General features: G+C 51.6%; 68 protein-coding genes and 1 pseudogene (1 of these 69 cut by a window edge). 47 read left to right on the top strand and 22 right to left on the bottom strand.

From position 1 onward, the window contains the following. From lolC to cobB, 4 genes are all read left to right on the top strand, one after another. Window positions 1–261, top strand: partial view of a lipoprotein-releasing ABC transporter permease subunit LolC gene (gene lolC / locus A9B99_RS22425; protein WP_074388858.1) — the end only. It extends 939 nt beyond the left edge of the window; only the last 261 of its 1200 coding nucleotides appear in the window; its start codon lies beyond the left edge, outside the window; its stop codon occupies window positions 259–261. Further along, window positions 254–958 carry a lipoprotein-releasing ABC transporter ATP-binding protein LolD gene (lolD, locus tag A9B99_RS22420; RefSeq protein ID WP_064601321.1) on the top strand — a complete coding sequence of 235 codons (705 nt, stop codon included), beginning with the start codon at window positions 254–256 and terminating at the stop codon, window positions 956–958. The genes lolC and lolD overlap by 8 nt, the downstream gene beginning before the upstream one ends. Then, entirely contained in the window at window positions 958–2202 is a 1245-nt protein-coding gene (gene lolE / locus A9B99_RS22415; protein ID WP_064601320.1) for a lipoprotein-releasing ABC transporter permease subunit LolE, read from the top strand. Before lolD ends, lolE begins: the two co-directional genes overlap by 1 nt. 211 nt (window positions 2203–2413) lie before the next feature. Next, window positions 2414–3244, top strand: coding sequence for a Sir2 family NAD+-dependent deacetylase (cobB, locus tag A9B99_RS22410; protein ID WP_064601319.1), 831 nt, complete (start codon window positions 2414–2416; stop codon window positions 3242–3244). A 101-nt stretch (window positions 3245–3345) separates the two neighbouring features. On the opposite strand, the gene potD is transcribed toward cobB, so the two are convergent. The 4 genes from potD to potA are packed head-to-tail and all read right to left on the bottom strand — an operon-like array spanning window position 3346 to window position 7211. Beyond that, window positions 3346–4392: a spermidine/putrescine ABC transporter substrate-binding protein PotD gene (gene potD, locus A9B99_RS22405; protein ID WP_064601318.1), complete on the bottom strand. Its 1047-nt coding sequence runs from the start codon at window positions 4390–4392 to the stop codon at window positions 3346–3348. Continuing rightward, window positions 4389–5180, bottom strand: a complete 792-nt coding sequence (potC, locus tag A9B99_RS22400) for a spermidine/putrescine ABC transporter permease PotC (RefSeq protein ID WP_064601317.1) — start codon at window positions 5178–5180, stop codon at window positions 4389–4391. The genes potD and potC overlap by 4 nt, the downstream gene beginning before the upstream one ends. Further along, the gene (gene potB / locus A9B99_RS22395; protein WP_064601316.1) at window positions 5177–6034 is read right to left on the bottom strand and encodes a spermidine/putrescine ABC transporter permease PotB; all 858 of its coding nucleotides are present in this window, start codon (window positions 6032–6034) and stop codon (window positions 5177–5179) included. The genes potC and potB overlap by 4 nt, the downstream gene beginning before the upstream one ends. Next, window positions 6018–7211: a spermidine/putrescine ABC transporter ATP-binding protein PotA gene (gene potA / locus A9B99_RS22390; RefSeq protein WP_074388857.1), complete on the bottom strand. Its 1194-nt coding sequence runs from the start codon at window positions 7209–7211 to the stop codon at window positions 6018–6020. Before potA ends, potB begins: the two co-directional genes overlap by 17 nt. Window positions 7212–7457: 246 nt before the next feature. Here potA and pepT point away from each other — a divergent pair, with 246 nt between their 5' ends. After that, window positions 7458–8687 (top strand): peptidase T, encoded by a 1230-nt coding sequence (gene pepT / locus A9B99_RS22385; protein ID WP_064601315.1) that lies wholly within the window; start codon window positions 7458–7460, stop codon window positions 8685–8687. Window positions 8688–8735: 48 nt separating this feature from the next. On the opposite strand, the gene A9B99_RS22380 is transcribed toward pepT, so the two are convergent. The 8 genes from A9B99_RS22380 to rluE all read right to left on the bottom strand — a co-directional run bounded on the left by A9B99_RS22380 (window position 8736) and on the right by rluE (window position 16683). Then, entirely contained in the window at window positions 8736–9860 is a 1125-nt protein-coding gene (locus tag A9B99_RS22380) for a ribosomal protein uL16 3-hydroxylase (RefSeq protein ID WP_064601314.1), read from the bottom strand. Between the two features lie 86 nt (window positions 9861–9946). After that, entirely contained in the window at window positions 9947–11407 is a 1461-nt protein-coding gene (phoQ, locus tag A9B99_RS22375) for a two-component system sensor histidine kinase PhoQ (RefSeq protein WP_064601313.1), read from the bottom strand. Next, complete coding sequence (gene phoP, locus A9B99_RS22370; RefSeq protein WP_064601312.1) at window positions 11404–12078, bottom strand: two-component system response regulator PhoP; 675 nt, start codon at window positions 12076–12078, stop codon at window positions 11404–11406. The genes phoQ and phoP overlap by 4 nt, the downstream gene beginning before the upstream one ends. A 265-nt stretch (window positions 12079–12343) precedes the next feature. After that, window positions 12344–13714 (bottom strand): adenylosuccinate lyase, encoded by a 1371-nt coding sequence (gene purB / locus A9B99_RS22365; RefSeq protein WP_064601311.1) that lies wholly within the window; start codon window positions 13712–13714, stop codon window positions 12344–12346. Window positions 13715–13734: 20 nt separating this feature from the next. Further along, the gene (gene hflD, locus A9B99_RS22360; protein WP_036108351.1) at window positions 13735–14364 is read right to left on the bottom strand and encodes a high frequency lysogenization protein HflD; all 630 of its coding nucleotides are present in this window, start codon (window positions 14362–14364) and stop codon (window positions 13735–13737) included. 33 nt (window positions 14365–14397) lie between these two features. Next, on the bottom strand, window positions 14398–15498 hold the full coding sequence (gene mnmA, locus A9B99_RS22355) for a tRNA 2-thiouridine(34) synthase MnmA (RefSeq protein ID WP_064601310.1): 1101 nt from the start codon (window positions 15496–15498) through the stop codon (window positions 14398–14400). Between the two features lie 56 nt (window positions 15499–15554). Continuing rightward, entirely contained in the window at window positions 15555–16013 is a 459-nt protein-coding gene (locus A9B99_RS22350) for an NUDIX domain-containing protein (RefSeq protein ID WP_064601309.1), read from the bottom strand. Window positions 16014–16029: 16 nt separating this feature from the next. Then, window positions 16030–16683, bottom strand: coding sequence for a 23S rRNA pseudouridine(2457) synthase RluE (gene rluE / locus A9B99_RS22345; RefSeq protein WP_064601417.1), 654 nt, complete (start codon window positions 16681–16683; stop codon window positions 16030–16032). A 110-nt stretch (window positions 16684–16793) separates the two neighbouring features. On the opposite strand from rluE, the gene icd reads away from it, so the two are divergent. Continuing rightward, window positions 16794–18044, top strand: coding sequence for an NADP-dependent isocitrate dehydrogenase (gene icd / locus A9B99_RS22340; RefSeq protein WP_064601308.1), 1251 nt, complete (start codon window positions 16794–16796; stop codon window positions 18042–18044). A 110-nt stretch (window positions 18045–18154) separates the two neighbouring features. Here icd and A9B99_RS22335 read toward each other — a convergent pair whose 3' ends face one another. From A9B99_RS22335 to A9B99_RS22310, 6 genes are all read right to left on the bottom strand, one after another. Further along, window positions 18155–19300 (bottom strand): site-specific integrase, encoded by a 1146-nt coding sequence (locus tag A9B99_RS22335; protein ID WP_064601307.1) that lies wholly within the window; start codon window positions 19298–19300, stop codon window positions 18155–18157. Then, on the bottom strand, window positions 19290–19526 hold the full coding sequence (locus A9B99_RS22330) for an excisionase (RefSeq protein WP_064601306.1): 237 nt from the start codon (window positions 19524–19526) through the stop codon (window positions 19290–19292). Before A9B99_RS22330 ends, A9B99_RS22335 begins: the two co-directional genes overlap by 11 nt. 197 nt (window positions 19527–19723) lie before the next feature. Further along, window positions 19724–19942, bottom strand: a complete 219-nt coding sequence (locus A9B99_RS22325) for a TraR/DksA C4-type zinc finger protein (RefSeq protein ID WP_064601305.1) — start codon at window positions 19940–19942, stop codon at window positions 19724–19726. Next, window positions 19926–20390 carry a hypothetical protein gene (locus tag A9B99_RS22320; RefSeq protein WP_064601304.1) on the bottom strand — a complete coding sequence of 155 codons (465 nt, stop codon included), beginning with the start codon at window positions 20388–20390 and terminating at the stop codon, window positions 19926–19928. The genes A9B99_RS22325 and A9B99_RS22320 overlap by 17 nt, the downstream gene beginning before the upstream one ends. A 134-nt stretch (window positions 20391–20524) precedes the next feature. Continuing rightward, a complete protein-coding gene (locus A9B99_RS22315) occupies window positions 20525–21349 on the bottom strand; it encodes a YfdQ family protein (RefSeq protein ID WP_064601303.1) in 825 nt (274 codons plus the stop codon). A 33-nt stretch (window positions 21350–21382) separates the two neighbouring features. Next, a complete protein-coding gene (locus A9B99_RS22310) occupies window positions 21383–21742 on the bottom strand; it encodes a hypothetical protein (protein ID WP_064601302.1) in 360 nt (119 codons plus the stop codon). 377 nt (window positions 21743–22119) lie between these two features. Between A9B99_RS22310 and A9B99_RS22305 the strand changes: the two genes are divergently transcribed. Next, complete coding sequence (locus A9B99_RS22305) at window positions 22120–22566, top strand: ECs1072 family phage-associated protein (protein ID WP_064601301.1); 447 nt, start codon at window positions 22120–22122, stop codon at window positions 22564–22566. A gap of 372 nt (window positions 22567–22938) precedes the next feature. Here the strand turns inward: A9B99_RS22305 and A9B99_RS22300 are convergent, their stop codons facing one another. After that, window positions 22939–23583: a LexA family protein gene (locus tag A9B99_RS22300; RefSeq protein ID WP_064601300.1), complete on the bottom strand. Its 645-nt coding sequence runs from the start codon at window positions 23581–23583 to the stop codon at window positions 22939–22941. A gap of 94 nt (window positions 23584–23677) precedes the next feature. Between A9B99_RS22300 and A9B99_RS22295 the strand changes: the two genes are divergently transcribed. The 9 genes from A9B99_RS22295 (at window position 23678) to A9B99_RS22255 (ending at window position 29310) form a co-directional block, all read left to right on the top strand. Then, window positions 23678–23887 carry a Cro/CI family transcriptional regulator gene (locus A9B99_RS22295; RefSeq protein ID WP_064601299.1) on the top strand — a complete coding sequence of 70 codons (210 nt, stop codon included), beginning with the start codon at window positions 23678–23680 and terminating at the stop codon, window positions 23885–23887. Window positions 23888–23915: 28 nt separating this feature from the next. Then, window positions 23916–24467: a YmfL family putative regulatory protein gene (locus A9B99_RS22290; protein WP_064601298.1), complete on the top strand. Its 552-nt coding sequence runs from the start codon at window positions 23916–23918 to the stop codon at window positions 24465–24467. A gap of 163 nt (window positions 24468–24630) precedes the next feature. After that, window positions 24631–24798 carry a DUF4222 domain-containing protein gene (locus tag A9B99_RS23510; protein WP_074388856.1) on the top strand — a complete coding sequence of 56 codons (168 nt, stop codon included), beginning with the start codon at window positions 24631–24633 and terminating at the stop codon, window positions 24796–24798. Continuing rightward, the gene (locus tag A9B99_RS22280) at window positions 24795–25679 is read left to right on the top strand and encodes a conserved phage C-terminal domain-containing protein (RefSeq protein WP_064601296.1); all 885 of its coding nucleotides are present in this window, start codon (window positions 24795–24797) and stop codon (window positions 25677–25679) included. The genes A9B99_RS23510 and A9B99_RS22280 overlap by 4 nt, the downstream gene beginning before the upstream one ends. After that, a complete protein-coding gene (locus tag A9B99_RS22275; RefSeq protein WP_064601295.1) occupies window positions 25676–26854 on the top strand; it encodes a phage N-6-adenine-methyltransferase in 1179 nt (392 codons plus the stop codon). Before A9B99_RS22280 ends, A9B99_RS22275 begins: the two co-directional genes overlap by 4 nt. After that, window positions 26851–27237, top strand: coding sequence for a RusA family crossover junction endodeoxyribonuclease (locus A9B99_RS22270; RefSeq protein WP_064601294.1), 387 nt, complete (start codon window positions 26851–26853; stop codon window positions 27235–27237). Before A9B99_RS22275 ends, A9B99_RS22270 begins: the two co-directional genes overlap by 4 nt. A 14-nt stretch (window positions 27238–27251) precedes the next feature. Further along, window positions 27252–27953 carry a phage antirepressor KilAC domain-containing protein gene (locus A9B99_RS22265; protein WP_064601293.1) on the top strand — a complete coding sequence of 234 codons (702 nt, stop codon included), beginning with the start codon at window positions 27252–27254 and terminating at the stop codon, window positions 27951–27953. Then, a complete protein-coding gene (locus A9B99_RS22260; RefSeq protein ID WP_064601292.1) occupies window positions 27950–28942 on the top strand; it encodes a DUF968 domain-containing protein in 993 nt (330 codons plus the stop codon). The genes A9B99_RS22265 and A9B99_RS22260 overlap by 4 nt, the downstream gene beginning before the upstream one ends. Window positions 28943–28959: 17 nt before the next feature. After that, on the top strand, window positions 28960–29310 hold the full coding sequence (locus A9B99_RS22255) for an antiterminator Q family protein (protein WP_064601291.1): 351 nt from the start codon (window positions 28960–28962) through the stop codon (window positions 29308–29310). Window positions 29311–29514: 204 nt separating this feature from the next. On the opposite strand, the gene A9B99_RS22250 is transcribed toward A9B99_RS22255, so the two are convergent. Next, window positions 29515–30813, bottom strand: coding sequence for a hypothetical protein (locus tag A9B99_RS22250; protein WP_064601290.1), 1299 nt, complete (start codon window positions 30811–30813; stop codon window positions 29515–29517). A 284-nt stretch (window positions 30814–31097) separates the two neighbouring features. Here A9B99_RS22250 and A9B99_RS22245 point away from each other — a divergent pair, with 284 nt between their 5' ends. The 5 genes from A9B99_RS22245 to A9B99_RS22225 all read left to right on the top strand — a co-directional run bounded on the left by A9B99_RS22245 (window position 31098) and on the right by A9B99_RS22225 (window position 34019). Continuing rightward, window positions 31098–31301, top strand: a complete 204-nt coding sequence (locus A9B99_RS22245) for a DprA-like winged helix domain-containing protein (RefSeq protein WP_064601289.1) — start codon at window positions 31098–31100, stop codon at window positions 31299–31301. A gap of 150 nt (window positions 31302–31451) precedes the next feature. Beyond that, entirely contained in the window at window positions 31452–32495 is a 1044-nt protein-coding gene (locus tag A9B99_RS22240; protein WP_064601288.1) for a DNA-methyltransferase, read from the top strand. A 218-nt stretch (window positions 32496–32713) separates the two neighbouring features. Further along, a complete protein-coding gene (locus tag A9B99_RS22235; protein ID WP_197499310.1) occupies window positions 32714–33019 on the top strand; it encodes a hypothetical protein in 306 nt (101 codons plus the stop codon). After that, complete coding sequence (locus A9B99_RS22230) at window positions 33019–33555, top strand: lysozyme (RefSeq protein WP_064601287.1); 537 nt, start codon at window positions 33019–33021, stop codon at window positions 33553–33555. The genes A9B99_RS22235 and A9B99_RS22230 overlap by 1 nt, the downstream gene beginning before the upstream one ends. Next, window positions 33555–34019, top strand: coding sequence for a lysis protein (locus tag A9B99_RS22225; protein ID WP_064601286.1), 465 nt, complete (start codon window positions 33555–33557; stop codon window positions 34017–34019). The genes A9B99_RS22230 and A9B99_RS22225 overlap by 1 nt, the downstream gene beginning before the upstream one ends. A gap of 34 nt (window positions 34020–34053) precedes the next feature. Here the strand turns inward: A9B99_RS22225 and A9B99_RS23985 are convergent, their stop codons facing one another. Together A9B99_RS23985 and A9B99_RS22220 are read right to left on the bottom strand one after the other, a co-directional pair. Then, a complete protein-coding gene (locus A9B99_RS23985; RefSeq protein ID WP_156519120.1) occupies window positions 34054–34224 on the bottom strand; it encodes a hypothetical protein in 171 nt (56 codons plus the stop codon). 115 nt (window positions 34225–34339) lie between these two features. Further along, the gene (locus tag A9B99_RS22220; protein ID WP_064601285.1) at window positions 34340–34768 is read right to left on the bottom strand and encodes a hypothetical protein; all 429 of its coding nucleotides are present in this window, start codon (window positions 34766–34768) and stop codon (window positions 34340–34342) included. A gap of 270 nt (window positions 34769–35038) precedes the next feature. On the opposite strand from A9B99_RS22220, the gene A9B99_RS22215 reads away from it, so the two are divergent. From A9B99_RS22215 to A9B99_RS22090, 26 genes and pseudogenes are all read left to right on the top strand, one after another. After that, window positions 35039–35389 (top strand): HNH endonuclease, encoded by a 351-nt coding sequence (locus A9B99_RS22215; protein ID WP_064601284.1) that lies wholly within the window; start codon window positions 35039–35041, stop codon window positions 35387–35389. A 128-nt stretch (window positions 35390–35517) separates the two neighbouring features. After that, complete coding sequence (locus A9B99_RS22210) at window positions 35518–36012, top strand: phage terminase small subunit P27 family (protein ID WP_064601283.1); 495 nt, start codon at window positions 35518–35520, stop codon at window positions 36010–36012. After that, a complete protein-coding gene (locus A9B99_RS22205; protein ID WP_064601282.1) occupies window positions 36009–37742 on the top strand; it encodes a terminase large subunit in 1734 nt (577 codons plus the stop codon). The genes A9B99_RS22210 and A9B99_RS22205 overlap by 4 nt, the downstream gene beginning before the upstream one ends. Window positions 37743–37754: 12 nt before the next feature. Beyond that, entirely contained in the window at window positions 37755–37937 is a 183-nt protein-coding gene (locus A9B99_RS22200) for a hypothetical protein (protein WP_064601281.1), read from the top strand. Beyond that, complete coding sequence (locus A9B99_RS22195) at window positions 37937–39163, top strand: phage portal protein (RefSeq protein ID WP_064601280.1); 1227 nt, start codon at window positions 37937–37939, stop codon at window positions 39161–39163. The genes A9B99_RS22200 and A9B99_RS22195 overlap by 1 nt, the downstream gene beginning before the upstream one ends. Further along, complete coding sequence (locus A9B99_RS22190) at window positions 39153–39803, top strand: HK97 family phage prohead protease (protein ID WP_064601279.1); 651 nt, start codon at window positions 39153–39155, stop codon at window positions 39801–39803. Before A9B99_RS22195 ends, A9B99_RS22190 begins: the two co-directional genes overlap by 11 nt. Window positions 39804–39815: 12 nt before the next feature. Continuing rightward, the gene (locus tag A9B99_RS22185; protein ID WP_064601278.1) at window positions 39816–41024 is read left to right on the top strand and encodes a phage major capsid protein; all 1209 of its coding nucleotides are present in this window, start codon (window positions 39816–39818) and stop codon (window positions 41022–41024) included. A 42-nt stretch (window positions 41025–41066) separates the two neighbouring features. Then, entirely contained in the window at window positions 41067–41396 is a 330-nt protein-coding gene (locus A9B99_RS22180; RefSeq protein WP_064601277.1) for a head-tail connector protein, read from the top strand. After that, window positions 41393–41782, top strand: coding sequence for a phage head closure protein (locus A9B99_RS22175; protein ID WP_064601276.1), 390 nt, complete (start codon window positions 41393–41395; stop codon window positions 41780–41782). Before A9B99_RS22180 ends, A9B99_RS22175 begins: the two co-directional genes overlap by 4 nt. Then, entirely contained in the window at window positions 41775–42281 is a 507-nt protein-coding gene (locus A9B99_RS22170) for a hypothetical protein (protein WP_064601275.1), read from the top strand. Before A9B99_RS22175 ends, A9B99_RS22170 begins: the two co-directional genes overlap by 8 nt. Further along, window positions 42281–42841: a phage tail terminator protein gene (locus A9B99_RS22165; protein WP_064601274.1), complete on the top strand. Its 561-nt coding sequence runs from the start codon at window positions 42281–42283 to the stop codon at window positions 42839–42841. Before A9B99_RS22170 ends, A9B99_RS22165 begins: the two co-directional genes overlap by 1 nt. A gap of 3 nt (window positions 42842–42844) precedes the next feature. After that, window positions 42845–43033 carry a DUF2635 domain-containing protein gene (locus tag A9B99_RS22160; RefSeq protein ID WP_064601273.1) on the top strand — a complete coding sequence of 63 codons (189 nt, stop codon included), beginning with the start codon at window positions 42845–42847 and terminating at the stop codon, window positions 43031–43033. Further along, the gene (locus A9B99_RS22155) at window positions 43030–44526 is read left to right on the top strand and encodes a phage tail sheath subtilisin-like domain-containing protein (protein WP_064601272.1); all 1497 of its coding nucleotides are present in this window, start codon (window positions 43030–43032) and stop codon (window positions 44524–44526) included. Before A9B99_RS22160 ends, A9B99_RS22155 begins: the two co-directional genes overlap by 4 nt. After that, the gene (locus tag A9B99_RS22150; protein ID WP_064601271.1) at window positions 44526–44882 is read left to right on the top strand and encodes a phage tail tube protein; all 357 of its coding nucleotides are present in this window, start codon (window positions 44526–44528) and stop codon (window positions 44880–44882) included. The genes A9B99_RS22155 and A9B99_RS22150 overlap by 1 nt, the downstream gene beginning before the upstream one ends. Then, window positions 44879–45202: a phage tail assembly protein gene (locus A9B99_RS22145; RefSeq protein ID WP_064601270.1), complete on the top strand. Its 324-nt coding sequence runs from the start codon at window positions 44879–44881 to the stop codon at window positions 45200–45202. The genes A9B99_RS22150 and A9B99_RS22145 overlap by 4 nt, the downstream gene beginning before the upstream one ends. Window positions 45203–45286: 84 nt before the next feature. Beyond that, window positions 45287–47161: a phage tail tape measure protein gene (locus A9B99_RS22140; protein WP_064601269.1), complete on the top strand. Its 1875-nt coding sequence runs from the start codon at window positions 45287–45289 to the stop codon at window positions 47159–47161. Window positions 47162–47253: 92 nt separating this feature from the next. Continuing rightward, window positions 47254–47976, top strand: coding sequence for a hypothetical protein (locus A9B99_RS22135; RefSeq protein ID WP_064601268.1), 723 nt, complete (start codon window positions 47254–47256; stop codon window positions 47974–47976). Window positions 47977–47978: 2 nt separating this feature from the next. Continuing rightward, complete coding sequence (locus A9B99_RS22130; RefSeq protein ID WP_064601267.1) at window positions 47979–48455, top strand: hypothetical protein; 477 nt, start codon at window positions 47979–47981, stop codon at window positions 48453–48455. Continuing rightward, a complete protein-coding gene (locus A9B99_RS22125) occupies window positions 48442–48933 on the top strand; it encodes a hypothetical protein (RefSeq protein WP_082917939.1) in 492 nt (163 codons plus the stop codon). Before A9B99_RS22130 ends, A9B99_RS22125 begins: the two co-directional genes overlap by 14 nt. Before the next feature lie 65 nt (window positions 48934–48998). Next, complete coding sequence (locus tag A9B99_RS22120; RefSeq protein ID WP_064601266.1) at window positions 48999–50321, top strand: DNA circularization protein; 1323 nt, start codon at window positions 48999–49001, stop codon at window positions 50319–50321. After that, the gene (locus A9B99_RS22115; protein ID WP_064601265.1) at window positions 50318–51388 is read left to right on the top strand and encodes a phage baseplate assembly protein; all 1071 of its coding nucleotides are present in this window, start codon (window positions 50318–50320) and stop codon (window positions 51386–51388) included. The genes A9B99_RS22120 and A9B99_RS22115 overlap by 4 nt, the downstream gene beginning before the upstream one ends. Next, window positions 51388–51945, top strand: a complete 558-nt coding sequence (locus A9B99_RS22110) for a phage baseplate assembly protein V (RefSeq protein WP_064601264.1) — start codon at window positions 51388–51390, stop codon at window positions 51943–51945. Before A9B99_RS22115 ends, A9B99_RS22110 begins: the two co-directional genes overlap by 1 nt. Continuing rightward, window positions 51942–52355, top strand: coding sequence for a phage GP46 family protein (locus A9B99_RS22105; protein WP_064601263.1), 414 nt, complete (start codon window positions 51942–51944; stop codon window positions 52353–52355). The genes A9B99_RS22110 and A9B99_RS22105 overlap by 4 nt, the downstream gene beginning before the upstream one ends. Continuing rightward, the gene (locus A9B99_RS22100) at window positions 52348–53415 is read left to right on the top strand and encodes a baseplate J/gp47 family protein (protein WP_064601262.1); all 1068 of its coding nucleotides are present in this window, start codon (window positions 52348–52350) and stop codon (window positions 53413–53415) included. The genes A9B99_RS22105 and A9B99_RS22100 overlap by 8 nt, the downstream gene beginning before the upstream one ends. Next, window positions 53406–53987, top strand: a complete 582-nt coding sequence (locus A9B99_RS22095) for a YmfQ family protein (protein WP_064601261.1) — start codon at window positions 53406–53408, stop codon at window positions 53985–53987. Before A9B99_RS22100 ends, A9B99_RS22095 begins: the two co-directional genes overlap by 10 nt. 2 nt (window positions 53988–53989) lie before the next feature. Further along, window positions 53990–54322, top strand: a pseudogene (locus A9B99_RS22090) (gp53-like domain-containing protein); the annotation flags it as partial.

The raw sequence follows: 54322 nt of genomic DNA, 5'->3' as shown, positions 1-54322 counted from the left end.
TTTATGGTCCAGGGGGCAGGTGCTGGTGTGATTGGCGCACTGGCTGGCGCTGGGCTGGGTGTGTTACTCGCCAGCCAGCTTAATACTTTGATGCCAGTTATTGGCGCGATGCTGGATGGCGCCGCGCTTCCTGTGGATATTAACCCGGTTCAGGTAACAGTGATTGCGCTGGCTGCCATGGCTGTCGCCCTGTTATCAACGTTGTACCCTTCCTGGCGCGCTGCCGCCACCCAACCTGCTGAGGCTTTACGTTATGAGTAATCCTAACCTGTTGCAATGCGACAATTTGTGCAAACGCTACCAGGAAGGTGCGGTGCAAACTGATGTGCTGCATAACGTGAGCTTTGCTATTGAACCTGGCGAGATGATGGCGATTGTCGGGAGTTCTGGCTCAGGGAAAAGTACCTTGCTGCACTTGTTGGGTGGGCTGGATACACCGACGTCCGGTGATGTGGTGTTTGGTGGTAAATCCCTGAGTAAGATGTCCTCTTCAGCGCGTGCGGAGTTGCGTAACCGCGAACTGGGCTTTATTTATCAGTTTCACCATCTGCTGCCCGACTTTACTGCGCTGGAGAATGTTTCGATGCCTTTGCTGATTGGTAAAGGCAAACCGGCTGAAATTGAACTGAAAGCCCGTGAAATGCTCGCGGCGGTTGGGCTGGAACATCGTGGACACCATCGGCCGTCTGAATTATCTGGTGGTGAGCGCCAGCGGGTTGCCATCGCCCGTGCACTGGTAAATAACCCACGCCTGGTGTTGGCTGATGAACCCACCGGTAACCTTGATGCCCGCAATGCAGACAGCATTTTCGCGCTGCTTGGAGAACTGAACCGGCAACAGGGTACCGCATTTTTGGTCGTGACTCACGATTTGCACCTGGCAAAACGGATGTCACGCCAGTTGGAAATGCGTGACGGGCACCTGAACCCGGAACTGACTATTATGGAGAGCCGCTAATGGCGTTGCCTCTTTCTTTGCGAGTGGCGCTGCGCTTTAGCCGCGGGCGTCGTAAAGGTGGCATGGTATCGCTGATTTCGGTGATATCCACCATTGGCATCGCTCTGGGTGTGGCGGTTTTGATTATCGGCCTGAGTGCAATGAATGGCTTTGAGCGGGAACTGGATAACCGTATTCTGGCCGTTGTTCCTCATGGTGAAATTGAGCCGGTAAACCAGCCTTTTGTGCAATGGAAGTCTGTTCTTGGGCGTATTGAGAAAGTTAAAGGTATTGTTGGCGCGGCCCCTTATGTGAACTTCACCGGGCTGGTAGAAAGCGGAACCAGCCTGCGCGCTATTCAGGTCAAAGGTGTGGATCCCGCGCAGGAAACCCATATCAGCGCTTTGCCGCAATTTGTGCAAAATCATGCATGGGATAATTTCCGTGCGGGTGAGCAGCAAATTATTCTGGGTAAAGGCGTGGCCGATGCACTTAAAGTTCATCAGGGCGACTGGATTTCTATCATGATCCCCAACTCAGACAGTGCCGGAAAACTGCTGCAGCCGAAGCGTATCCGCCTGCATGTCAGTGGTATTTTACAACTGAGCGGCCAGCTTGATCACAGCTTTGCCATGGTACCAATGGCTGATGCGCAGCAATATCTGGATATGGGAGACAGTGTCACCGGTATCGCCATTAAAGTGAAAGATGTGTTCCACGCCAATAAACTGGTGCGGGATGCCGGTGAAGTCACCAATGCATATGTTTATATCAAAAGCTGGATTGGTACTTACGGCTATATGTACCGTGATATCCAGATGATCCGCGCGATTATGTACCTGGCGATGGTGCTGGTTATTGGCGTGGCCTGCTTTAACATTGTTTCCACCCTGGTGATGGCGGTAAAAGACAAAAGCAGCGATATCGCAGTACTGCGTACACTGGGCGCAAAAGATGGTCTGATTCGCGCCGTGTTTGTCTGGTATGGTTTGATGGCCGGGTTAGTTGGTAGCCTGAGCGGGGTGGTAATCGGTGTGCTCGGTGCCTGGAATCTGACAGCCATCATTGGTGGGATTGAAAAATTAATCGGTCACCACTTCTTGTCCGGTGATATCTATTTCATTGATTTCCTGCCCTCGGAACTGCACTGGGAAGATGTGGTGATTGTCCTGCTGACCGCAATTGTACTGAGCCTGTTAGCCAGTTGGTATCCGGCTCGGCGAGCCAGCCGGATAGATCCGGCCAGAGTGCTAAGCGGGCAATAAAAAGACGGAGTTGCAGGGAGAGGCGAAGACTTCTACCCTGAAGACCAGAAGCGGAATTGCCGCTTGCCACCCACAACAATGAGTGGCCGCAATGGCCCTGTTTTTGAAGTCGCGCACTGTTTTGCTATGGATTTAATGTGGCAAAACTGTGCGTCAGGGTGAAGATGGAGAGGGCGCAGCCCGGCATTCAGTAATACAACCAGGGGTTGATATGCAATCGCGGCGTTTACACCAACAGTGTCGTTTCAAAAAAAATAAGCGTCGCCTCCGGGAGCGGTTGCGACAGCGTATTTTTTTCAGAGACAGAATGGTACCGGAAACGATGGAAAAACCAAAAGTTGTCGTCCTGACGGGCGCAGGTATTTCAGCAGAATCAGGTATCCGTACTTTTCGTGCAGCCGACGGGCTGTGGGAAGAGCACCGGGTGGAAGATGTGGCAACTCCTGAGGGGTTCGCACGAGATCCTAAGTTAGTTCAGGCGTTCTACAACGCGCGCCGAAGTCAGCTTCAGGCAGCAGACATAAAACCGAATGCGGCACATCTGGCTTTAGCACGCCTTGAAGCTGAATTAGGTGATAATTTCTTACTGGTTACGCAGAATATCGACAATTTACACGAGCGTGCCGGCAGCAAGCATATTATTCATATGCACGGCGAACTCCTGAAAGTACGCTGTTCCCACAGTGGTCATATTTACAAATGGAACCAGGATGTAACGCCCCAGGACCGTTGCCATTGCTGTCAAATTCCGGCTGTACTGCGGCCACATGTTGTATGGTTTGGTGAAATGCCGCTGGGTATGGATGAGATTTACCACGCACTGGCCGGTGCCGACTACTTTATCGCGATTGGTACATCCGGCCATGTGTACCCTGCTGCGGGGTTTGTGCACGAAGCACGCCTGCAAGGGGCGCACACAGTAGAACTGAACCTTGAGCCAAGCCAGGTAGGTAACGAGTTCGAAGAGTGCCACTACGGGCTGGCAAGTGAAGTGGTGCCGGAGTACGTAGACAAATTGCTGCAAAGCCTGAGGCAGGCCTGAGACGCAGTGTTCTGTGCACAATAAAAAACCGCGTTGAACGCGGTTTTTTATTGCCTGAATGAGCCACATCAGTGTATGTGGCTCGGGTGGATAACTGAGCGTTAACGCCCGGCTTTCAGTTTTTGGTACAGCGATTCGTATAAACGGCTGGCATCGCCCACATCATTTTGCCATTCACCTTTTTCCAGAGTACTGGCGTCAGGGTAGAGCGACTTGTCTTCAGCAATATTTTTCGGCAGGAGTTTTCGTGCCGCCAGGTTTGGTGTCGGGTAACCAATGGTTTCCGCCACCTGTTTGGCAATATCCGGGCGCAGCAGGAAGTTAATCAGCTTCAGTGCCCCGTCAACATTTTTTGCATTCGCCGGAATAGCCAGGTTATCCATCCAGAAAATCCCGCCTTCTTTAGGCCAGATGACATCCAGTGGAGTACCCGCCTGGCGTGCCACAAAGGCTGAACCGTTCCAAATCATACCCAGGTTAACTTCGCCTTCCATGTAAGGGTTAGCGGGGTTGTCGGAGTTAAATGCCGCAACATTGGGCATCAGCTTTTGCAGTTCGTGATATGCCGCTTCGATTTCTTTAGGGTTTGTGGTATTGCCAGAATAACCCAGTTTACGCAGAGCAATCTGGAAGACTTCGCGCGCATCGTCTGTCAGTAGCAAGCTGTTTTTGTATTTCGGATCCCACAGGTCTGCCCAACTGGTGACCGTTTTCGGGTCAATGGCATCTGTATTAACCCCAATGGCGGTTGCCCCCCAAATATAAGGAATGGAGTAGTCATTGTTCGGGTCAAAAGGCTTATTGAGCATAGCCGGGTCGAGATTATGGAAGTTGCTCAGTTTGCTTTTATCAATCTTTTGCAACATACCTTCTTTGCGCATTTTCGCCACATAGTATGTGGATGGCACGACCAGGTCATAGGCACCGGTTTTATACGTTTTCAGCTTGGCGTACATGGTTTCATTCGACTCATAAGTCGAATAGATAACCTTGATACCGGTTTCTTTAGTGAACTGCTCCAGCAGGCCCGGCGGCACATACTCAGTCCAGTTGTAGAAATAGACTGTATCTTTGTCGTTTGCATGGGCGGCGCTGGCACCCAGCATGAGCGCGCCAGCGGCAAGCAGGTGGCGTGACCATTTTTTCATTTTAACGTCCCCTGAATTTTCGTTTTATCGCGAAGGATGAGTTGACTGACAACAACCAATGCCAGTGAGAGCACCAACAAAATGGTAGCCAGCGCGTTCACTTCAGGTGAAACGCCGACTTTTACCATTGAGTAAATCTTCAGTGGCAGGATTTCATAACCTGGCCCGGTCACGAACGATGAAACAACCACATCGTCCATTGACAGCGTAAAGCTGAGTAACCAGCCAGCAGCAACAGCAGGCATCGCCAGCGGCAGAATAATCTTACGCAGGATAGTAAGTTCACTGGCCCCGAGGTCTTTGGCTGCCTCCAGCATACGCACATCAAAGCCTTTGAGCCGGGAGTACACGGTGACCACAACAAAAGGCAGGCAGAAGGTTATGTGAGAAAATAACAGCGACCAGAATCCCAGGGAAATGCCCAGCAGCATAAACAGCACCAGCAATGAAATCGCCATGACGATATCCGGCGACATCATCACCACAAATAACATACCGCTGACAAAGGGTTTACCACGGAAATGGTAACGGTAAAGCGCGACTGCCGTTAATGAACCAATCAGTGTGGCAAATGTGGCGGAGAAAACCGCCATCGTCAGAGAATGTTGTGCAGCCTGGATGAGGCTGTCGTTGTTGACCAGCAGGTTGTACCATTTAGTGGTAAAACCCTGCCAGTTGATCCCGAAGCGTGATGTATTAAACGAGTTAATAATCAGGATGATAATGGGGATATACAGATACGCATAAATGGCGGACATAAAACCGCCGCGTAACAGGCGACCGATCATTCCAGCTCCACCTTTTTATTCAACAGGCGTGCTGCACGCCAGTAAACCAGTAGCATCAGGCCCATGACCAGTGTCAGTGTAATACTGGTGGCTGCGCCAAACGGCCAGTCGCGGATGTTCAGGAACTGGCTCTTAATGACATTACCAATGAGCAGGTTTTTCGCGCCGCCCATCAGGTCGGAGACATAAAACAGCCCCATCGCAGGCAGCATCACCAACAGGCAACCGGCAATAATACCCGGCATGGTGAGCGGAATAATAATGCGCAGAAAGATCTGAAATTTGCTGGCACCCAGGTCTTTTGCCGCTTCCAGCAAAGGTTTATCCAGTTTTTCAATGCTGGAGTACAGCGGCATTACCATAAACGGCAGCAGGATATACACCAGGCCAATAATTACTGCTGAAGGGGTATACATAATGCGTATTGGGGTATCAATAATCCCGGTCCACAGCAGAAACTCGTTCAGGTAACCGCGGGTGCTGAGAAAAATTTTCAGCCCATAGATGCGGATCAGTGAGTTGGTCCAGAACGGCACAATTAGCAGAAACAGCAATAGCGGGCGGACTTTTTCCGGCAGGCGCGCCAGAAACCATGCGAAGGGATACCCCAGCAACAGGCAGGCGAGTGTCGCCATAAATGCCATATTCAGCGAGTGCAACAGCACTTCTGCATAGAGCGGATCGAACAGACGGGCATAGTTATCCAGCGTGAAAACCAGCTTGACGAAGTTGGCGTCATCACGGGTCAGAAAACTGGTGGCGATAATCATCAGGTTGGGCAGGAAAACAAACACCAGCAGCCAGCCCACGATGGTCGCAATAACAATATTCTGGAATTTACGCAAGCTCTTCATCTGCCAGCACAACCTCCCAGCTTTCTACCCAGTTGATAGCCATTTTTTGATCCAGCGAGTGGTCAAAGTCAGGATCATCTTCGTTAAAAAACTCACTGACCATGACCATTTTGCCGCTTTCGAGTTCAACTGTGGATTCCAGTGTCATCCCTTTATAGTTACGCTCACGAACATAGCCAATCAGCCCCTCAGCCGGCGCCTGACCATGTACTTCTTCAACCCGCAGGTCTTCCGGGCGCACCAGAACATTCAGCTTTTGCCCAGGCTTAACCGGGAAATTGACATAAATATGGCATTCGTGGCCTTCTACGCTGGCACGCACGCGTTGCTCATCAACGCGCTCAATCGCTGTTGCGGAGAAGATATTAATTTCGCCAATAAAACTCGCGACGAATAAGTTCTTCGGCTCTTCGTAGATTTCCCGCGGGCTGCCATCCTGCTCAATTTTCCCGTCACGCATAACCACGATACGGTCACTCATGGTGAGTGCTTCTTCCTGGTCATGGGTAACAAACACGAAAGTAATACCGAGTTTACGCTGCAATGCTTTTAGCTCATTTTGCATCTGCTTGCGTAACTTGTAGTCCAGTGCTGACAACGACTCATCCAACAATAACAGGCGCGGTTTATTCACCACGGCGCGAGCGATTGCCACACGTTGTTGCTGGCCGCCGGATAACTGGTGCGGTTTGCGCTGAGCAAAGCTTTCCAGTTGCACCATTTTCAACGCGTCCATCACGCGCGGGGAAATCTCTGCAGCCGGGGTTTTTTGCATCCGCAACCCAAAAGCAACGTTATCAAACACCGTCATATGCGGAAAAAGGGCGTAGCTCTGGAATACGGTATTAATGTGGCGCTGCTCGGCAGGCATTTGAGTGATATCGTGGTCCTCAAGGTGAATAGCCCCGGTATCAACCGTTTCAAGACCGGCAATCATCCGCAGAACGGTGGTTTTCCCGCACCCGGAAGGGCCAAGAAGAGTCAGAAATTCGCCGTTATTGATGGTGAGTGATAAATCTGAAATAACTGTTTTTCCATCAAATGATTTTTGAATCCCCGCCAGTTGCACCAGCGGTGAGAGCGAACGTGATTGTGTGTTCAATTTTGCTTCAGTCCCTAAATGGCGTATCAGTGCTGATACGGGGTTTGTGGTTAACCACCTTGAGGTCGGGTTCATGATTAAGGGCTGGCATTCTACGGCAAACGGCCCCTACATCCAATGATTGTTCGGCCTGGCTTAGGTGAAAAACACCATATTTAAACTACGTTTAATCAATGCACCTTGTTATGACAGGGGTTGCACAGTAATTGATCCACAACCAGAAGATTATTTATTGACGATTGCCCGGAAAAAGTGACCTGAAACAATATTTTGCTTTTATGGCTTCGTGATAATGAAACCACAGAGAGTGAGGGTGACTACATGGATAAATTACTTGAGCGTTTTTTGCAGTATGTTGTGCTGGATACGCAATCAAAGCCGGGCGTAAGGCATGTGCCCAGCACAGAGGGCCAGTGGAAATTATTGCGGCTGTTAAAAGCGCAAATGGAAGAAATGGGCCTGCAAAATGTCACGCTCAGTGAGCATGGAACGGTGATGGGAACATTACCTGCAAATGTGGCACAACCGGTACCTGCGATTGGGTTTATAGCCCATGTGGATACCGCGCCCGATGCCAGTGGCAAAAATGTGAATCCACAAATTGTTGAGGACTACCGGGGGGGAGATATCGCGCTGGGTATGGGCGATGAAATTCTTTCTCCGGTAATGTTCCCCGTGCTGCATCAGTTGCTGGGCCAGACACTGATCACCACCGATGGCAAAACGCTGTTAGGTGCAGACGATAAAGCAGGTGTGGCGGAAATTATGACGGCGCTGGCTGTGCTGAAGGGCAAGAACATTCCTCATGGCGATATTCGTGTCGCTTTTACGCCCGATGAAGAAGTGGGCAAGGGCGCAAAACATTTCGATGTCGGGGCCTTTGATGCCCGCTGGGCTTATACTGTTGATGGCGGAGGCCTGGGCGAGTTAGAAGCGGAGAACTTCAATGCGGCGTCTGTGCACATCAAAATTGTGGGCAATAATGTGCACCCGGGGACCGCTAAAGGGGTGATGGTGAATGCGTTGTCGCTGGCTGCGCGGATCCACTCAGAAGTACCGGCGGAAGAAGCGCCGGAAACAACTGAAGGCTATGAAGGATTTTACCACCTGCATTCAATGAAAGGCACGGTTGAACGGGCAGATATGCAATACATTATTCGTGATTTCGACCGCAAACAGTTTGAAGCCCGCAAACGCCGCATGATGGATATTGCGAAAAAAGTGGGGAAGGGCCTGCACCCGGACTGCTATATCGAACTGACCATTGAAGACAGCTATTACAATATGCATGAGCAGGTAGCCGCGCACCCGCATATCGTTGAGTTGGCGCGCCAGGCCATGCTGGATTGTGATGTTGAGCCAGTGCTTAAACCGATTCGCGGCGGCACTGATGGTGCTCAGCTGTCTTTCAAAGGGCTGCCTTGCCCTAATTTGTTTACCGGTGGGTATAATTACCATGGTAAACATGAATTTATCAGCCTGGAAAGTATGGAAAAAGCAGTCAGCGTTATTGTGAGAATTGCTGAACTGACTGCACAACGTGGGGAATAAAAACCCCGGCAGAACCGCGCGCACTATTTTGTGCGCGCGGTTGTTGTGTTATTCGGCTTCGAAATACCAGTAACCGCTGTTCACCAGCGCTGTCAGCATTGCCAGAAATGACGGGTCTTCCAGGGCATCACCCAGTTTATCTTTCCCAATTGCCAGGTTATCTGCCAATGCGAAAAGTGCCTGCTGGTTTGAGCTATGCAGTTGCTCCCCATTGACGAACACCGCATCATTAATACGCAGTACACGTAACCCTCCCGGCCGGTTTAACTCTTCTCCCTGCTGGAGCGCATCGTACACTTCATCGCTTTGGTATGGCGGCTCCGGCGGTACAATCTCCAGTTCATGGCGAGACTGGCTAATAAATTCACCAAACCAGCTATTGAACTGGGTTTCATCATTAATCAGTGCCAGTATCATGGCACGAATGCCATCAAGTTCTGAGGGTAAAATCTCTGACGGATGAGCCCGGGCAGGAACATCGGGATCTTCAAATCGTTTACCGCCCAGTTCATGCTGCAATACATGGTCAGCAAACCCACTCACCAATTCCCGACCACTCGGAGCACGGAAACCGACTGAGTAGTTAAGTGCATTTTCCAGCGAATAGCCTTCATGAGGAAAACCAGGCGGAATGTAGAGAATATCGCCGGGCTCCATCTCTTCATCAATAATGGCTGTGAAAGGTTCCACTTGCAGAAGGTCCGGGTGTGGGCAATGCTGCGCCATCGGCGTTTTTTCACCCACCCGCCAGCGGCGGCGGCCTGTTCCCTGAATAATAAACACATCGTACTGATCCAGGTGCGGCCCCACACCACCACCAGGTACCGAGAAAGAAATCATCAGGTCGTCAATTCGCCAGTCAGGTAGTGCGCGAAACGGACGCATTAATGCCGCACTGGGTTCATGCCAGTGATCAACCGCCTGAACCAGCAATGACCAGTTGGTTTCCCCCAAATGATCAAAGCTTTCAAACGGCCCGTGGCTGACTTGCCATTGCCCGTCATCGTGGCTGACCAGGCGGCTGTCAACTTCATTCTCCATTGCCAGCCCGGCTAATTCATCCGGTGAAATGGGGTCAATAAAGTTTTTCAGTGCACGTTTAAGCACTACCGGGCGTTTTTGCCAGTAGCGTTGAATAAAATCGGGCCAGTTTATATCTGCGTGGTATTCCATATATGTTCCTGAGGCGATGACCTTGGGCGGATTATAACGGATGATGGCGAGGATGCACGGTGAACTGTAACGTATTTTTAATGGGGTTACTCGGGTGCGGCACCATCCTGGCGGCGAAATAATATCCTCATTGACAGACCGCCAAGGTGGCTTTCTGCAAGGTGAATATCCCCATCATATTGTTCAACGACATCCTGAACAACAGCCAGCCCGACTCCCTGGCCTGGGCGCAGTGTGTCAATACGTTGTCCGCGCTCGAACACCCCAGCCCGCCGTGCTTCCGGAATACCTGGACCATCATCATCGACAACCACCACCAGGCCTTCATCGCAATGGCTGGCCCGAACTTCGACAAACTCCAGACAGTACTTACAGGCATTATCCAGCACGTTGCCCAGTACTTCCATAAAGTCGTTTTTTTCACCAATGAAAGCGACTTCCGGTGATATATCCAGCCGAATATCCACCCCTTTGATTTGATAGACTTTGTTGAGTGCCGAGGCCAGACTGTCCAGTAGTGGTGCTACCGGATGGAGTTCACGGTTTAGCAATACACCGCTGCCCTGAACACTGGCACGGTGCAGGTAATAACCAATCTGGCCGGAAATACGGCTGATTTGTTCGAGCATGATGCTTTCCGCCTGGCTGACATCCATTTTTTCTGTGCGCAGGGCACGAAGTGTGGATTGTAAAACAGCCAGTGGCGTTTTCAGGCTGTGGGTGAGGTCGGTAAGTGTTGTGCGGTATTTGTTATAGCGCTCGCGCTCTGATGTCACCAGGCGGTTCAGATTACGTACCAGGCTGGTCAGTTCGCGTGTCGTCTCAGGATTAAGGTGTTCACGGTGGCGGGATTCGAGTTCACGGACTTCGGTTGCCAGGGATTCAATGGGGCGCAAACTCCAGCGCGCGGCGAGCCAGAGCAGGGGAATAACCAGCAGTATGTTGGCAACCAGCACATACATAAACCAGTTCCAGACCTTATTTGCGCGCTTTAGCTCCACTGGAATGGCATCGACAACGGCAATAGTCAACGGTGGTAACGTAGCGGTTGCCGGATAGAGGTTAATGGCGACCGAGTGAGTTACGGAGGTTCTACTTTCATCGTTATGCAGCGTTTGTAAGACTTCCTGCATTTTGCTGTTATTACTCAGTAATGCCCGACTGGCACTCAGCGAGGATTCAATTTCATGGAAACCGTCAGATTTGAGCCACTCCGGGCGAATATTATCCTTTACCCAGGATACCGGGCGTTGTTGCCAGAGCAATTTGCCGTGTGTATCGTAAATCATTGCCAGTGTTGGGCTTTGTTCATTCAACGCAGGGGGAAAATCAACTGACAGTTTACCGTCCCTGAAGTGGGCAAACGTGTAATACATATTGCTTTCGCCACGAAGCAGGCGGAAAGTATTTTTATCAAAACTGACTGTATAACCGGCGATAGCGACAAAACCATAGGCCAGCGACAGTATAGTGACGACCGCCGCTGTTGCCAGCAAAAAACGCAGGCGCAGGGAAAGGGGAAATAACCATGTGTAAACGCGTTTCATGGTGCCAGTTCAAAACGGTAGCCCTGGCCTCGTACCGTGATAATGACTTCACCAGCATGCTGTGACTGAATTTTTTTACGTAACCGCCCCATTAGTACATCAATGGTGTGGCTTTCTCTCAATTCTGCATCCGGGTACAGTTGCAGCATTAATGCTTCTTTACTGACAACCTTTCCATTATTGCGAATTAACATTTCCATAATGGTATATTCAAAGGCGGTGAGCTTGATAAGGATGTCGTTAATGGATAATTCGCGACGAGACAAATCAAGGTGAAAAGGTGCCAGTGTAATCACCTGTGACGCCAGCCCGCTGTTTCTGCGCATTAATACCTGCATCCTGGCGACCACCTCTTCCAGGTGGAAAGGTTTGGTCACATAGTCATCCGCTCCAGCGCCAAGCACTTCGACTTTTTCTTGCCAGCTCTCGCGCGCCGTAAGTACCAAAATAGGAAGCGTGATATGTTCGTTACGCCAGCGGCTAATCATTGATACACCGTCTTCATCCGGCAGACCAAGGTCAACAATAGCAATATCCGGCACATGCTCTTTCAGAAAGTAATCTGCTTCTTTAGCATCTTCTGCTGCGTCGACCTGGTGGCCCAATTCACGCAACTGAACTTTCAGGTGATGGCGTAATAACGCGTTATCTTCCACAACCAGTACGCGCATTGATAATCCTCATAACTTCACATAATCAGCCTTGCTCTTTTCACCATTTTCGCACATATGGTGAATTTATTGAAACAGCTTGATTGCAAAGCAGCCCGGTAAAAATAATGGGGAGATTGTACGTGGCCTGGTCAGTAGTGCAGGGTGATTAGTGTAACTATTTGCTGAAATTGGTTCAGTGAAGCGAAGAGGTAGATAAATATGAGTTATAAACGCCAGTGATGAAGGGTGAACGCCACCCGTTGGCAGCGTTCACCCGGAGGGGTTATTTCAGGTCATCCACCATTTGAATGGCGCGGCCAATATAGTTAGCCGGAGTCATCGCTTTGAGACGAACTTTTTCTTCTTCCGGTAATTCCAGACCATCAATAAACTGTTTCATCCCTTCGGCGTCCACTCGTTTGCCACGGGTTAACGCTTTGAGTTTTTCGTAAGGCTGTTCAATGCCATAACGGCGCATTACCGTCTGGATGGGCTCCGCCAGCACTTCCCAGTTGTGATCCAGTTCTTCCAGCAGGTGGTCGCGGTTTACTTCCAGTTTGTTGATGCCTTTGAGCGTGGACTGCCAGGCAATAAGCGCATAACCCACACCTACACCCAGGTTACGTAACACGGTGGAGTCTGTCAGGTCGCGTTGCCAACGAGAAACCGGGAGTTTGCTGGCCAGATGTTGCATAACTGCATTTGCAAGGCCCAGGTTACCTTCTGAGTTTTCAAAATCAATAGGGTTAACCTTGTGTGGCATGGTGGATGAACCAATTTCACCGGCGATAGTTTTCTGTTTGAAGTGGTTCAGCGCGATGTAACCCCACACATCCCGGTCGAAATCAATCACAATGGTGTTGAAACGGGCAACACAGTCAAACAGTTCGGCAATGTAGTCGTGTGGTTCAATCTGCGTGGTGTACGGGTTCCACTGGACTCCCAACGAGGTGACAAATTCTTCGCTGAATTTATGCCAGTCGACATCCGGGTAAGCAGCCAGGTGAGCATTATAGTTACCTACCGCACCATTAATTTTACCGAGGATTTCTACCTGCTCTAACTGGCGGTACTGGCGCTCCATACGGTAAGCGACGTTAGCCATTTCTTTACCAATGGTGGAGGGTGTGGCAGGTTGACCATGGGTACGCGATAACAGAGGAATATCGCGGTATTGCTGTGACAGGTCTTTAACCGCATCGATAATTTTACGCCACCACGGCAGGATGACTTCAGCGCGCGCGGTTTGCAGCATCAGTGCGTGGGACAGGTTATTGATATCTTCAGATGTGCAGGCAAAGTGAATAAATTCAGAGACAGCATGCAGTGCAGGGACTTCACTGACTTTTTCTTTCAGAAAGTACTCCACCGCTTTAACATCGTGGTTCGTCGTGCGCTCAATCGTTTTGATTCGTGCCGCGTCTTCTTCATTAAAGCTGGTAACGATATTGTTGAGGAAATCGTTTGCGTCTGCATCAAAAGCAGGAACTTCCTTGATCGCTGTGTGTGCGGCCAGCTTCTGCAGCCAGCGAACTTCGACCTGGACGCGGAATTTCAGCAAACCGAATTCACTGAAAATAGCGCGCAGGGCGCTGACTTTATCGCCGTAGCGTCCATCAACGGGGGAAACGGCGGTCAGTGAGGATAATTCCATCAGTAGTAACTCCTGAGAGGTTAACATTGAGCAAGAATTTGCCGTGCCTGTGTGGACAGGCGATTTCGGGAAAACATGAGTTGCAGGCGGCTACCGCCTGACTGGCGCCACAACACAGCAGCGCGGATACCGGCGAGCAGTGTGGCGCGCACTTTCGCCTGCACTTGTGCGCTTTGTAGCACGGCAGGTGAGCCGGTAACCTGAATGCGCGGCCCCAGTGGGCTGATAACATCCACATAAATACCGGCCATCGCGCTTATTAAGGTATCGGACATGACATCAAAATGATCCAGTTGGCGTTGCAGCCCCTGAATACGTTCACCGAGGGTGTTCAGCGCATTCGCGTTTGCAGAGAGCTTTTTCTCCAGTACCACAAGGCTCAGGGTATAACGCGTGATATCTGCGACGATACCATGGCGCTGGCCTGCGTTAAGTACACCCAGCAGCGCTTCAAGGCCTGGCTTTAGGTTGGCTTCCTGACCACCATATACTGCAAGCATAGACGGTGGGTTCAGGTCGAGCACGCTGTTTAGCGAGACATGTAACGCATCCGTGTCACAATGCCCCTGGTGGGCAAGCTGTTGCACTAACATTGCCGCCTGGCTGACGCCCGCAAGCGCCAGTGTGATGTCATGATATTGCTTAGCCACGCAAACTCCTTTCTTTTGTGCAGCAGGAATGATTTACAGAGGAATACGTTGTTCAATTATCCCACCACCCAGGCAGATTTCTCCGGTGTAAAATACCGCAGACTGACCGGGGGTTACCGCAGCAACCGGTGTGGCAAAGCGCACTTCAATCCGGTTTTCATCCAGAGGGATAACGGTGCAAGGGATATCTTCCTGGCGATAGCGTGTTTTCACTGTGCACTCTACAGGTGCAGAGAGTGGTTCACGAGATACCCAGTGTAACTGCTGAGCAACCAGCCCTGTGGACATCAGCCGTGGGTGTTCATGGCCCTGGGCCACAATCAGAATATTGTTGGCGACATCTTTATCCACTACATACCACGGGTCTTCGCTACCTTCTTTTGTACCACCAATCCCCAACCCTTTACGCTGGCCGAGCGTGTGGTACATCAACCCCTGGTGTTGACCTATTTCATCACCATCAACGGTGATAATTTTCCCTGGTTGTGCGGGCAAATAGCGGCCAAGGAATTCACGGAATTTACGCTCGCCAATAAAACAAATACCGGTGGAGTCTTTTTTCTTCGCAGTGACCAGATCCAGCTCTTCAGCGATTTTACGGACTTGTGGCTTTTCCAGTTCACCTACCGGGAACAGGCTTTGCGCGATTTGTTCATGGCTCAGAGTATAGAGAAAGTAACTCTGGTCTTTATTGCTATCAAGGCCACGCAGAAGCTGGCTTTTCCCGTTGACATCAGCACGGCGTACATAGTGACCCGTTGCGATATAATCGGCACCGAGATCTTCTGCAGCAAATTCCAGGAATGCTTTGAATTTGATTTCTTTATTACACAAAATATCCGGATTTGGCGTACGACCTGCTTTGTATTCAGCAAGGAATAACTCGAAGACATTATCCCAGTATTCGGCTGCAAAATTGACCGTATGCAGTTCAATACCGAGCTTATCACAGACGGCCTGTGCATCTGCGAGGTCTGCAGCAGCCGTGCAATACTCCTCGCCATCATCTTCTTCCCAGTTCTTCATGAACAGGCCTTCCACCTTGTACCCTTGTTGCAGTAACAGGTAAGCGGAGACGGAAGAGTCAACACCGCCGGACATCCCGACGATTACTTTTTTCTGGCTTTCTGGCATGGAGATACTCACGACTATCAACTTCGAAGCGGCGTATTCTAGCACGCGCCGAACCGTTAGGCATCCTTTGTGAACGGCCAGTTAAAAGCACCCAGTAATGCCAGCGGATAACGTTCGCCTTTGCGGTAGCAGTGCAGGCTTTCTGCAACCAGTGGTGAGCGCAGATTTGTGGCTCGCAATAAGGTTCGTTCATCCACCCACAGGCAGCGGTCAATATCACTGTCGTGGGGTTCTGTTGGGCATATTGCAGGCAAATCAATAGCGAACAGAAAACGTAAAAACGGTGTGTTATCCGGTGCTATCCACTGGTGCAGTTGTAAGAAATGCTGCGGTTGCGCAACGATACCGGTTTCTTCATACAGTTCGCGTTCTGCGGCTTCAACCAGGGTTTCCCTGGCTTCAAGGTGCCCGGCAGGCTGGTTCCAGGTGGCTTTACCGCGCACTTTTTCCTCAACAACCAGGAATTTATTCTCTGCCTGAACAACACAGGCAACCGTAACATGGGGCTTCAGCATTATTTTTTCCTTATATTCAGACTGGTAATTCCCGCCATTCCCCACAGGGAATATTTTCCAGCGTATAAGGCCCGATCGCATAGCGGATCAGGCGCAGCGTAGGAAAGCCAATATGTGCTGTCATACGGCGCACTTGTCGGTTACGGCCTTCACAGAGCGTGATTTTAAGCCAACTGACTGGAATAGATTTTCGCTCGCGGATAGGGGGCGTACGCGGCCAAATCCATACGGGTTCAGTAACAATTTCCGCCCCGGCGGGCAAGGTTGGGCCGTCTTTTAGTGTAACGCCATTACGCAGGGCTTCCAGTGCAGCTTCATCAGGTTCACCTTCCACTTGTACAAAATAAATTTTACTGGTTCGCTTGCCTGGTTGCGTTAATGTCGCCTGTAATTTCCCATCATTGGTTAACAACAATAAACCTTCGCTGTCACGATCCAGACGCCCGGCTGCATAGACGCCTGGTACGGAAATATAGTCTTTCAGGGTCTGGCGACCGGCGTCATCGGTAAACTGGGGGAGTACATCATAAGGTTTATTGAAGAGAATAAGCCGTTTTGGACCACCAGTTTTACTATTTTTGGTGCCTTGTTTGGAGCTGAATCGTTTAACCTGGTGATTTCTAAAAGAAGTTTTATTCATGGTATTTTCAGGTAAGGTTGATTCACGCATTATAACGTAAACATAAGTGCCTGGCATGGCGTAAAACATTCAGGTAGTATTGACGCGCCATTACAAATTATTAACAAAAGAGTAACCAGAAGCGCTCGAAGGAGAGGTGAATGGAAAGCAAAGTAGTTGTTCCGGCGGAAGGTAAAAAGATCACCCTGCAAAATGGCAAGATTGACGTGCCAAATAACCCGATTATTCCATTTATTGAAGGTGACGGTATCGGGGTGGACGTTACGCCAGCAATGCTGAAAGTGGTCGATGCCGCTGTCGCAAAAGCTTATAACGGTGAGCGTAAAATTTCCTGGATGGAAATTTATACCGGTGAGAAATCTACCAAAGTTTATGGCCAGGATGTCTGGCTGCCACCTGAAACACTTGATCTGATTCGCGAATACCGTGTTGCCATCAAAGGACCTCTGACTACTCCGGTTGGCGGCGGTATCCGTTCCCTGAACGTTGCTTTGCGCCAGGAACTGGACCTGTATGTGTGCCTGCGCCCGGTGCGTTATTACCAGGGCACGCCAAGCCCGGTAAAACACCCTGAACTGACCAACATGGTTATTTTCCGCGAAAACTCCGAAGACATCTATGCCGGTATTGAGTGGAAAGCCGACAGCGCAGACGCTGAAAAAGTTATCAAATTCCTGCGTGAAGAAATGGGCGTGAAGAAAATTCGCTTCCCGGAACACTGCGGTATCGGTATCAAACCTTGCTCTGAAGACGGAACCAAACGCCTGGTGCGTGCTGCTATTGAATACGCAATCACAAACGATCGCGATTCCCTTACGCTGGTGCACAAAGGCAACATCATGAAGTTCACTGAAGGTGCCTTTAAAGACTGGGGCTACCAACTGGCTCGCGAAGAGTTTGGTGGTGAACTGATTGATGGCGGACCGTGGATGAAAATTAAAAATCCGAACACTGGCAAAGACATTATCGTTAAAGATGTCATTGCTGATGCCTTCCTGCAACAAATCCTGCTGCGTCCGGCAGAATATGATGTCATCGCTTGTATGAACCTGAATGGCGACTACATTTCTGACGCTCTGGCAGCTCAGGTTGGCGGTATCGGTATTGCTCCGGGTGCCAACATTGGTGATGAATGTGCACTGTTTGAAGCAACACACGGCACCGCACCAAAATATGCAGGCCAGGATAAGGTAAATCCGGGTTCTGTGATTTTGTCTGCTGAGATGATGCTGCGCCACATGCAGTGGTTTGAAGCCGCTGACTTAATCGTTAAAGGTATGGAAGGCGCAATCGCTGCCAAAACAGTAACCTACGATTTCGAACGTCTGATGGATGGCGCTAAACTGCTGAAATGTAGCGAGTTTGGCGACGCGATTATCGCGAACATGTAATCTGCGTGGCAGGTTAGTGAAGAACGGGAGCCGGTGGGTTCCCGTTTTTTTATGGCTTCGAAAATTCTTCCCCAAAACTTTCCCCAAAACGTTTCCCCAAAACCCCTCCGTCAAGACCCCGTTTGGGTGTCGATCACTAGCCAGTCTTTTCCTCGGTCATCGTTATATTTATCGGTCATTTTACGGGACTTGTGACCCAGCAGTTTTTGGGTATTAATTCCCTGTTCGCGATAAAGTCGTTCTGATAACGAACGTTGTTCATGAAAGGTTGGGGCGGTACCTGTCTCCCAGTTTATTCCTGATTTATCGCGGGCCTTTTTAAATGTTGATGTCAGTGTTTTAGTGGAAACTTGATCGCCTCGATTTGCTTGTGATGTTGTATGGCGAAAATGAATCAGATATTTACTGACAACTGCATCACGACATTGTGATATTACATCCCTTAACGAAATATCGAGTTCATTAATTTTGAGTGAAAGAGGAATAGCAAGTCGGGTACCTGTCTTTTCCTGTTCAATATGTAACATGTCATCCCATATATCTGTAAACTTCATATTACAGATATCGCCGAGCCTTTGCCCGGTAATGAGTGCCAACATCATTCCGCATTGCAGGTATGGTTGCTGCCTAGAGGCGGCTTCATAAATGACTTTCCATTCATCAAGAGACAGCCGCTGCCGGGTGACTCTATTTCTTGGCTGCCGGGTGGCCTGTGCTGGGTTATATCCAGGCGGAACATGGCCTGCGTGTTGTGCTTCCTTAAACACATCAATGAGTACCATTCGAACAATTTGAGCCATACGGCTGTGTCCTTCGGCTTTCACTTCGTCAATCACCTCTGAGATATCCAGCGCAGTTATATCCTTTAGGTGCTGCAATCCGCAGTGCTCCCTGAATAAGCGAACTGGCTTGGCCTTTTGCCTGTATGAGTTAGGGCGAAGTTCTCCCTGGCTAAGCCGTTCTTCCTGAATTGACTGGTACTTGTCTAGCCACTCTGTGACAGTAATATCTGTTCGTGAGCCTTTCACTCGGGCCAGGCGACTATTTACGCTGAGTATTTGGCGGGTTCTTTGCTCGGCGAATATAGTATTCGCTTCCGTTGCGACTTGCTTCGCTTCGGACTCGTCAGTTCCCAGACTATGAAACCGACCTGTTATGGGATTTTTGTATTGCCAGTAAACCTTCCCGGTCCTCTTGTCCAACTTGCAATAAAGGTTCGGGATGGTGATCCGGTGTGCTCTTGGTCTAGCAGCCATCGTTAATAATCCGTCTCAGTTTCGGGTTGGCATTGACCGGAATTTGAGGCGCAGCAAGCATGCCAACAAAACGTGCTTCCCGGTCCACCATCCAGTTACGACCAACCTTAATGGCCGGAGGAGCGATCATTCGACCTTTGGCATACTTCTTTAATACTCGCTCGCTGGGAGCCTGTTCGCCAAATTCCTCATGGGCCCATTCAAGTAAAGGGATCATTCGTGACATTGGTTCCTCCACTGAGACCGGCTGCACCCGGCCAATAAATTATTTATGGTTTTATGATTCGTGCCAGCTAGCTGGTGGGTAATTTCATTCCAAAACCAGCACTGCTAAGTAACCAGCAGCCAGGATGAACGCCACCACCATAAATCCCATGAAAATAAGAGCTCCCGGGGAATAGTTCATAAGCGGTTTAGGTTGGCTCATGCGATACCTGCCTTTTTACGTTTATCAGTGAAGTTCTGGCACTCAATACACATGGTGCAGCCCGGAACGGCTACACGGCGCTTTTCTGGAATAGGTTTGCCACAGGCTTTGCAGTGAGTTGCAGAAACCGCATCGTGGTTAATATGGGCATTGGCTATTGCTATGCTGATATTAAATTCGGCGCGTTCGTTGGCTTCATCAATAAGCTCTGCCATCTTTCACCCCCTGGCGGAGTTGAGTGGCGAACGATTCCGCCAATTCTGATACTTTCCCGTAGATCGCAACCTGCCTGTCGAAATAACCTCCAGACTGCAATTTTGTATGTTGTGCAGCCATTTCTTCTGCAAACATCCCCACACCCTCAGCCCTGATCGCTGTAATGGCTTCATCGGTAAGCGGGGTTTCGCATCGCTTCCAGATAAGATGCATTTCAGCACCAGCGGGCTGGTGGACACGCAACTCTTCGGCAAGGCAGTCATTCATGCATTTGATGGCCGCATTTTCGTTAACCAGAACCTTCCCTAGCACACGCAGTGCATCTATACGGTTAATCAGTTCGTGCATGATTTCGGTATACGTAGTGATTGGTGTCATGCTGGTGGTATAACTTCTCGCTGTTCTAATTAATTCCTCCAGCGGCATATCAGTGAGAGGCATATTCATGTGGTCAGTTCTCCGTGTTATTTACGCGCTGCACCGCGCTGAATTTTGGTTGAGCGGATCCCTCGCCGGGTGGCGATAATTAAATTGAATGCGCTTCACTAAATGCCCCAGGCGGGGCATTTAAGGCTGGGCAGTCAGGCCTGGAACACGCCGATAAAGGTTTCTACGGCGCTGTCTTTGAAGTCCTCAACCAGCAGGTCACGAAACTCCTGGGCCATTTCTTCTTCGTAGGCTTCAAGCTGGACAATACGCAGAACCAGAACAGGAGAATCACTGGTAAGAATGCTCATGCGCACTTTGAAACGGTATTCTTCCAGCCCTTCATACGGTACACACTTAAACTCGAAGGCCACTGGCATAATGTCTTTGCTTTTGGCTTCCACGCTTTCCATCACACTGCGTTTGCCACTAAAGTCCTGATCTTCATAGTCAGCACTGCGGACGGCATCAATTGTGATTTTGCGAACAGAAGCTGCAGCCTTTTTGGCATCAATGGCTTCACCATCAGCCGAAAAGCCAGTGACATAATCGGACCAGTCTTCCAGCCACTCGGCCAGCTGCTTCTGGCTGTTACGGTCACCGTTGATATTCAGCAGCGCAGAGTAGGGCGCGGTGCGCTTGAGAGCGAGAACGGCGGTGTTATCAGCATGGCCCGGATCATCGATCGTACCCAGGTTAAATACGGAAGCCGCCCGCATTTTGTCGGCATTGATAAAACAGCGGGTACCTTCGGCGGCATAGCCAGTGGAATAGCGGACAAAGTCGTCGATGCTGGCTGTTTCCATCTGCCCACGAAAGCGAAAACGCCCGGCATAGAGATTTTCCAGTGAGTGAATATTAACAGTTTTAGGCAGAGCCACTGCCGGGCAGTCAGCACCGGCAAGCTTTTCTTCTGCCAGCTGGCTCATTACCAGTTCGCGTACCTGGTCAATGGCGGTTGAATCAAGTTGCTGTGACATGAACGATCCTTAAATTGTCGGGTAAGTAATTAATCAGTTGGTGCCGCGTAATTTCGCGTCAGTCTCGCCAGCCAGGGTGAACAGTTGCCCCTGGTCCTCCTGCAATATCGTGAGCTTACCGCCCCGGTTGACGTACATCGGTGTTTCCGTGGTGTCTTCTTCAGACGACTTGCCGCGGGCAGTTGGGCGCACGGAAGACAGCTTGTGAGAAATTTTTACCCGGTTATCGTCGAACGGGCTGATCTCCAGGCTGATAGTGACTTTGCCCTTTGCACGGTTATTGAGTACGCCAGAAGCCACATCGTTGAGAACGGCAGCGATTTTGTTTTCGAAGACTCCGCCATCAAGCTCCCCAAAGAAGTCGGGGACATTGGTTAAGCGCTCTTTGTCCATCGGTTTACCCTCAGAATGGCGGCATCACCGCCGGTTAGTTTCTCCACACAACACAAAAGGGCACCTGTGGCTGCAACCACCCGGGAGGATTGGGGAATGAGCCCGTCACCCGGTGATGCCCTTGTGTGTTGTGTAAAAAATTGCGGTACCAGTCAGAACACTATCTTCATCCTCCTAGTGTTGGGTTGAAGATCTGGTACCGCCAAAGGTTCTACACAGCATTTGCGTTCCTTCGCAGTGGTCTGGGGTCATGGATAAACACCAGACTCCTGCGCCCTGAAAAAGCTGCTGGCTCACAGGGGTGGTTGTGCCTGCTTTTATCCACATCAGGCGAGGTGGTATCTTGGTTGCTCTCACACATCCAAGAAGGAACCAACATGAACGGATACGAAAATCTTTATTTAGCCATCCTTCCCGATCTTGCTGAACACTACGGAATTAGCTCCTCACATTTCCAAAGTAATCCTCATTCAACCAGTTCTCAGCAGTGCCGGAGTCATCTTTATAAGCTGATACTTATTGAGTTTTACCTTCATGAACACCGGTTGAAAAACAGCAAGTCCGTCCTTCATCTTGATGGTGTGGCCGCTTTGCATCACCTTGTGTATTTGAAAACAAAATGGACTCCTGCGAGCATTCGCAACCTGAACACTCCAGATCTGCTTTTTGCTCTGCTTGATGATCTTGTTCCAGACCAATTGAGTGAAACAGCGCAGAATTACTTAGCAGTGATTTCAAAGAATCAGCGTTTGCCAAAAATCGATCTAATGAGTTACACAGGCTGGGAGATAGGTTCTGGCGGTCAGTATCTGAAAGACGAGTGATTGCGTGCTGGGCATCGTCGATCTGCTTTAAAAATTTGTATGCACCCCAACTAATGCCTACGACAGCTGTGTTTATGTCGTTTACCAGGTCAAGCTGCTGTTGCATTTTTTCGCTTAGATTTTTCACTTCGGTGCATACATTCATCATCTTACCTTGTGTCAGTTTTGCCCTGAAAAAGCTGGCGGTTACCGACCATCAAGGGAAGCCGGGCCGCCAGAACAGGGATGTGACTTGTCAGTCTGCGATATCAACAAATATGCTAAAAACTTAGATTCTGTTGATGTTTAAAATCTAAATTAACTTAGATTGTTGGTCAAGATGAAAATCTAAATAAAATTAGTTTTTCATCATCTGACTGAGGAGGGAAGTGATTAGTGGCGCATCGTGCGACGGTGTTCAACAACTACGCCGATGATAAGAATTCTTTCTCTTGATGAGTCAAGTGTAGCGAAATCAGGGTTTAATGGGACGAGTTCGAATACATCCTCTCCACTTTCCGTTACACCCCGGGAACGGTATTTTTTGAAGGTCGCTTCATTACCCCCGTTCTTTGCAACAACATAGTCACCGGGACCCGGGGCAAGCTCAGGATCAACTATTATGGTGTCACCTTCCCTGAAGTCTGGCTCCATAGATTTGCCTTTCACTCTTAGGGCAAAGGTCCCTAGTGAATGTGCGTCTGTCGTTAGCACGTACTCGAGTGTTCCTTCAAGATTGGTGGCATCGCTTTCCCCGGTCCAGCCTCCTGCTTGCACCCAACTTATGACTGGCACACGCATTGCACCGAGTGATGCTGTATCCACATTAGATTTTTCTTCTTTTCCTGTGACCAGAAAACCTTCTGAAACACCGAAAAACTTAGCCAGCTTGGTTAGCGAAACACCACCTGGCTGGTTTTGATCTTTTTCCCAATAGCCAACCGTCACGTCAGAAACACCGACAATTTTTCCTAATTGGACCTGGGTCAGTTTTCTGTCCTTTCTCAAGGACCTTATTCGCGAACCGAGTGTACCCACGAGAAATCTTCCAGTAGAGAAACCTAAGTTATCTTAGTTTTAATTGACCAAAAATAAATTAGACAATAATATCTAAGTTAACTTAGGAGGATGTATGACAACGACAGAGTTAGAAGCGTTTTTCGGTACGCCAAATAAGGCTGCTGACTTCTTCGGCGTCTCGCCAGAGGCTTTCTATCAATGGAGAAAGCGTCCTGGTGGGTTGATTCCAAAAGGAAGAGCCGCCGAGGCTGAAATTAGAACCAAAGGTAAGTTGGTTTTTCGCCCTGAGCTTTACAACAAAATTAGCAGGTCAGCGGCATAGACGTAACCACAGAAAGAAGGGGTTAACCGTGGGTAAACAACACTGGAAAGTCGAAAAACAGCCCGCCTGGCTGGTGGCTGCAATCAAACGAACTATCGCGGCATTGCCTGGTGGGTACGCCGAGGCTGCTGAATGGCTGGACGTAACAGAGAACGCATTGTTTAACCGCCTGCGTACTGATGGTGACCAGGTATTCCCTATGGGGTGGGCCATGGTGCTACAGCAGGCCAGTGGTACGAAGTACATCGCCGATGCCGTTTCGCGTAATTCAAACAGCGTGAATGTTCCGCTGGTGGAGCTGGAAGAGGTGGATAACGGCGATATCAACCAACGCCTGATGGAGTCCATAGAGTGGATTGGTAAGCACTCAGCTTATCTGCGTAAAGCCACGGAAGACGGTGTGATTGACGCCACAGAGAAGCAGCAGATTGACGAGAACAGCTACCAGGTTATGGCGAAGTGGCAGGAACACTTAACGCTGTTATTCCGGATTTTCTGTGAGCCGGAAGAAAGTGGCGCCCGCGAGTGTGCAGCTCCGGGCGCCCTGGCGTGTCGTATTCGTGGAGAAACTAACGCATGAACAGTTTAACGGCTAACAGCCGCTTACCGCAACTGCGGGGGATCCCTGTGCCGGGAACCACGTTGTTTCGGTATGAACGGATGGTATCAGGGCGCTGGGTGGCATGTAACCACAGCAGGGCGACATCAATTGTGGGTGTGTACTCCCGGAGGGCCAGAGCGTTATGCAGGAACTTGACCGCCAGTACAAAGACCCCCGAGGTTTCATTGTCCACGTCATTGGTTACGACCGGGAAAAACAGCAGGTCATTTTTATGCCCCAGGGTTACCCGCATGAGTGCATGCAGCCCGTTGAGCGGTTCAGGGAGAAGTTTAAAAGGGTGGATGCATGAGCACTAAATTAACCGGTTATGTATGGGACGCCTGCGCGGCCTCCGGCATGAAGTTGTCCAGTGTAGCCATTATGGCGCGCCTGGCTGACTTCAGTAGTGACGAGGGGGTGAGCTGGCCGTCTATCGGAACCATTGCCCGGCAAATAGGTGCAGGTGAAAGTACCGTGCGTACCGCTCTGGCACAGTTGGAGAAGGGGGGCTGGTTGTCCAGAAAACAACGGCGTAACGGTAACCGTAATGCCTCGAATGTTTACCAGCTCAACGTGGCGAAACTCCAGGAGGCCGCTTTTGCTCACCTGTCAGATTCTGACGCCTCAAAATCTGATGCATCAAAATCCGACCCGTCAAAATTTGAGGCATCAAAAAACGGCAAACCAGGCGATTTTGACCCGTCAGAATCTGGCGGGGATCCGTCAGTAAATTCAACTACTGATCCGTCAGGTAAAAAACCTTCTTGTCAGGTTGCCGGGCAACCCGACAACACGCCAGAGGATCCGGCAACTGCCGTTCTGGATCATTTCAACCAGGTAACCAAATCCAGCTATCGCGATGGCAAAACCACCATGGGGTATATCCGTGGTCGCCTGGCGGACATGTTCACGGCGGAAGACCTGATCCGCGTGACGGACTACGCCACGGCGAAATGGCTGGATGACCCGAAAATGTGTGATTACCTGCGCCCCAAAACGCTGTTTGGGCCAGAGAACTTCCAGGAGTACCACCAGAAAGCCATCAAGTGGGATGAAGCCGGGCGCCCGGCATGCATCAACGGCAAATGGCAGATACCGGGTGCCATATCGCCGACTGGTCGGGTGGACACCTTCAAGGGCAGCTATGACGGTACTGATTACAGCCAGGTTCCGGAGGGATTCCGTTCATGACAAATGCATACTGTGAGGCTCTTGAAGCCCTGCGTTCTAAGCCCTGCCACGAACTTAAAGAAGTGGGTGACCAGTGGTGTACACCCGATGGCATCTTCTGGGGCATTAACGCCATATTTGGCCCACTGGTGCTGGACCTGTTTGCTGATGCAAGTAATGCGAAATGCCCTGCATGGTACACCGCAGAAGATAACGCCCTGCAGCAGGACTGGTCTGAGAAACTGAGCACACTGGGTGGTGGTGCTGCCTTTGCCAATCCTCCGTACAGCCGGGCCACCCAGCATGAAGGGGATTACATCACCGGGATGCGCTACATCATGCAACATGCTATGGCCATGCGTGAGAAGGGCGGTCGTTATGTATTTCTGATCAAGGCTGCAACCAGTGAAGTCTGGTGGCCTGAAGAGGCTGACCATATTGCCTTTATTCGTGGGCGTCTTGGTTTCGATCTGCCGTCCTGGTTTATCCCGAAAGATGAGAAGCAAAAACCAACCGGTGCATTTTTTGCCGGGGCCGTGGCGGTGTTCGACAAGACGTGGAAAGGCCCGGCAGTCAGCTATATCAACCGTGCGGATCTTGAAGCGAGTGGCAATGCCTTTATGAGTCAGGTTCGCTTTGAGGCTGAACGCATGCTGGCCCGTATGGCAAAAGAGCCTGAACACTTACCTGTTATTGAGGAACCGGCAGAGCAAGAGAAACCGGCTCCCGCCAGAGTTAAAGAGGCGGAAAAACCAGAAATGCCACTGATCCGGGAAGATATTCTCAGCCAGAGTGGCATCACTGTACTGGCATGTGCCGTGGCGGCGTTCGGCGACAAAGAGGCCTACACCTTCACTGAATCCCGGTATGCCCATACCTGGGCGGCTGACTCCGTTGAGAATCCCGTTATGGTGACAATTCCCCAGGAAACCATCAGCAAAGCCCTGGCATTTATTCAACAGGATCAGGCGAACAACACGTTACGTGAGTTTGTTGCCAGTCAGGGTTTTGATAATGACGACCTTCGTCAGTCTGTTACAGAGCGTCTGATCACCGTCAGCAAAGAGTGTGCAGAAGAGTACGGGTTATCGGTCGGGCAGTTCATTGCTATTGCTGGTGGCATTGACCATGCAGCCTGGCAGAACTATCGACACTTACGCGCGGCAGTAAGAACCGCTATGGAGCAGGTCGCATGAAACTGGTGCTCCCATTCCCACCCAGCGTTAACGCCTACTGGCGCTCACCGAATAAAGGGCCGATGGCTGGCCGTATTCTGGTCAGTGCCGAGGGCCGTAAATATCAGAGTGCTGCCTGTGCCGCCATCATTGAACAGTTACGCTGTTTGCCAAAACCATCCAGCGAGCTGGCAGAGGTTGAAATTGTTTTGTTCCCGCCGAACAACCAGCGCCGTGACCTGGATAACTACAACAAGGCCCTGTTCGATGCCCTGACTCATGCCGGGGTATGGGAAGACGACAGCCAGGTTAAAAAGATGCTGATTGAGTGGGGGCCGGTAGTGAAGGGGGGAAAGGTCGAAATCACGATAAGTCTGTACAAACCGGCGGGTGCAGCCGCCTGAACAGTGGAGAACGTATGAGCAGTTTAATGAATGTTATTAATGATCCGGGTTTCCCTGCCATGTCCAGCCTGGAAATTGCTGGCCTGTGTGAGAAACGACATGACCATGTTATGGCTGACATCCGCAACATGTTGCTGCAGCTCGAAATTCAATCTCCCCAGTTTTCGGGAGATTACCGGGATGAACGTGGACGCTCATATCCATGCTATCACCTGCCGCGTGATTTATGCCTGACACTGGTGTCCGGCTACAACGTGGTGCTGCGTAAGCGGGTTATTGATCGCTGGCTCGAGCTGGAAGAGACAAAGAAATCACCGGTACCACAGTCACTCCCTGAAGCCCTGCGTCTTGCCGCTGACCTGGCGGAAGAAAAACAGCAGCTGGCAGAGAAGCTAGAAGCCGCAGCGCCCAAAGTGGAGTTTGTGGATCGCTACTGTACTGCCAGTGGTTCGATGTCATTTCGCCAGGTGGCAAAGCTGCTGAATGCCAAAGAGCCAGAGTTCCGGCTGTTCCTCCTGGACAACAACATCATGTACCGGCTGGGCGGCACCCTGACACCACACCATCAGCATATTGCCCTTGGTCGCTTTGAGGTAAAAACCGGCACCTCGCAGGCATCCAACCACGCATTCAGCCAGGCGCGCTTCACGGCAAAAGGCGTTAAGTGGGTTAGCGGGCTGTGGATTGAACATGTGATGAAGGGATCCGCAGCATGAGGGCACTGTTAACACCGGATGTCGCCCGGAAAATGGGCATTGTGCTGTTACGCCCCGGACCAGAGCTGATGCCACTCTTTTCCCGTGGCCGTGTGCTGGTGGAGCATGAGCCCGCCGATATGGCAGATTTGCCCACCGGCCTGGTACCGCCAGTAAGGCAACCACTCACGGAAGATCCGTACCTGCTTCGTTTCTTTCTTGATGAACGGGTTATTCAGGCTGCCGGTGGCATCAGCGCCCTTGAAGCCTGGCTACTCATGAACGGGAATACCTGCCAGTGGGGCGAGGGCGACTATCATCACCATGAGATAACCACCCGCAGAGAAGCCGAAGGCGCATTACGCCTGTGCTGGCACTGCGACACCCAGTTTCGCGATCAGTCATTTAAGGCACTTACCGATATCGCCAGGGAAAACGTGGTTGAGTGGGTAGTGGATAAAGCCAGGGCTGCGCTTCACTTTGATGAAAGCCACACACTCACACTGCCTGAGCTTTGCTGGTGGGCTGTTCGCCAGCGCGTCTCCGGTGCCTTTCCTGAGTCAATGGCAGAACAGGCGCTGGGCTGGCCGGTAGAACCCATCAAATCCGTTTATCGTGAATGTGACCTGATGCCTTCGGCACTGGCCACCAGCGTGATAGAGGAACACGTAAAACCTGTACTAACCCTGGCGGTTGACCCGGAAACACCGGAATCCTTCATGTTGCGCCCAAAGCGCAGGCGCTGGGTAAATCAAAAATTCACGAAGTGGGCAAAATCACAGCCCTGCGAATGCTGCAGGAGACCAGCAAACGACCCCCACCATATTATTGGCCACGGGCAGGGTGGGATGGCAACCAAGGCGCATGACTTATTCGTGATACCGCTGTGCAGGGCGCACCACGACGAGTTACACGCCGATATCGTGGCATTTGAGGAAAAGTACGGGAGCCAGCTGGCCCTGTGGTTTCGTTTTATTGACCGAGCGCTGGCAACTGGCGTTCTGGCGTGACTGAGTGGAGAGAGTGGATGAACCGTGATCGTGATATGTATGAAGTAATGGAACGCTGGGGCGCATGGGCAGCATCAGACAATAGTGGCGTGGACTGGCAGCCAATAGCTGCTGGATTTAAAGGGCTACTGCCTCATGGGAAAAAATCTCGTCTGCAATGTGACGACGATGAAGGGATTATGATTGATGGTTGCGTAACACGGTTACGAATGACAAGACCAGATGAATATCAGCTAGTTATTGCTCACTTTGTTATCGGCATCTCATTGCGAACCATCGCGAAGAAGCGGAAATGCTCAGATGGAACAATAAGGAAAGAATTAGAAACTGCGCTTGGCTTTATCGACGGGGTGCTTTCTTGCCTGTGATAGAAAAGGGTCCTATAAGGACCCTTTTCTACTAGCGACTAAAAAAACCCGGTTGGAGGTATTTGTTACTGATTTTTTTATCGTTACCGTTTCTTTTTACTGCTGGGAGCGGAGCATTTATTGGCTGAGTCGGATTAAATTTTTTTTGCCATTCTCTGAGTTCGAGATTTGTTTGAAGTGGAGTTGTCATATAGTCCCCTTTGATTAGTTTCTCTTAAAGTATTGATAATTAAGTTCTTTGTCAAAATAATGTTTTCGTTTTACCCATACAAATCCATCTCCTTTTGATATTATAGCAACATCAATGGGGCCGCCAACAGTTTCACTGTCGTTCGAGATTTTTCGTTTAAAAGCCGTTAAGTTAACTAGAGACTCCGCCATGTAACCGAGATCTTGCTTTGGTAAAAACTCAATCATTTCAACAACTTTACCTACATGATTTTCTAATATATATTGCCGAATTTCATCTGAAAGCTTATCCCAGCTTTGTTTTGCAAAGTCAATGATATCAGTGAGTAACTGTTCCTTCTCCTTAACGGGCAAAGATGAAGATTCTATTCTTTCCACCACATCTTTTAGGATTTTGTCAGCTCCGGATTCTATGGTGGGAAACATAAATTCCCGAAGTTCTCCACTCATTCCAGTCATGAAAGCGCTTACCTCATCCTCTTGCGCATAAGCAGTTACACCGCTTTCTCCACCACTTGTACTTTTATCTATATTGGGAGAATAGCGAAGCTTTTCGCCAAAAAATCCTACAACATCATAAGCCAGTATACTCGGGAAATACTCTTTCTCCCCATAACCAGCAATAACCAGCCCAGTGTTTGTCCCAAATGAAGATTTACGACAGATAATGTGAGCAAACATTATAGCAAGAGCTTCAACCAAAGTTACAGGGACTTCAATATCTGATTCCTGATACAACAGGGAATCACAGGCTTCTTGAGCTAAAGGTGTTGTAAATCCAAGGGCCTTATCAATATCAGATTCATCAAACCCTTCATAAAAATGATTGCTATTAAAATTTGCTACAAACTCTTGAGCAGCCTCTTCAACAATTACATATGTTTCAGCTGTATCAGGACTTCTTTGTTCTTTTATAATAAATGGCTTAATATATGTATCCTGAATATGTTGCATGAAACCAGGTAAAACTTTATACAGTAAAGTGTCTTCAAGATGGTTCTCTTTAATATCTCTAGGGATTATGTGATTACAATCACATAAAAAATCCCAAAATTTTTCTGCATATTGTTCAATAGTTTCATAAGACGTTTCGCCGAGTTGTCGTCTGTATTCCTTGATAATCATCTCCCAAGGAACACCACACAAAGTGCCAGTACCATAGACCATAAGACCTACCGGATGGTGTTTACTTAAGGCAAATAGTTTCTCTGCGCCATTATTTATTTTTACTGTATTTCCACCAGTAATCGTTACAGCAGAATCTGCGGCCAAAGATACTGCTAGTTTATTATAAACTGCTATTTCAGCTGTCATATATTTTCTCTTTGTATGAAATAACAATAACCATTTCTTTTATCCATCAGTATGCGGAAGAAATCAATAAAAATTAGTAACGCGTACGCAAAATATATCGTAACCTGTTAAGAGTGGTCACACAGACACAACTCTTATCAGTTCAGAAGCCTCGCCACGGCGGGGTTTTTTGCTTTTATCAGGGCAGTATCTGCGCTTCTGATATCAAAACACCATTCTTACCTTGCTGGCATGGCGAACCAGAGTTATCTGTGTAATCACACTCAGTAACCGGAAACATTCTCATGCTAAAACAGCAAGATATGACAGAAACTGCCGCCGCAGTCCTTCATTTTTTACCGTCAGATAAATGGACCTGTATTGATGATGTTGCCCGTATAACGGGTATCACTTCTCCACGGTGCCAGTTAATACTGACCCAGTTGTCTATGGCTGGTCTGGTAAAAGAGAACGGGGAAGAAGGCGGGAAGTTTACGCGCTGCCAGTAATGGCAGTTTCCTGCTGTGGAAATGGGCGGCTGGTGGGTGTTAGCGCACCCGGCCAGCCATTCGCCTATGCTTGCAGGTCACAAGCGAACCACGGCCCACTGCTTTCGCGCAAAAGCACAGTGAGCCTACCAGAGTTACGCTTTCTGATCTATGAAAAATACTGTAAAAATAAACAGTATTGAGCTGGTCAATGATGACTGCCTTCAATACATCAAAACCCTTCCCGATAATTCCATCGACCTGATTTGTACGGATCCGCCGTATTTCCGGGTAAAACCGGACGGCTGGGACAACCAGTGGAAAGGGGACAGTGATTACCTGACCTGGCTGGATATGTGCCTCGCGGAGTTCTGGCGGGTGCTGAAACCGGCGGGCAGTATTTACCTGTTCTGCGGGCACCGCCTGGCGGCTGATATTGAACTGCTGATGCGTAACCGCTTCGACGTGCTGAATCATATCATCTGGGCCAAACCCTCCGGTCGCTGGAACGGCTGCAACAAAGAAAGCCTGCGGGCCTATTTCCCGGCGACTGAACGCATTTTGTTTGCTGGTCACTACCTCGGCCCCTACAAGCCGAAAGATGATGGCTATGCGGCAAAGTGTGATGACACCAAACGGCACGTCATGACGCCGCTGATTGATTACTTCCGTAATGCCCGGGCTTCACTGGGTGTCACGTCAAAACAGATTGTGGCGGCTACGGGTAAAAATATGGCCTCACACTGGTTTGGTGCCAGTCAGTGGCAGTTACCCAACGAAGCGGATTACCTGAAACTGCAGGCGCTGTTTTCCGACATAGCCAGGGTGAAGCAGCAACGGCAGGAACTGGAAACACCGCATCACCAGTTGGTGGTTGAGTACCAGGCATTAAGCCGGCGGTATGTGGAATTACTGGACGAGTACAAAGCCCTGCGGCGCCCGTTCTCGGTTTCTGCTGCCGTACCTTATACCGATGTCTGGACACACAAGCCGGTGCAGTTCTACCCGGGTAAACATCCCTGCGAGAAACCAGCGGATATGTTGCGCCAGATAATTGAGGCCAGCAGCAGGCCAGGAGATGTGGTGGCAGATTTCTTTATGGGATCAGGTTCAACAATTAAAGCGGCTTTTCATCTTGGGCGACATGCAATAGGCGTCGAACTGGATGAGGCTCGGTTTAAACAAACTGTTGAAGAAGTCGAACAGGTGCAGTAATCGCCTCACTAAATGAGTCGAAAGTGTCAGATAAATGACTCACTATGCTGTCAGCCGTATCAGGATATAAGTCAGAACAAACATAACCCGCCACTGAGCGGGTTTTCTCGTTTTCAGGCCCCGGGTATCAACCTCAGATAACCCGTGAACCATGAAGCCCGGGAGCCTGAATCCTTTCCCTCGCACACAGCACCCCGTTCAATCGGAGGTGAGAGACTATGAAAATGAACGACCAACCCGGAAACATTGTCACGCAGTTCTTTGCGTGGCTTGCCGCGATTGCCGCCGGACTGGGGCTGACCACGCAGGATGTCGTTTACATGATATTTGGCCTGATTGGTGTCGTGATTTCTCTGGCCTCTTATGTAAACGGGCGTATCGATGCCAGGCGTCGCAGAAAGGAAGACGAAAAACGAACCAGTATGATCCGCGAATATCTGGAGGAAGAGAGTGAAAGGTCACCTTCAGAACGTCCTGCCGTGGTCAGTGTGGTTGCTGATGCGTTAAAGGAGACCGGTGAATAATGGCTGCTTCTCCTCAACTACGTTACAAACTCAGTGCCGCTGTTTTGTCACTGGTACTGGCCGGTGCTCCCGCCTCAGTGATTCTGGACCAGTTCCTGAATGAGAAAGAAGGTAACCACCTGAATGCCTACCAGGACGGTGCCGGTATCTGGACCATTTGTCGTGGCGCCACGCTGGTGGATGGAAAACCGGTAAAAAAAGGGATGACGTTAACCCGGGCCAAATGTGATCAGGTCAATGCCCTGGAGCGTGATAAAGCACTGGCGTGGGTTGAGCGCAATATCCATGTCTCGCTAACCGAACCCCAGAAAGCGGGGATCGCCTCGTTTTGCCCGTACAACATTGGCCCGGGTAAGTGTTTTCCGTCCACGTTCTACAGGCGCATCAATGCTGGTGACCGTAAAGGTGCCTGCGAAGCTATTCGCTGGTGGATTAAAGATGGCGGGCGTGACTGCCGTATCCGTTCAAACAACTGTTACGGGCAGGTATCGCGCCGGGATCAGGAATCAGCGCTGGCGTGCTGGGGGATAGACTGATGAGCCGGGTTACTTTAGGTGTCTGCATCGTTCTTCTCGGACTGGTGGCAATTCTTGGCTGGTTTGTGGACCACTATCGCGATAACGCCATCACTTATAAAAGTCAGCGAGACCAGGCCACTCAGTCACTGAACCTGGCGAACTCAATCATTTCAGATATGCAGGTGCGTCAGCGCGATGTTGCTGCCCTCGATGCCAAATACACAGGAGAACTGGCCGATGCGAAAGCCACTATTGATCAGCTTGAACGCGATGTTGCTGCTGGTAAGCGCCGGTTGCAGATCAACGCCACCTGTAAACCCGTGTCCGGTTCTACCAGCGCCTCCAGCGTGGATGATGCAGCCAGCCCCAGACTTACTGACACCGCTCAACGGGATTATTTCACCCTCAGAGAGCGAATTGAGACAGCCACAGCCCAACTGACTGGTCTGCAGGCGTATATCCATGATCTATGTATGAAATAATTTGAAAAGCCGCATATTTCTATGCGGCCGTTAATCACTGCTCTTTCCGTGCATTGATATTTGCTTCTCTGATTAGCTGCTCAGCCTCATCCATTGAGGAGGCTGCGAACTCAAATCCACCAATTGGTGTTCCTGCTTCATCAAAGTAGTTAACTTTATAGTGGGAACCTGGCACCAGTTCTGTCACTTCGGCAATCCATTTCATTGCTAGACCCTCTTTTTAGGTAAATATATAGTGAGCATTATAAGGCGCATTTGCGAGTGTGCATTATGATGCTCCATTTAAAAAACTATTATAACGCTGCCCAATGTTTTGATGTTTATAAAGTTATTCTGCCAGATTTGTGAGCAGAAGTTAATAAAGCGTGAATGATGACAATTGGCAGGTTTGTATCATCGTGCTCATATTGAGTGTAAGGGCCACCATTTTTGGCTTCTAAGGAATAGTAGCCATTAGGATTAAGGAGCAGAGATATAACCCATTCGTTGCGATCGTCATAAAAATTGACTCTTAGACCTGCTTGTAATTCTTCATTAAAGGCAATTCTAGGCTTAGCATAAACGCCATAGTCTAGATCGGGGAATTGTAATTTCAAATAATCCCCATCTTCACGACCCACAACGAAGCCGCTCAAGACAGGTACTTTGCAATGTTCAAGTAAATCAACTTTTAAGGATTTGTATCTCTTAAACAAGAGATCTTTTTTATCCTTAATTGATGAAGCAAAAATGCGCTGGATGTAGTCCATGAAAAAACTCCGTTGTATTCCGATAGATGTTGAGCAGCCATGTACTTATATCATTACGGGTAATGTATGTAAGCAATAATCAATGGTCTGAATGGTATGCATTACCGCCATATGGCGAATTTTTGTCTTAGCTATTGGTATCCGCTGATGGCTTTTTATTGCGCTTCGCATGCGCTAAGCAATCGAGAGTCCTTCAGTCGTGAGCCTGGGGAAAACTGTTTTCTCGGGAGACTGTCCCATGTGCCAGGCTCACATCTAAAAGGATACTCAATGCCACCACGAACCCCAAAAGCCTGCCGCAAACGCGGTTGTCGCAATACCACTACAGACCCCTCAGGCTACTGCGAAAACCACAAAAGCGAGGGCTGGAAACAGTACAAACCGGGACAATCCCGCCACCAGCGCGGGTACGGTACGAAGTGGGAAGTTATCCGGACTCGCATTCTTCGTCGTGATAAAGGTCTGTGCCAGTCCTGCCTGAAACAAGGCCGGGCAGTTGAGGCGTCCTGTGTCGACCATATCATTGCCAAGGCGCAGGGCGGAACAGATGAAGACTCAAACCTGCAAAGCCTGTGCTGGCCGTGCCACGCAGCGAAAACAGCGCGTGAGCGCCTGAAGTAACACCACCCTGGCCGATGGCTCACAGGGGAGGGGCGGATCAAATCTCTGCCACCTGTCACCTTCCGGACTGCCCGCCCCCCTGAATTTTTATACCCGCGAAAAATGAAATTTAACCAGGAGTGCCGCATATGGCTGGAACGGCGGGGCGTTCCGGGCGCCGCCCCAAGCCAACGGCGCGCAAGGAGCTGGCCGGAAACCCCGGCAAACGAGCCCTGAATAAAGAGGAACCGACATTCACGCCTATCAAGGGTGTGGCACCGCCTGAATGGTTTATCGAAGATGATCTGAAACTGGCCGCCATCATGTGGGAGCTGACGACCAAGGAGTTATGTGGTCAGGGGCTGTTGTGTGTCACCGACCTGGCTGTACTGGAGCGCTGGTGCGTAGCCTATGAGTTCTGGCGGCGCGCAGTGCGCAACATTGCCAGCCAGGGCAACACGATAACCGGCGCGATGGGTGGGCTGATTAAGAACCCGGAACTGACGGCGAAAAAAGAGCAGGAATCCGAAATGAGTTCCACCGGCTCCATGCTGGGGCTGGACCCGAGCAGCCGCCAGCGCCTGGTGGGGCTGGCCGGGCAGAAGAAAACCACTAACCCCTTTCTTAAGATGATCACCCCATGACCCGTAAATCCTACCCGAACGTGAATGCCGCGAATCAGTACGCCCGCGATATCGTTCGTGGAAAGAAACCGGCATGCCAGTATGTGATTCAGGCCTGCCAGCGCCACATTGATGATCTGGCGGCGGAGAAAGGGAAGACGTTTCGTTACCGCTTTGACAAAGACCTGGCCGAGCGGGCGGCGCGTTTTATCCAGCTGTTGCCCCATACCAAAGGCGAGTGGGCTTACAAGCGGATGCCGATAACGCTGGAGCCCTGGCAGTTGTTTATTGTCTGCAGCGCATTTGGCTGGGTGCAGAAGGGTACCAAACTACGCCGGTTCCGCGAGGTTTATACTGAGATCCCGAGGAAAAACGGCAAGTCGGCTATTTCTGCCGGTGTGGCTTTGTTCTGTTTCACCTGTGACGATGAGTTTGGCGCGGAAGTGTATTCCGGTGCCACAACGGAAAAACAGGCCTGGGAAGTGTTTCGCCCGGCCAGGCTGATGTGTAAACGTACTCCGCTGCTGGTGGAGGCGTTTGGAATTGAAGTGAATGCGTCAAACCTGAACCGTCCCGGCGATGGTGCCCGTTTTGAACCCCTGATTGGTAACCCGGGTGATGGTGCTTCACCGCACTGCGCCATTGTGGATGAATACCACGAACACCCCACTGACTCGCTGTACACCACCATGCTCACCGGGATGGGGGCGCGGCGCCAGCCCCTGATGTGGGCCATCACTACCGCCGGGTACAACATTGAAGGCCCCTGTTACGACAAGCGGCGCGAAGTCATTGAGATGCTCAGTGGGGCGGTACCGAACGATGAGCTGCTTGGTGTGATTTACACCGTTGATGAAGGTGACGACTGGACCTCTCCGGCGGTACTGGAAAAAGCCAACCCGAATATGGGGGTGTCGGTCTACCGTGACTTTCTGCTGAGCCAGCAACAGCGGGCCATCAATAATGCCCGTCTGGCCGGTGTGTTTAAAACCAAACACCTGAATATCTGGGTGGCGGCCCGGGCGGCGTATTTCAACCAGGTGAGCTGGCAGCGTTGCGAGGATAAAAGCCTGACGCTGGAAAGCTTTGAAGGGCAACCCTGTGTTCTGGGGTTCGACCTGGCGCGCAAGCTGGATATGAACAGCATGGCCCGGCTGTTCACCCGGGAGATTGACGGTAAAACCCATTATTACAGTGTGGCGCCACGATTCTGGGTACCGTATGACACGGTGTACAGCACTGAACGCAGCGAAGACCGGCGCACGGCTGAACGTTTCCAGAAATGGGTGGAGATGGGATTGCTGACGGTTACGGATGGGGCTGAGGTGGATTACCGCTATATTCTGGAAGAAGCCAAAGCCGCCAACAAACTCAACCCGGTTTCAGAGTCGCCCATTGACCCGTTCGGGGCAACAGGCCTGTCTCATGACCTGGCAGATGAAGACCTGTCGCCCATTACCATCATTCAGAACTACACCAATATGTCCGACCCGATGAAGGAGCTGGAGGCCGCCATCGAGTCCGGGCGTTTTCACCATGACGGCAACCCCATCATGTCCTGGTGTATCAGCAATGTGGTCGGCAAGTTTCTGCCGGGCAATGACGATGTGGTGAAACCCGTCAAAGAGCAGAACGAAAACAAGATTGACGGTGCCGTGGCACTGATCATGACCATCGGGCGGGCGATGTTGTACGAAAAAGAAGAAACCCTGTCTGACCGTATTGAGTCCTACGGCATCCGTTCACTTTAACCTGAGGCATTTATGATCCTGATGATACTCACGCCATTAATCGGCGTGCTGGGAGCCCTGTTGCTGTCATATGGCGCATGGCTGATTTATCCCCCGGCAGGCTTCATCACCGGTGGTCTGTTGTGCCTGCTCTGGTCCTGCCTGACAGCGCGCTTTTTATCCACCACCAGTACCGGCCCGGCGGGAGATGAATAATGTTTTTCCCCGGCCTGTTCCGGAAAGGGGATGCCCCGGTGACCACGCCTGCCGCACTGGCCGAGGATGTGGGGTATTCCTGGGACACCTATACCGGGAAACGGGTAAGCAGCCAGAAAGCCATGCGGCTGACTGCCGTGTTTGGCTGTATCCGTGTCCTGTCCGAATCCATTGGTATGTTGCCCTGCAGCCTGTACCGCTCAGTGGAGAAGGGCAAAGAAAAGGCGACCAGTGAGCGCCTGTATAAGCTGCTGTCACTGAAACCTAATGACTATATGACCCCCCAGGAGTTTTGGGAGCTGGTGGTGTTATGTCTGTGCCTGCGTGGCAATTTCTACGCCTACAAGGTGAAAGCCCTTGGCGAAGTAGTGGAGCTGCTCCCCCTCGATCCGGGCGCTGTCACACCCAAACTGAATAATCAGTGGCAGCCGGTTTACCGGGTGACCTTTCCCGATGGCTCCACGGATGTGCTGGGGCAGGAAGATATCTGGCATGTGCGGATCCTGACACTGGACGGGCTGGTGGGGCTCAACCCGATCGCCTACGCCCGCGAGGCCATTTCACTCGGCCTGGCGACCGAAGAGCATGGCGCCCGGTTATTTGGGAATGGCGCGGTGACGTCCGGCGTATTACGCACTGAGCAGCAACTGAGTGATGTGGCCTATAACCGGCTTAAAGCGGATTTTGAGGCGAAGCACCAGGGGCTGGCCAATGCCCATAAGCCGATGATCCTCGAAATGGGGCTCGACTGGAAATCCATGGCGCTCAGTGCCGAGGACAGCCAGTTTCTGGAAACCCGTAAATTTCAGCTTGAAGAAATCTGCCGCCTGTTTCGTGTCCCCATGCATATGGTGCAGAACACTGACCGGGCCACGTTCAACAACATTGAGGAATTGGGGATGGGCTTTATCAACTATTCCCTGGTGCCTTACCTCACCCGTATCGAGCAGCGCATCAATATTGGCCTGGTGCGCGACAGCAAGCAGGGCACGTATTACGCCAAGTTTAACGTGGGCGCTCTGTTGCGGGGTGACATGAAATCGCGCTTTGAAGCCTATGCCACGGCGATTAACTGGGGCATGTATTCCCCGAATGACTGCCTTGAACTGGAGGACCGCAACCCGCGACCGGGTGGTGATGTGTACCTGACACCCATGAACATGACCACAAAACCCTCTGATGGCAGCAAGCAAAAACAGGAAGAAGGTGATCACCATGCTGACTAAACAACGCCTGGATGTGCCGCTGAAACTGAAATCTGTCAGCGATGCCGGGGAATTCGAAGGCTATGGTTCCGTTTTCGGGGTGAAAGACAGCTTCGATGACATTGTGGTACCCGGCGCATTCAGCAATTCGCTGGCGGGCTGGAAAAGCAAAAACGCGCTGCCCTCGATGCTGTGGCAGCACCAGATGTCCGAGCCGATTGGCATTTATACCGAGATGCGTGAGGACGATGTCGGGCTCTACGTCAAAGGACGGTTACTGATTGACGATGACCCTCTGGCGCGTCGGGCGCATGCACACATGAAGGCCGGTTCGTTAACCGGCCTTTCTATTGGTTATGTCCTGAAAGACTGGGAGTACGACCGGACCAAAGAAGCCTTTCTCCTCAAGGATATTGACCTCTGGGAAGTCAGTCCGGTGACTTTCCCGTCCAATGATGAAGCCCGGGTGAGTGGCGTAAAGAGCGCTTTTGCCCGTGGCGAACTGCCGGATCAGAAAACTGTCGAGCGGGTCCTGCGCGATGTTGGACTCTCCCGCACCCAGGCCAAAGCATTCATGGCCGGGGGCTATGGCGAACTGTCCCGGCGTGACGCCGGAGGCCTGAACGCCGCACTGGATGCACTTAAAAACATCACCTTTTAATCAGGAGTGAATATGGCTGTTGAAATTAAAGACGTTGAGCAGGTCGCGCAGGAGCTGCAGGCGAAGTTCAATGACTTCCGCGAGAAAAACGACAAACGCCTTGAGGCGGTTGAGCAGGAAAAATCGGCACTGGCCGGGCAGGTGGATACCCTGAACGGGAAACTGACCGAATTGGATTCCCTGAAATCTGCTCTGGAAGATGAACTGAAACAACTGAAACGCCCCGGAGGTGCCACGCAAACCAAAGAGGCCGGTGAGCATAAAGCGGCCTTTATGGATTTTGTCCGCAAAGGTCGTGATGACGGGCTGCGCGACCTGGAGCGTAAAGCCCTGCAGGTGGGCAATGATGAAGACGGTGGTTACGCCGTACCGGAAGATCTGGACCGCAGTATTCTCACCCTGCTGAAAGATGAAGTGGTGATGCGCCAGGAAGCCACGACCATTACGGTCGGTGGGGCCAGTTACAAAAAGCTGGTTAATCTGGGCGGAACAGCTTCTGGCTGGGTAGGCGAAACGGATGCCCGTCCGGCAACGGATGCATCGAAACTGGGGCAGATTGAACCCTTTATGGGCGAAATCTACGGTAACCCTCAGGCCACCCAGACCATGCTGGATGATGCGTTCTTTAACGTGGAAGACTGGATCAACAGTGAGCTGGCCACCGAGTTTGCCGAGAAAGAAGATATTGCCTTCACCAGTGGTGACGGGACCAAAAAGCCCAAGGGTTTTCTGGCTTATGCTTCTTCTCTGGATCCGGATAAAACCCGCGCCTTCGGTACCCTGCAACATATTCTGTCCGGGGCTGCAGCCGGGGTAACGGCGGATGCCATCCTGAAACTGATTTATACCCTGCGTAAGGTTCACCGCAACGGGGCTAAGTTCATGATGAACAACAACAGCCTGTTTGCCGTGCGCATCCTCAAGGACAACGAAGGCAACTATCTGTGGCGCCCCGGTCTGGAACTGAACCAGCCGTCTTCCCTCGCCGGTTACGGGATTGCCGAGAATGAGCAGATGCCGGACATTGCGGCCGATGCCAAAGCCATTGCATTCGGGAACTTTAAACGCGGCTACACCATTGTTGACCGTATCGGGACACGTATTCTGCGCGACCCCTACACCAACAAGCCTTTTGTCGGGTTCTACACCACCAAACGAACCGGCGGCATGCTGACGGATTCGCAGTCCATCAAACTGCTGCAGATTGGTGTTGCAGAATAATTTCCATCAACCCGGGAGCGCAGGCTCCCGGCGGAGTGACCGATGAGCATTCTTTCTCTGGCTGTTATCAGGCAGCAACTCCGGCTGGAAGAAACGTATACCGATGAAGACGCGCTGCTGACACTGATAGGGGCAGCAGCTGAGGCCAGAACGGCGACATTTCTTAACCGTAATCTTTATGCAGCAGAAGCGGATATCCCGGAAGGTGGAGACGAAACCGCACTGGTGGTACCGGACGATCTGCGTCTTGCGATGCTGATGCTGGTCACCCATTTTTATGAACACCGTTCCACGGTTTCTGATTTTGAACAGAGTGAAACGCCCATGGCGTATCAGTGGATTGCCGGACCCTACAGGTTTATTCCGCAATGAAAAACCGCCAGTCACAAACCAGTATTGATTACCAGTTGCCTGAGCCTGGCGAACTTAACCGCCGGGTTCTGCTACGCCAGCGTACCGATATCCCGGCGGATGATTATGGCAACACGCCGGAATACCAGAACAGCCAGCATGCCTGGGCAAAAGTACGGCAGGTCAGCGCCACCGTGCTGCATGAATCCGCCCAGACCGACAGTGCCATTACCCACTATTTCACCGTGCGCTACCGGGCCGGGCTGACCTCTGATTATGAGGTGGTTTACAGCGGGAGGGTGTACGCCATTCGCCGCTGCCGCGATTTAAATATGGCCCGGCGTTACCTGCTCCTGGAGTGTGAAGAGCTGGGCGCAGAAACACCGGGAGACACCCTGTATGGCTAAACCGGTGTTCCATGTCGATTTTCAGCAACCGAAAGAACTGGTGTTCAACCGGGCAAGGTTACGCCGGGCATTTATCCGTATTGGTCAGGTCCACATGCGTGATGCCCGGCGGCTGGTCATGAAGCGGGCTGTTTCAACCCCCGGGCAAAATCCCGGGTACCAGACCGGGCGGCTGGCCCGCTCCATTGGCTATTACGTGCCACGGGCATCAAAGCGCCGTGCCGGGCTGATGGTCCGGATCGCGCCGAACCAGAAGAAGGGGGAAGGGAACCGGCTGATTGAAGGTGATTTTTACCCGGCCTTTCTGTTCTACGGTGTTCGCCGTGGTGCGAAGCGGCAAAAACGCCACCACCGCGGGGCTTCGGGCGGCAGTGGCTGGCGCATTGCTCCCCGCAATAACTTTATGGTCCAGGTGCTGGAAAACCGGCGGCCATGGACGCGTTATTTACTCAGCCGTGAGCTGAAAAAATCACTCAGGCCAGAAAGGAAAAAACGGTAATGAAACTGTCGGTGATTATTGGTGCCATTCGGGGGCGTTGCCCGGTGTTTGGTGGTTATGTGGCGGGTGCCGCTGAATTTAAGGGCCTGCCGGAAACCGGGAAAATGCGCCTGCCGGCAGCCTATGTTGTCCCACTGGAAGATGCCGCACTGGAGCAGAAAAGCCAGACAGATTACTGGCAGGTTATCCGGGAAGGGTTCTCGGTCATTGTGGTGCTGGATAACTCCCGTGACCAGCGCGGCCAGGCGGCTTCTTATGATGCGGTTGAAGAGGTCAAGCTTGCCCTGTGGAAGGCCCTGCTGGGTATGCGCCCGGATGAAGGCAGTGACATTGTTATCTATGCCGGTGGGCAATTGCTGGATATGGACCGGGGCAGGCTTTATTACCAGTTTGATTTTACCTGCGACCGGGAAATCACCGAAGACATGACCCGCCAGCAGGAAGAGCTGGACGCACTGGATGCCTTCACCGGGATGGACATCAATATTGACTACATCGACCCGGGTGACGGGCCGGACGGCAACATTGAGCATCACACCCAAATTAACCTTAGCGAGTAATTCATGAAACTGAAACCTGTAAACGGGCGGTCGGTTCCCGACCCGGCCCGTGGCGACCTTTTGCCTGAAACCGGGCGAAACGTCGAAAAAAGCAGTTACTGGATCCGGCGCCTGGCGACCGGAGATGTGGAAGAGGTTGTGGCGCTGACAAAAGCTGCCACAGCAACCGACAAACAAGGTGGTGAAGCATGACCGTCAGTTTTAATTCGGTGCCATCGGATATTCTCGTACCGCTGTTTTATGCCGAAATGGATAACAGCCAGGCCAACACGGAAACCGACAGTGGGGCATCACTGATTATCGCCATGGCGAACACGGGCAGCAGCATCACGCGCAATAAGCTGGTGATCATGCCGTCTGCCGGGCTGGCCGGGAAACAGGCCGGGCGCGGAAGCCAGCTGGCACGGATGGTGAGCAAATACCGTAATGTCGATCCCTATGGTGAATTATGGGTGATTGCGGTGGATGCGCCGGAAGGGGACGCCGCCACCGGGACCCTCACCCTGACCGGTGCTGCTCAGGCCTCTGGCACACTGAGTCTGTATATCGGTACCGAACGGGTTCAGTCAGCCGTTGCCACCGGTGATACGGTGAGTGAGATGGCTTCTGCTCTGGCGGATGCCATCAATGCTGACCTGGATTTACCCGTGACAGCTGCGGCAGCAGCAGGGGTGATAACCCTGACAGCCCGGCATGCCGGTTTGTGTGGCAATGAGATTCCTGTGGTGATGAATTACTACGGTACCGTGGGTGGGGAAGACTTACCGGACGGTGTGACGGTCGCTATTGTGGCGATGTCAGGGGGGACCGGCGCACCAGAACTCGATGCCGCAGTGGCGGCGATGGGCGATGAAGCGTTTGATTTTATCGGCCTGCCATTCAGTGATTCTGCCTCGGTTGAAACCCTGGCGCTGGAAATGAACGACGATTCCGGGCGCTGGAGTTACGCCCGGCAGTTATACGGGCATGTTTATACCGCTAAAGCAGGCACCCTGTCTGACCTGGTGGCATTTGGTGACACCCAGAACAAACAGCATGTTTCGGTGGCCGGGTATGAGCCGGAAACCCAGACGGCGGTGGATGAACTGGTGGCGCTGCGCACGGCCCGTAATGCGGTGTTTATCCGTAATGATCCGGCCCGCCCCACGCAGACCGGTGTGCTGACTGGCGCACTCCCGGCAAAAGCCGGTTCACGTTTTATCATGACAGAGCGCCAGTCGCTGCTGAAACACGGTATTGCCACAGCGTGTACGTCAGGCGGAGAGCTGTGTATTGAGCGCGATATCACCACGTACCAGACCAACAAGTACGGGGTGGCGGATAACAGCTATCTGGACAGTGAAACCCTGCACACCAGCGCTTACGTGTTACGCCAGCTGAAAAGCATCATCACCAGCAAGTACCCGCGCCACAAACTGGCTAATGACGGTACCCGGTTTGGTGCCGGTCAGGCCATTGTCACCCCGGCGGTCATTAAAGGGGAGTTGTGCACGGTGTACCGCACCATGGAGCGTAACGGGATCGTCGAGAATTACGACCTGTTTAAAGCCCACCTGATTGTTGAACGCAACACGGATAACCCGAACCGGGTGGATGTGCTGTTCCCGCCGGATTATGTCAACCAGTTGCGGACGTTTGCTGTGCTGAACCAGTTCCGCCTGCAGTACAACGAGGAGAGTGAATAATGGCCCGTATTGCCGGTACCTGTTATTTCAAAGTTGACGGGCTTCAGTTGTCGCTGACCGGCGGCATTGAAGTGCCGATGAACACCACGCTGAATGATGATGTGATTGGCCTGGATGGCTCGGTTGACCGGAAGGAAACCCACCGGGCACCGTATGTCAAAGGCACCTTCAAGGTGCCAAAAGACTTCCCCATCAGCAAAATCACTTCATCAGATTCGATGACCATTACCACCGAACTGGCTAACGGTATGGTCTACGTCCTGTCAAATTCCTGGCTGCATGGTGAAGCAAACCATAATGCCGAAGAAGGGACAGTGGATGCTGAATTCCACGGTACCGAAGGAGACTACCAGTGAAAGAAATCGTACTGACCCGGGCCATTATGGCTGCCGGGGAAAAACTCAGCGTGCTGGAGCTGCGTGAGCCCACCTACGATGAAGTGGAACAAATGGGTATCCCGTTCAGTTATACCGAAAGTGGTGAAATGAAGCTGGATACGCGCTCAGCCCTGAAGTATATCCCGGTTCTGGCGGGGATCCCCCGTTCATCGGCCAGCCAGATGGTGCTTAAAGATGTGTTTATGGTGTCGATGAGTATCGTCGGTTTTTTTACGGGGTCGGAGAGCAGCGCCACCTCAGAAAGCGACTCTACAACACCGCCCATTTCTGGCGCATAAACCCCCTGGAACTGAAATCTGTGGCGGTCAGCCGGTTTCTGGAAATGGAAGCCGAAGCAGTGCGTATCAGTGAGGAAATAAATCATGGCTGACAGTTTTGAGTTGAAGGCCATCATTACCGCAGTGGACCAGATGTCCGGTCCACTGAAAGGGATGAGCAAAAACCTCAAAGGGTTTCAGAAAGAAGCCAAAAGCATCATGATCAATGCGGCTGCCATGGGTGCCGCGCTGGTCACAGCATTTGCGGTCCCGATCAATAAGGCCATTGCGTTTGAATCGACCATGGCCGATGTCCGTAAGGTTGTGAACTTTGATACCCCGCAGCAGTTTAAAGAGATGAGTGATGACATTCTGACCCTGTCCACTCAGCTTCCCATGGCTGCCGAGGGGATAGGCCAGATTGTGGCGGCTGGCGGGCAGGCAGGTATTGCCCGGCAGGATCTAAAACAGTTCGCCTCAGATGCAGTGAAAATGGGCGTGGCTTTTGACCAGACAGCGGAAGAGTCAGGCCAGATGATGGCGACCTGGCGTACCGCGTTTAAAATGTCCCAAAGTGAAGTGGTGACGCTGGCTGACAAGATTAACTTCCTGGGCAATACCGGCCCGGCCAACGCCCGTAAAATTTCTGATGTTGTGACGCGAATTGGCGCAATTGGTAAAACGGCGGGTCTGAACAGTGGGCAGGTTGCCGCGATGGGGGCCACCATCACGGGCATGGGGGTGGAATCAGAAATTGCCGCCACCGGCATCAAGAATTTCACCAAAACGCTGACAGCCGGGAAGGCGCTGAGTAAATCTCAGGCCGGTGCCCTTAAGCAACTGGGGTTTGATGGTGTCAAACTGTCTCAGGACATGCAGAAAGATGCCGCCGGTACTGTGCTTAAAGTGCTCGAGACTATCAGTAAGGTGGACAAAGCCCGTCAGTCTGCCGCGCTGTTTACCCTGTTCGGCTCTGAATCTTCTGCTGCCATTTTCCCCATGCTCACTAATCTGGAGTTGCTGAAAACCAATTTCCGGCGTGTGGCAGACGCCCAGCAATATGCCGGGTCCATGCAGAAAGAATACGATTCACGGGCCGCTACCACGGCGAACGCGTTGCAACTGATGCGAAACCAGTTCGATGCGGCCAGTATCACTATCGGTGAAATCTTCCTCCCGGACATCGTGAAGCTGACAAAGAAAATTCAGCCGATGCTCGAGCAGTTTCGCCAGTTTGTAAAAGAGAACCCGGAACTGATCCGCAAAACCCTGAAGTTTGGTTTAACGCTGGTGGGCATTGCGTCTTCCGTTGGTGTGGCGACAAAGGCCTTCAAAACCTTTGATGCCATTATGAAGATGTCCACCATGGGTAAAATGGTGTCCCTGCTGGTGATTGGTGCCGGGCTGATTGTCAGTAACTGGGATAAAGTCGGGCCGGTGGTGAAAGAGGTCTGGAATAATATCAATGATGTGGTTCAACTTCTTGGTGGGTGGGAACCGGTGCTGATGGGGATCTCCACCCTTGTTGCGGGTGCCTGGCTGACATCGATGCTGAAAGGGCTGTCCGGTGCCAATGGTGCTGCGGGTGGGCTGGCTAAAAACCTGCGCGGCATAGCCAGCATGGGCACTATTACGGTGACCATCAGTGTTCTGTTTGAACTGATGAAAAAGCTGGATTCCATGCACCAGGAAGCGGCGAAAAATAATATGGATATTGGCACATATATGGCCGAACAGGTGCAGAAATCCGAGAGTGACCGGGGGTATAAAGGCTTTATTCCCCGGCTGAAAGAGTTGCTGAATGTTGACGGCAGCCAGAATTCATCAGTACCGCTGGCAAGCCCAAGGCCACAACAGAGTGAACTGAAAGTGTCTTTTGATAATGCGCCACCGGGCATGCGGGTAACACCTGCCACTGGTGCGGCTCACCCATGGAATGTCAGTTACGATGTGGGGTACAACCGGTATTCAGGAAGGTAACGTATTTACAGATAATTCCTGGTTTCTGTTTCGTTATCCCGCTATGTAATGGAGTGTATTCAAAAAATAATCAGTAGAAAGGGAAAACGGTAATGGATACAGCCTTACTTAGTGCTCTCGATCAGGATGGGCAGAAGAAATTCGAACATGCAATTGCGGCCCTTCAAGGGGATCTGACTGCCACTATGGCAACCTTGAATATCGATCCCAAGACACGACTTGAATATGGTCGCCGCATTAAGTTGATGTCCGATGAACTCTACGCTAAAGCGAGTAGGGGAATAATCAGTTGGCAGGAAGCGGCTGCCGAAGCCAGTGAAACACGAAATCTCATTATGGAATTAATGCGCTTTCGAACGACTCCCGTAGGTAAATCAATTGCGCAAAAATTAAAAAAGGAAGGTAAGACTTTTTCCGATTTAATCAAAATGAAGACCGAGTCTGTCTTTGGCAAAAATGTATTATTTGAACAGTTATCTTCGACTCAGAAAGACCAGGTTTTTGCTGCAATTGTTAAGTCATCAGGAAAATCGAATCCAAAAATCAACGTGAAGTTAACTCGTTGGGGGATTGCGGGTAAGGGGCTTCTCTTCTTAACGCTTGCAGTAGCTATTTATCAGATTTATTCCTCTGATGACAAACTGGTGGAGGCAGGGCATCAGGCTGCAATTGCGGGGGCTGGTGTTATGGGGGGATGGCTCGGTGGTGCGGCTGCAGGTTTAGTTTGTGGCCCGGGAGCGCCAGTGTGCGTTGTGATAGGTGCCTTTGTTGGTGGTGCGCTGGCAGCATGGGAAATGGACAGCATCTGGAACTGATAATGAAGCAAGTTGATAATTTTTCTCTTCAGGTTGTCAGGGAGTCTCAGGACACCCAGATGGGGGAATATAATGTTCTTTTTGATGGCAATATCACGGGAATTAACGTTCCATATTGTGTGGTAGAAGCAGCGGTTAAAGTTGATGAAGATCTGTTTTTGCTGTTTCTCACCGATGATGTTCCCTTTGAAGAAATGCTGCACATTGCATTGATTCATATGAAGCAAGGGATACTTGAAATGATTGACCTTGGTGGTGCATATACCACAGGGTCCTTTAAACACCTTGAAATAGAGAACGACAGGGTTAATTTCCATTTCATTGGTGATACCACATGGACAGTACGTATTGCAGAGAAACCATTTTTTCGCATGCCATTTACCGGTGATCCACGGGGTATCTCACGCCCGATGGCGATGAAACACTACATCCTGATTTCGGCTGATCCACCGCCTGCAAGAGCAGATGGAAGCCGTTAAGACATTAATGATGAAACAGGTTAAGAATGTGTCCCTTCGCACGGTCGGGGCTTCTGTACCTGAAAAAAATAAAGATGGAGAGTACGAAGTTCTTATTGATGAGCAACCAACGGGAATAACCGTTCCTTACTGCGATATAGAGGCTGCGGTTAAGGTTGATGCGGATAGATATTTATTGTTTCTGACTAACGATACGTTGTTTGAGGAAATGCTACGTATTGCATTAATCCGTCCTGGAGACGGTGTTATCGATATGCTGGTGGTTGGCACCCCCTATTCAACAGGCATTTTTGAAGAGCTTGATGTTCAGAAGACTGCCGTTAACTTTCGTTTTATTGGTGATACAACCTGGACCGTAAGTATCCCGGACAAACCGTTTTTCCGTATTCCGTTTATTGGTGATCCTCCTTGCGTATGGCATTCATTTACGCCGAAGCGTTACATCCGGATTTCTGCTAATCCGCCAAAATGGCAATGACCATTGCTGAGTCACCCCTTTTAATATGACCCGCTTCGGCGGGTTTTTTTACACCCGGAGAAACCATGAGCTGGACAGATAATCTCCAGGATGCCTCACTACGGGGTGTTCCATTTAAAGTGGACGAGGATGAAGCCACTTTTGGGCGACGGACACAGACGCATGAATACCCTGGCCGGGATAAGCCCTGGGTGGAGGATTTAGGCCGGGCTACACGCCGTTTCAGTGTCCAGGCTTATCTGGTTGGTGACGATTACTTTGAGCAGCGTAACCGCCTGATTGAAGCCATCGAGAAACCGGGCTCCTGCACACTGGTCCACCCGTATTATGGTGAAATGACAGTGACTGTCTCTGATGAGGGGCGTGTCAGCCATACCCGGGAAGAAGGGCGTATGTGCCGCGTCAGTTTCAGCTTTATCGAAACGGGGGAATTGTCATTTCCTTCAGCGGGTATTGCGACCGGAACCAAACTGGCCGACTCCTGCTCCTTGCTGGATGACTGTATTTCTTCGGCATTCTCATCCTTTGGTCTGGACGGGCTGTCTGATTTTCTTCAGAGCGGCGTTCTGGACGATGCCTCTGCCATGATGGACACCGTCACCGATGCGTTCAAGTACGTGGATTCCGGTATCAGTGCGGCATCCCGTTTGTTGCAGGGTGACCTGTCGGTGTTGCTGATGCCGCCTTCCAGTGGCATGAACTTTGTTAACCAGCTGCAGACGCTGTGGCGGGCCGGTACCCGTCTCAGTGGAAACACGTCGGATCTTATCTCCATGGTCAAAGGCCTGTCAGGTGTCACGCTGGACAGTGGCCTGGCGCCACGGGGTGTCTGGAAAACGGACAGCACCACAACGCAGACCCGCACCACCCAGAGCAATACGGTGGCGCAGGCCATACGCACAACGGCACTGAGTGAAGCGGCTTATACCGTTGTCAGTCTGCCAAAAAGTACCACCACCACCGTGACAACCGGGCAGACTGCTCAGGTCAGCCACCCGGCGGTAACGGATATTTTGCCTGATACCGATGCCGATAGCGTGGGCGTCACCACATCTGTCAGTACCGATGAAACCCCGTCATGGGATGATTTAACCGCCGTCCGGGAAGTGCTGAATACCGCAATAGACCAGGAACTGACACGGGTAACGGATGACACACTGTTTCTTGCCCTGCGCCAGATCCGCACCGATGTGAATAACGACATCAGCGCCAGGCTGGAACAGTCGACCCGCCTGACTGAACGCACACCGGTGCAGGTCCTTCCTGCACTGGTTCTGGCCGCTGACTGGTATGACGATGCCGGGCGGGAAGGTGACATTACTGCCCGTAACGGCGTTATTCACCCCGGCTTTGTGCCGGTGAAAACCCTGAGGATCCCGTCAGTATGAACAATACAGTTATTCTGCGGGTAAACGGGCGGGAGTGGGGCGGCTGGGAGTCAGTCAGAATATCAGCCGGTATCGAACGTATTGCCCGCGATTTTAATGTTCAGATAACCCGGCAGTGGCCTGGTGATGAAGAGCAGGCAAAGAAACGGGCGCGGATCCGCAACGGCGACAGGGTTGAGGTGCTGATTGGTGACGACCTGGTGATCACCGGCTGGGTGGAGGCCACGCCTGTTCGTTATGACGCGCACAGCATCACCATGGGGATTGTCGGTCGCAGTAAAACGGCTGACCTCATTGACTGTTCTGCCACCCCCTCGCAATACAGTGGCCGCTCAATGGTTCAGATAGCCAGCGCCCTGGCGAAGCCATTTGGTATCAGTGTGGTGGATGCCGGGGGAGTCACCGGCGCACTGCAGGGTATTCAGGCAGACCAGGGCGACACGGTGATGGATGTCCTGAACAAGATGCTGGGGTTGCAGCAGGCACTGGCCTATGACAATGCCAGTGGTAACCTGGTGATTGGCAGCCCGGGGGCGGTTAAAGCCACCACCGCCCTGGTCTTTGGCGAAAACATTCTGAGCTGTGACACCGAGCAGAGTATTAAGGATCGTTTTTCTGTCTACGAGGTGGCGGGCAAACGCGCCGGTAATGACAGCGATTTTGGCGAAGCAACCACGACGGCAATCCGCGGGCAAACCGTGGATAACGGTATTGCCCGTTACCGCCCGCTGATTATCCGCCAGACCGGCAATGCCACATCCGCCAGTTGCGGTTCACGCAGCGAGTTTGAAATGCGCCAGCGTGCTGCCAGAACGGACGAAGTGACCTACACGGTGCAGGGATGGCGCCAGGGAGATGGCACTCTGTGGCAGCCTAATATGCAGGTGATTGTCTTCGACCCGGTCGTGGGTTTTGACAACCGGGAAATGGTTATCGCAGAAGTCACCTGGCAGGTGGATGAGGGCGGCACGGTCAGTGAAATTCGTGTCGGCCCGGCTGATGCTTATCTGCCAGAACCCCCCAAACCCCGCAAGAAGAAGGCCAGCAGTACACAGGAGTACTTCTGATGGCAAATCTGTTTCATTCCCTGCACCAGGCAATCAGTAATCTGCTCGAGCGGGCCGTGATCCGCACCACGACCACCACGGCAAAGTGCCAGGTTCTGCAGATATCCATGCCGGGCGGTGAGGGGAAAAGTGATATTGAACACCTGGAGCCTTACGGCTTTACCTCAGCACCCAAAGCAGGGGCAGAAGCCGTGGCGGCGTATTTTGACGGCGACCGCTCACATGGTGTGGTGCTGGTGGCCAGTGACCGCCGGTACCGCATAAAAGGCCTGGCTACCGGAGAAGTGGCAATTTATGACGACCTTGGTCAGTCTGTCACTCTGACCCGCTCAGGGATAGTGATTAACGGTGCGGGGAAGCCGGTAACGGTCACCAATGCCCCGAAAGCCCGGTTTGAGATGGATATTGAAGCCACCGGGAATATTACGGACAGGTGTGACAGCACGGGCAAAACAATGGCCGCCATGCGACAGGTATTTGACTCGCACACGCACGAAGAAAACGGCGATGGCGGCGGAACAACGGATGAACCGAACCAGAAAATGGAGGGCGCATGATCCTGGTTGTAAACGGGGCAGAGCAGAAAGTCTCTGATCCAATGGATGCGTTAACCCGGGCGGTGGTGATCTCCCTGTTCACCTGGCGGCATGCCGAAACCGATGACAGCCCGGAAGATCCGAATGGCTGGTGGGGCGACACCTACCCGACACAGCAGAATGACCGTATCGGCTCCCGCCTGTATCTCCTTAAGCGCCAGAAACTCACCAATAAAACACCACTCAAAGCCCGGGAGTATGTCACCCAGGCGCTGGCGTGGCTGACATCCGATGGTGTGGCGGCACGGGTGGATGTTACCGCCGAACGTACCGGCCTCAGTACGCTTTACCTGGCTGTCATGATTTACCGGAATGACGGCACCACACAGGAAATCCGGTTTAATGACCTATGGAGTGAACTGAATGGCTGACAGCGGTTTTACCCGCCCGACACTCCCCCAGTTAATTACCGCCATCCGCAGCGATATTCTTACCCGGCTTTCCGCCGACACCACACTTGCCGCACTTCGCCGGACTGACGCCGAGGTGTATGCGCGGGTGCAGGCCGCGGCGGTACATACGGTGTATGGCTATATCGATTATCTTGCCCGGAATTTATTACCGGACCTGGCGGATGAAGACTGGCTGTTACGTCACGGGAATATGAAACGATGCCCCCGCAAAGATGCCACTGCGGCAGCCGGTTATGTGCGCTGGGAGGGTGCTGCACCGGGTATCACTATTGACGCCGGGGTAACCATACAGCGCGATGACCTGGTATCGTTCACCACAACGGCTGCGGCTACCACGTCAGAAGGTGTTTTACGGGTGCCGGTGACCTGTGATGATACCGGAACAACAGGCAATACCGATGACGGTATCGCCATGCGGCTGACTTCTCCGGTTGAAGGGCTCACCTCTGCTGGTGTGGCTGATACGGTGGAAGGGGGAACCGATACAGAAGACCTGGAAACCTGGCGCGGGCGGATCATCGAGCGCTGGTATTACACACCACAAAGTGGTGCGGATCAGGATTACATCACCTGGGCTAAAGAGGTTTCCGGTATTACCCGGGCATGGACTTACCGCCACTGGAGTGGCGTGGGAACGGTCGGTGTGATGGTGGCGAACAGCGACCTGATTAACCCGATACCGGATGACGCAGTAGTGGAGGCAGCGCAGGCTTATATCGAACCTCTGGCCCCGGTTGCCGGTTCTGATGTGTATGTGTTTGCCCCTGCGGCGCATACCGTCGATTTTCACATCCGCCTGAACCCGGACACCGAAGAGGTGCGCTATGCCGTGATGGCAGAAGTCAGGGCCATGATGTTGCGTGATGGTGTGCCGGAAGGTGTACTGAAACCGTCACGTATCAGCGAGGCCATTTCCATCGCCACCGGGGAATACAGTCATGAACTGGTCAGCCCGACAGAAGATACCAGTATCGCGAAAGGTGAAATCGGGGTGGTGGGGGACTTCACATGGACCTGACAGCACAGTACCGCCAGATGTTGGGTGTCCTGCTCCCGCGTGGCCCGGCATGGGATCCGGATGATTTATTGCTGACCGGCCTGGCACCGTCACTGTCCCGGGTACACACCCGGGGTAATGACCTGATGAATGAAATCGACCCGCGTACAGTGACAGAACTCATCGACCGCTACGAGACGATTTCTGGCCTGCCGGACAGTTGCACTCCGGATGGCACCCAGACACTTTCAGAACGGCGCCAGCGGCTGGATGCAAAACTGAACCTGGCCGGAGGTATTAACGAGGCATTTTACCAGGCACAGCTTGAAGCGCTGGGTTATCCGGATGCCACGATAACCCGGTACCAGAAAAGCCAGTTCACCTGTAACTCACTCTGTACTGATTCTCTTTTTTCCAACGAGTGGCGCTACTACTGGCAGGTCAATATCCCTGAGTCGGCGCAAATCACGGCAATGACCTGTGTGGATACCTGCACATCTTCCTTACGCGCCTGGGGCGACACAGTTGCTGAATGTGTTATCAGCAAACTGGCACCGTCTCACACGTATGTCATTTTCCGCTACACGGAGTAACCATGCATCGTATTGATACATCAACAGCCCAGGCCGACAAGTTCGGCGAGGGGAAGAACGGCTTTACCGGCGGTAACCCGCAAACAGGTGAACGGCCCACGGCGCTGGACGCAGACTATGTTGACTCCATCCAGGAAGAAATTTGCGGCGTTATCGAGGCGGCGGGTATTGCCCTTGATAAAACACAACGCAACCAGTTACTGACGGCGCTGCCATTATTGTTTTTAAGCCGGGCCAATCCATTTTCTGACATCGCTGCTGATGGCGCTGAAGCGATTGCCACCGCTCTCGCAAACCTTGGTTTGGGAGATATCGCCCTGGCGGGGGTGTGCACC

It is taken from the genome of Mangrovibacter phragmitis, from assembly GCF_001655675.1.
GTDB classification, from domain to species: Bacteria; Pseudomonadota; Gammaproteobacteria; order Enterobacterales; family Enterobacteriaceae; genus Mangrovibacter; species Mangrovibacter phragmitis.
Note: the sequence above shows the minus strand (reverse complement) of the source record. Positions and strands in the feature narration are given on the sequence as shown.

Excerpts from the sequence above, each read along its gene's own strand:
- lolD (WP_064601321.1), top strand. The coding sequence starts at position 254 with ATGAGTAATCCTAACCTGTTGCAATGCGACAATTTGTGCAAACGCTAC.
- lolE (WP_064601320.1), top strand. The coding sequence starts at position 958 with ATGGCGTTGCCTCTTTCTTTGCGAGTGGCGCTGCGCTTTAGCCGCGGG.
- cobB (WP_064601319.1), top strand. The coding sequence starts at position 2,414 with ATGCAATCGCGGCGTTTACACCAACAGTGTCGTTTCAAAAAAAATAAG.
- potD (WP_064601318.1), bottom strand. The coding sequence starts at position 4,392 with ATGAAAAAATGGTCACGCCACCTGCTTGCCGCTGGCGCGCTCATGCTG.
- potC (WP_064601317.1), bottom strand. The coding sequence starts at position 5,180 with ATGATCGGTCGCCTGTTACGCGGCGGTTTTATGTCCGCCATTTATGCG.
- potB (WP_064601316.1), bottom strand. The coding sequence starts at position 6,034 with ATGAAGAGCTTGCGTAAATTCCAGAATATTGTTATTGCGACCATCGTG.
- potA (WP_074388857.1), bottom strand. The coding sequence starts at position 7,211 with ATGAACCCGACCTCAAGGTGGTTAACCACAAACCCCGTATCAGCACTG.
- pepT (WP_064601315.1), top strand. The coding sequence starts at position 7,458 with ATGGATAAATTACTTGAGCGTTTTTTGCAGTATGTTGTGCTGGATACG.
- A9B99_RS22380 (WP_064601314.1), bottom strand. The coding sequence starts at position 9,860 with ATGGAATACCACGCAGATATAAACTGGCCCGATTTTATTCAACGCTAC.
- phoQ (WP_064601313.1), bottom strand. The coding sequence starts at position 11,407 with ATGAAACGCGTTTACACATGGTTATTTCCCCTTTCCCTGCGCCTGCGT.
- phoP (WP_064601312.1), bottom strand. The coding sequence starts at position 12,078 with ATGCGCGTACTGGTTGTGGAAGATAACGCGTTATTACGCCATCACCTG.
- purB (WP_064601311.1), bottom strand. The coding sequence starts at position 13,714 with ATGGAATTATCCTCACTGACCGCCGTTTCCCCCGTTGATGGACGCTAC.
- mnmA (WP_064601310.1), bottom strand. The coding sequence starts at position 15,498 with ATGCCAGAAAGCCAGAAAAAAGTAATCGTCGGGATGTCCGGCGGTGTT.
- A9B99_RS22350 (WP_064601309.1), bottom strand. The coding sequence starts at position 16,013 with ATGCTGAAGCCCCATGTTACGGTTGCCTGTGTTGTTCAGGCAGAGAAT.
- rluE (WP_064601417.1), bottom strand. The coding sequence starts at position 16,683 with ATGCGTGAATCAACCTTACCTGAAAATACCATGAATAAAACTTCTTTT.
- icd (WP_064601308.1), top strand. The coding sequence starts at position 16,794 with ATGGAAAGCAAAGTAGTTGTTCCGGCGGAAGGTAAAAAGATCACCCTG.
- A9B99_RS22335 (WP_064601307.1), bottom strand. The coding sequence starts at position 19,300 with ATGGCTGCTAGACCAAGAGCACACCGGATCACCATCCCGAACCTTTAT.
- A9B99_RS22330 (WP_064601306.1), bottom strand. The coding sequence starts at position 19,526 with ATGTCACGAATGATCCCTTTACTTGAATGGGCCCATGAGGAATTTGGC.
- A9B99_RS22325 (WP_064601305.1), bottom strand. The coding sequence starts at position 19,942 with ATGGCAGAGCTTATTGATGAAGCCAACGAACGCGCCGAATTTAATATC.
- A9B99_RS22320 (WP_064601304.1), bottom strand. The coding sequence starts at position 20,390 with ATGAATATGCCTCTCACTGATATGCCGCTGGAGGAATTAATTAGAACA.
- A9B99_RS22315 (WP_064601303.1), bottom strand. The coding sequence starts at position 21,349 with ATGTCACAGCAACTTGATTCAACCGCCATTGACCAGGTACGCGAACTG.
- A9B99_RS22310 (WP_064601302.1), bottom strand. The coding sequence starts at position 21,742 with ATGGACAAAGAGCGCTTAACCAATGTCCCCGACTTCTTTGGGGAGCTT.
- A9B99_RS22305 (WP_064601301.1), top strand. The coding sequence starts at position 22,120 with ATGAACGGATACGAAAATCTTTATTTAGCCATCCTTCCCGATCTTGCT.
- A9B99_RS22295 (WP_064601299.1), top strand. The coding sequence starts at position 23,678 with ATGACAACGACAGAGTTAGAAGCGTTTTTCGGTACGCCAAATAAGGCT.
- A9B99_RS23510 (WP_074388856.1), top strand. The coding sequence starts at position 24,631 with ATGCAGGAACTTGACCGCCAGTACAAAGACCCCCGAGGTTTCATTGTC.
- A9B99_RS22280 (WP_064601296.1), top strand. The coding sequence starts at position 24,795 with ATGAGCACTAAATTAACCGGTTATGTATGGGACGCCTGCGCGGCCTCC.
- A9B99_RS22275 (WP_064601295.1), top strand. The coding sequence starts at position 25,676 with ATGACAAATGCATACTGTGAGGCTCTTGAAGCCCTGCGTTCTAAGCCC.
- A9B99_RS22270 (WP_064601294.1), top strand. The coding sequence starts at position 26,851 with ATGAAACTGGTGCTCCCATTCCCACCCAGCGTTAACGCCTACTGGCGC.
- A9B99_RS22265 (WP_064601293.1), top strand. The coding sequence starts at position 27,252 with ATGAGCAGTTTAATGAATGTTATTAATGATCCGGGTTTCCCTGCCATG.
- A9B99_RS22260 (WP_064601292.1), top strand. The coding sequence starts at position 27,950 with ATGAGGGCACTGTTAACACCGGATGTCGCCCGGAAAATGGGCATTGTG.
- A9B99_RS22255 (WP_064601291.1), top strand. The coding sequence starts at position 28,960 with ATGAACCGTGATCGTGATATGTATGAAGTAATGGAACGCTGGGGCGCA.
- A9B99_RS22250 (WP_064601290.1), bottom strand. The coding sequence starts at position 30,813 with ATGACAGCTGAAATAGCAGTTTATAATAAACTAGCAGTATCTTTGGCC.
- A9B99_RS22245 (WP_064601289.1), top strand. The coding sequence starts at position 31,098 with ATGCTAAAACAGCAAGATATGACAGAAACTGCCGCCGCAGTCCTTCAT.
- A9B99_RS22240 (WP_064601288.1), top strand. The coding sequence starts at position 31,452 with ATGAAAAATACTGTAAAAATAAACAGTATTGAGCTGGTCAATGATGAC.
- A9B99_RS22235 (WP_197499310.1), top strand. The coding sequence starts at position 32,714 with ATGAAAATGAACGACCAACCCGGAAACATTGTCACGCAGTTCTTTGCG.
- A9B99_RS22230 (WP_064601287.1), top strand. The coding sequence starts at position 33,019 with ATGGCTGCTTCTCCTCAACTACGTTACAAACTCAGTGCCGCTGTTTTG.
- A9B99_RS22225 (WP_064601286.1), top strand. The coding sequence starts at position 33,555 with ATGAGCCGGGTTACTTTAGGTGTCTGCATCGTTCTTCTCGGACTGGTG.
- A9B99_RS23985 (WP_156519120.1), bottom strand. The coding sequence starts at position 34,224 with ATGAAATGGATTGCCGAAGTGACAGAACTGGTGCCAGGTTCCCACTAT.
- A9B99_RS22220 (WP_064601285.1), bottom strand. The coding sequence starts at position 34,768 with ATGGACTACATCCAGCGCATTTTTGCTTCATCAATTAAGGATAAAAAA.
- A9B99_RS22215 (WP_064601284.1), top strand. The coding sequence starts at position 35,039 with ATGCCACCACGAACCCCAAAAGCCTGCCGCAAACGCGGTTGTCGCAAT.
- A9B99_RS22210 (WP_064601283.1), top strand. The coding sequence starts at position 35,518 with ATGGCTGGAACGGCGGGGCGTTCCGGGCGCCGCCCCAAGCCAACGGCG.
- A9B99_RS22205 (WP_064601282.1), top strand. The coding sequence starts at position 36,009 with ATGACCCGTAAATCCTACCCGAACGTGAATGCCGCGAATCAGTACGCC.
- A9B99_RS22200 (WP_064601281.1), top strand. The coding sequence starts at position 37,755 with ATGATCCTGATGATACTCACGCCATTAATCGGCGTGCTGGGAGCCCTG.
- A9B99_RS22195 (WP_064601280.1), top strand. The coding sequence starts at position 37,937 with ATGTTTTTCCCCGGCCTGTTCCGGAAAGGGGATGCCCCGGTGACCACG.
- A9B99_RS22190 (WP_064601279.1), top strand. The coding sequence starts at position 39,153 with ATGCTGACTAAACAACGCCTGGATGTGCCGCTGAAACTGAAATCTGTC.
- A9B99_RS22185 (WP_064601278.1), top strand. The coding sequence starts at position 39,816 with ATGGCTGTTGAAATTAAAGACGTTGAGCAGGTCGCGCAGGAGCTGCAG.
- A9B99_RS22180 (WP_064601277.1), top strand. The coding sequence starts at position 41,067 with ATGAGCATTCTTTCTCTGGCTGTTATCAGGCAGCAACTCCGGCTGGAA.
- A9B99_RS22175 (WP_064601276.1), top strand. The coding sequence starts at position 41,393 with ATGAAAAACCGCCAGTCACAAACCAGTATTGATTACCAGTTGCCTGAG.
- A9B99_RS22170 (WP_064601275.1), top strand. The coding sequence starts at position 41,775 with ATGGCTAAACCGGTGTTCCATGTCGATTTTCAGCAACCGAAAGAACTG.
- A9B99_RS22165 (WP_064601274.1), top strand. The coding sequence starts at position 42,281 with ATGAAACTGTCGGTGATTATTGGTGCCATTCGGGGGCGTTGCCCGGTG.
- A9B99_RS22160 (WP_064601273.1), top strand. The coding sequence starts at position 42,845 with ATGAAACTGAAACCTGTAAACGGGCGGTCGGTTCCCGACCCGGCCCGT.
- A9B99_RS22155 (WP_064601272.1), top strand. The coding sequence starts at position 43,030 with ATGACCGTCAGTTTTAATTCGGTGCCATCGGATATTCTCGTACCGCTG.
- A9B99_RS22150 (WP_064601271.1), top strand. The coding sequence starts at position 44,526 with ATGGCCCGTATTGCCGGTACCTGTTATTTCAAAGTTGACGGGCTTCAG.
- A9B99_RS22140 (WP_064601269.1), top strand. The coding sequence starts at position 45,287 with ATGGCTGACAGTTTTGAGTTGAAGGCCATCATTACCGCAGTGGACCAG.
- A9B99_RS22135 (WP_064601268.1), top strand. The coding sequence starts at position 47,254 with ATGGATACAGCCTTACTTAGTGCTCTCGATCAGGATGGGCAGAAGAAA.
- A9B99_RS22130 (WP_064601267.1), top strand. The coding sequence starts at position 47,979 with ATGAAGCAAGTTGATAATTTTTCTCTTCAGGTTGTCAGGGAGTCTCAG.
- A9B99_RS22125 (WP_082917939.1), top strand. The coding sequence starts at position 48,442 with ATGGAAGCCGTTAAGACATTAATGATGAAACAGGTTAAGAATGTGTCC.
- A9B99_RS22120 (WP_064601266.1), top strand. The coding sequence starts at position 48,999 with ATGAGCTGGACAGATAATCTCCAGGATGCCTCACTACGGGGTGTTCCA.
- A9B99_RS22115 (WP_064601265.1), top strand. The coding sequence starts at position 50,318 with ATGAACAATACAGTTATTCTGCGGGTAAACGGGCGGGAGTGGGGCGGC.
- A9B99_RS22110 (WP_064601264.1), top strand. The coding sequence starts at position 51,388 with ATGGCAAATCTGTTTCATTCCCTGCACCAGGCAATCAGTAATCTGCTC.
- A9B99_RS22105 (WP_064601263.1), top strand. The coding sequence starts at position 51,942 with ATGATCCTGGTTGTAAACGGGGCAGAGCAGAAAGTCTCTGATCCAATG.
- A9B99_RS22100 (WP_064601262.1), top strand. The coding sequence starts at position 52,348 with ATGGCTGACAGCGGTTTTACCCGCCCGACACTCCCCCAGTTAATTACC.
- A9B99_RS22095 (WP_064601261.1), top strand. The coding sequence starts at position 53,406 with ATGGACCTGACAGCACAGTACCGCCAGATGTTGGGTGTCCTGCTCCCG.